At 71.5% G+C, this 55,202-nt stretch carries 54 protein-coding genes and 2 pseudogenes (1 of these 56 running past the window's edge); 30 read left to right on the forward strand and 26 right to left on the reverse strand.

Going from position 1 to position 55,202, the window contains the following annotated elements; all coding sequences use genetic code 11:
* The first annotated feature begins 287 nt into the window (after nt 1-287).
* Nucleotides 288-959 (forward strand): response regulator, encoded by a 672-nt coding sequence (locus ACZ592_RS38460; RefSeq protein WP_471586405.1) that lies wholly within the window; start codon nt 288-290, stop codon nt 957-959.
* Nucleotides 960-1,092: 133 nt separating this feature from the next.
* On the opposite strand, the gene ACZ592_RS38465 is transcribed toward ACZ592_RS38460, so the two are convergent.
* Nucleotides 1,093-1,974 (reverse strand): sigma-70 family RNA polymerase sigma factor, encoded by an 882-nt coding sequence (locus ACZ592_RS38465; protein WP_471586406.1) that lies wholly within the window; start codon nt 1,972-1,974, stop codon nt 1,093-1,095.
* A gap of 83 nt (nt 1,975-2,057) precedes the next feature.
* Here ACZ592_RS38465 and ACZ592_RS38470 point away from each other — a divergent pair, with 83 nt between their 5' ends.
* On the forward strand, nt 2,058-2,507 hold the full coding sequence (locus ACZ592_RS38470) for a carboxymuconolactone decarboxylase family protein (RefSeq protein ID WP_471586407.1): 450 nt from the start codon (nt 2,058-2,060) through the stop codon (nt 2,505-2,507).
* 130 nt (nt 2,508-2,637) lie between these two features.
* Nucleotides 2,638-2,946 (forward strand): hypothetical protein, encoded by a 309-nt coding sequence (locus ACZ592_RS38475; protein WP_471586408.1) that lies wholly within the window; start codon nt 2,638-2,640, stop codon nt 2,944-2,946.
* Nucleotides 2,947-3,043: 97 nt separating this feature from the next.
* On the opposite strand, the gene ACZ592_RS38480 is transcribed toward ACZ592_RS38475, so the two are convergent.
* Nucleotides 3,044-5,281 (reverse strand): MMPL family transporter, encoded by a 2,238-nt coding sequence (locus ACZ592_RS38480; protein ID WP_471586409.1) that lies wholly within the window; start codon nt 5,279-5,281, stop codon nt 3,044-3,046.
* A gap of 181 nt (nt 5,282-5,462) precedes the next feature.
* Here ACZ592_RS38480 and ACZ592_RS38485 point away from each other — a divergent pair, with 181 nt between their 5' ends.
* The 4 genes from ACZ592_RS38485 (at nt 5,463) to ACZ592_RS38500 (ending at nt 8,400) form a co-directional block, all read left to right on the forward strand.
* Nucleotides 5,463-6,227, forward strand: coding sequence for a TetR/AcrR family transcriptional regulator (locus ACZ592_RS38485; protein WP_471586410.1), 765 nt, complete (start codon nt 5,463-5,465; stop codon nt 6,225-6,227).
* A 103-nt stretch (nt 6,228-6,330) separates the two neighbouring features.
* Nucleotides 6,331-6,783 carry a DUF6003 family protein gene (locus tag ACZ592_RS38490; protein ID WP_471586411.1) on the forward strand — a complete coding sequence of 151 codons (453 nt, stop codon included), beginning with the start codon at nt 6,331-6,333 and terminating at the stop codon, nt 6,781-6,783.
* Nucleotides 6,784-6,812: 29 nt separating this feature from the next.
* Nucleotides 6,813-7,709 (forward strand): NAD-dependent protein deacetylase, encoded by an 897-nt coding sequence (locus ACZ592_RS38495; RefSeq protein ID WP_471586412.1) that lies wholly within the window; start codon nt 6,813-6,815, stop codon nt 7,707-7,709.
* 469 nt (nt 7,710-8,178) lie between these two features.
* Entirely contained in the window at nt 8,179-8,400 is a 222-nt protein-coding gene (locus tag ACZ592_RS38500; protein WP_471586413.1) for a hypothetical protein, read from the forward strand.
* A 729-nt stretch (nt 8,401-9,129) separates the two neighbouring features.
* Here the strand turns inward: ACZ592_RS38500 and ACZ592_RS38505 are convergent.
* Nucleotides 9,130-9,651 carry a P-loop nucleotide/nucleoside kinase family protein gene (locus ACZ592_RS38505; protein ID WP_471586414.1) on the reverse strand — a complete coding sequence of 174 codons (522 nt, stop codon included), beginning with the start codon at nt 9,649-9,651 and terminating at the stop codon, nt 9,130-9,132.
* Between the two features lie 39 nt (nt 9,652-9,690).
* On the reverse strand, nt 9,691-10,392 hold the full coding sequence (locus ACZ592_RS38510; protein ID WP_471586415.1) for a GNAT family N-acetyltransferase: 702 nt from the start codon (nt 10,390-10,392) through the stop codon (nt 9,691-9,693).
* Nucleotides 10,393-10,676: 284 nt separating this feature from the next.
* Between ACZ592_RS38510 and ACZ592_RS38515 the strand changes: the two genes are divergently transcribed.
* Entirely contained in the window at nt 10,677-10,985 is a 309-nt protein-coding gene (locus ACZ592_RS38515) for a hypothetical protein (protein WP_362340799.1), read from the forward strand.
* Between the two features lie 3 nt (nt 10,986-10,988).
* On the forward strand, nt 10,989-11,606 hold the full coding sequence (locus ACZ592_RS38520; protein WP_471586416.1) for a LuxR C-terminal-related transcriptional regulator: 618 nt from the start codon (nt 10,989-10,991) through the stop codon (nt 11,604-11,606).
* A 7-nt stretch (nt 11,607-11,613) separates the two neighbouring features.
* On the opposite strand, the gene ACZ592_RS38525 is transcribed toward ACZ592_RS38520, so the two are convergent.
* Nucleotides 11,614-12,066 carry a winged helix-turn-helix transcriptional regulator gene (locus ACZ592_RS38525; RefSeq protein ID WP_471586417.1) on the reverse strand — a complete coding sequence of 151 codons (453 nt, stop codon included), beginning with the start codon at nt 12,064-12,066 and terminating at the stop codon, nt 11,614-11,616.
* A gap of 102 nt (nt 12,067-12,168) precedes the next feature.
* On the opposite strand from ACZ592_RS38525, the gene ACZ592_RS38530 reads away from it, so the two are divergent.
* A complete protein-coding gene (locus tag ACZ592_RS38530; RefSeq protein ID WP_471586418.1) occupies nt 12,169-13,491 on the forward strand; it encodes an MFS transporter in 1,323 nt (440 codons plus the stop codon).
* Nucleotides 13,488-14,234, forward strand: coding sequence for a DUF1838 family protein (locus tag ACZ592_RS38535; protein ID WP_471586419.1), 747 nt, complete (start codon nt 13,488-13,490; stop codon nt 14,232-14,234). Before ACZ592_RS38530 ends, ACZ592_RS38535 begins: the two co-directional genes overlap by 4 nt.
* Before the next feature lie 21 nt (nt 14,235-14,255).
* On the opposite strand, the gene ACZ592_RS38540 is transcribed toward ACZ592_RS38535, so the two are convergent.
* Nucleotides 14,256-17,105: a helix-turn-helix transcriptional regulator gene (locus ACZ592_RS38540; protein ID WP_471586420.1), complete on the reverse strand. Its 2,850-nt coding sequence runs from the start codon at nt 17,103-17,105 to the stop codon at nt 14,256-14,258.
* Nucleotides 17,106-17,319: 214 nt separating this feature from the next.
* On the opposite strand from ACZ592_RS38540, the gene ACZ592_RS38545 reads away from it, so the two are divergent.
* The 4 genes from ACZ592_RS38545 (at nt 17,320) to ACZ592_RS38560 (ending at nt 22,450) form a co-directional block, all read left to right on the forward strand.
* Nucleotides 17,320-18,234, forward strand: coding sequence for an MBL fold metallo-hydrolase (locus ACZ592_RS38545; protein ID WP_471586421.1), 915 nt, complete (start codon nt 17,320-17,322; stop codon nt 18,232-18,234).
* A gap of 36 nt (nt 18,235-18,270) precedes the next feature.
* Nucleotides 18,271-19,785, forward strand: coding sequence for a carboxylesterase/lipase family protein (locus ACZ592_RS38550; protein ID WP_471586422.1), 1,515 nt, complete (start codon nt 18,271-18,273; stop codon nt 19,783-19,785).
* A 217-nt stretch (nt 19,786-20,002) separates the two neighbouring features.
* Nucleotides 20,003-21,232 (forward strand): cytochrome P450, encoded by a 1,230-nt coding sequence (locus ACZ592_RS38555; RefSeq protein ID WP_471586423.1) that lies wholly within the window; start codon nt 20,003-20,005, stop codon nt 21,230-21,232.
* 78 nt (nt 21,233-21,310) lie between these two features.
* Nucleotides 21,311-22,450, forward strand: a complete 1,140-nt coding sequence (locus ACZ592_RS38560; RefSeq protein WP_471586424.1) for an ABC transporter substrate-binding protein — start codon at nt 21,311-21,313, stop codon at nt 22,448-22,450.
* Between the two features lie 39 nt (nt 22,451-22,489).
* Here ACZ592_RS38560 and tatA read toward each other — a convergent pair whose 3' ends face one another.
* The 3 genes from tatA to ACZ592_RS38575 form a co-directional block, all read right to left on the reverse strand.
* Nucleotides 22,490-22,720, reverse strand: coding sequence for a Sec-independent protein translocase subunit TatA (tatA, locus tag ACZ592_RS38565; RefSeq protein WP_471586425.1), 231 nt, complete (start codon nt 22,718-22,720; stop codon nt 22,490-22,492).
* A gap of 138 nt (nt 22,721-22,858) precedes the next feature.
* Nucleotides 22,859-23,848 carry a sporulation protein gene (locus tag ACZ592_RS38570; RefSeq protein WP_471586426.1) on the reverse strand — a complete coding sequence of 330 codons (990 nt, stop codon included), beginning with the start codon at nt 23,846-23,848 and terminating at the stop codon, nt 22,859-22,861.
* A 517-nt stretch (nt 23,849-24,365) separates the two neighbouring features.
* Entirely contained in the window at nt 24,366-25,661 is a 1,296-nt protein-coding gene (locus ACZ592_RS38575; protein ID WP_471586427.1) for a PAS domain S-box protein, read from the reverse strand.
* 352 nt (nt 25,662-26,013) lie between these two features.
* Between ACZ592_RS38575 and ACZ592_RS38580 the strand changes: the two genes are divergently transcribed.
* Genes ACZ592_RS38580 through ACZ592_RS38590 form a run of 3 tightly spaced genes read left to right on the forward strand, consistent with a single transcriptional unit; the run spans nt 26,014 to nt 30,748 of the window.
* Entirely contained in the window at nt 26,014-27,369 is a 1,356-nt protein-coding gene (locus ACZ592_RS38580) for an ATP-grasp domain-containing protein (RefSeq protein ID WP_471586428.1), read from the forward strand.
* The gene (locus ACZ592_RS38585) at nt 27,366-29,390 is read left to right on the forward strand and encodes a PEP/pyruvate-binding domain-containing protein (RefSeq protein ID WP_471586429.1); all 2,025 of its coding nucleotides are present in this window, start codon (nt 27,366-27,368) and stop codon (nt 29,388-29,390) included. The genes ACZ592_RS38580 and ACZ592_RS38585 overlap by 4 nt, the downstream gene beginning before the upstream one ends.
* Nucleotides 29,387-30,748: an MFS transporter gene (locus ACZ592_RS38590; protein WP_471586430.1), complete on the forward strand. Its 1,362-nt coding sequence runs from the start codon at nt 29,387-29,389 to the stop codon at nt 30,746-30,748. Before ACZ592_RS38585 ends, ACZ592_RS38590 begins: the two co-directional genes overlap by 4 nt.
* 74 nt (nt 30,749-30,822) lie before the next feature.
* On the opposite strand, the gene ACZ592_RS38595 is transcribed toward ACZ592_RS38590, so the two are convergent.
* Together ACZ592_RS38595 and ACZ592_RS38600 are read right to left on the reverse strand one after the other, a co-directional pair.
* On the reverse strand, nt 30,823-31,470 hold the full coding sequence (locus ACZ592_RS38595) for an HAD family hydrolase (protein ID WP_471586431.1): 648 nt from the start codon (nt 31,468-31,470) through the stop codon (nt 30,823-30,825).
* Nucleotides 31,471-31,677: 207 nt separating this feature from the next.
* The gene (locus ACZ592_RS38600; RefSeq protein WP_471586458.1) at nt 31,678-31,836 is read right to left on the reverse strand and encodes a hypothetical protein; all 159 of its coding nucleotides are present in this window, start codon (nt 31,834-31,836) and stop codon (nt 31,678-31,680) included.
* Between ACZ592_RS38600 and ACZ592_RS38605 the strand changes: the two are divergent.
* Nucleotides 31,808-32,100: pseudogene (locus ACZ592_RS38605) on the forward strand (FAD-dependent monooxygenase); the annotation flags it as partial. The gene ACZ592_RS38600 and the pseudogene ACZ592_RS38605 overlap by 29 nt on opposite strands.
* 293 nt (nt 32,101-32,393) lie before the next feature.
* Here the strand turns inward: ACZ592_RS38605 and ACZ592_RS38610 are convergent.
* Nucleotides 32,394-32,549, reverse strand: a complete 156-nt coding sequence (locus tag ACZ592_RS38610; RefSeq protein WP_471586432.1) for a hypothetical protein — start codon at nt 32,547-32,549, stop codon at nt 32,394-32,396.
* A gap of 354 nt (nt 32,550-32,903) precedes the next feature.
* Here ACZ592_RS38610 and ACZ592_RS38615 point away from each other — a divergent pair, with 354 nt between their 5' ends.
* Nucleotides 32,904-34,271, forward strand: coding sequence for a phosphatase PAP2 family protein (locus tag ACZ592_RS38615; RefSeq protein ID WP_471586433.1), 1,368 nt, complete (start codon nt 32,904-32,906; stop codon nt 34,269-34,271).
* A 3-nt stretch (nt 34,272-34,274) separates the two neighbouring features.
* Here the strand turns inward: ACZ592_RS38615 and ACZ592_RS38620 are convergent, their stop codons facing one another.
* Both ACZ592_RS38620 and ACZ592_RS38625 read right to left on the reverse strand, forming a co-directional pair.
* Nucleotides 34,275-35,090, reverse strand: coding sequence for an endonuclease/exonuclease/phosphatase family protein (locus ACZ592_RS38620; protein WP_471586456.1), 816 nt, complete (start codon nt 35,088-35,090; stop codon nt 34,275-34,277).
* Nucleotides 35,091-35,275: 185 nt separating this feature from the next.
* Nucleotides 35,276-35,908, reverse strand: a complete 633-nt coding sequence (locus ACZ592_RS38625; protein ID WP_471586434.1) for a TetR/AcrR family transcriptional regulator — start codon at nt 35,906-35,908, stop codon at nt 35,276-35,278.
* Nucleotides 35,909-36,098: 190 nt separating this feature from the next.
* Here ACZ592_RS38625 and ACZ592_RS38630 point away from each other — a divergent pair, with 190 nt between their 5' ends.
* The 6 genes and pseudogenes from ACZ592_RS38630 (at nt 36,099) to ACZ592_RS38655 (ending at nt 41,611) form a co-directional block, all read left to right on the forward strand.
* Entirely contained in the window at nt 36,099-36,728 is a 630-nt protein-coding gene (locus tag ACZ592_RS38630; protein WP_471586435.1) for an MSMEG_1061 family FMN-dependent PPOX-type flavoprotein, read from the forward strand.
* Between the two features lie 58 nt (nt 36,729-36,786).
* A complete protein-coding gene (locus ACZ592_RS38635) occupies nt 36,787-37,701 on the forward strand; it encodes a PDR/VanB family oxidoreductase (protein WP_471586436.1) in 915 nt (304 codons plus the stop codon).
* A 260-nt stretch (nt 37,702-37,961) separates the two neighbouring features.
* Nucleotides 37,962-39,152 (forward strand): sensor histidine kinase, encoded by a 1,191-nt coding sequence (locus ACZ592_RS38640; RefSeq protein ID WP_471586437.1) that lies wholly within the window; start codon nt 37,962-37,964, stop codon nt 39,150-39,152.
* Nucleotides 39,149-39,808 (forward strand): annotated as a pseudogene (locus ACZ592_RS38645) (response regulator); the annotation flags it as partial. The gene ACZ592_RS38640 and the pseudogene ACZ592_RS38645, both read left to right, overlap by 4 nt.
* Before the next feature lie 85 nt (nt 39,809-39,893).
* Complete coding sequence (locus ACZ592_RS38650; protein ID WP_471586438.1) at nt 39,894-40,820, forward strand: ABC transporter ATP-binding protein; 927 nt, start codon at nt 39,894-39,896, stop codon at nt 40,818-40,820.
* A complete protein-coding gene (locus ACZ592_RS38655) occupies nt 40,817-41,611 on the forward strand; it encodes an ABC transporter permease subunit (protein ID WP_471586439.1) in 795 nt (264 codons plus the stop codon). Before ACZ592_RS38650 ends, ACZ592_RS38655 begins: the two co-directional genes overlap by 4 nt.
* A gap of 294 nt (nt 41,612-41,905) precedes the next feature.
* Here ACZ592_RS38655 and ACZ592_RS38660 read toward each other — a convergent pair whose 3' ends face one another.
* Nucleotides 41,906-42,223: an STAS domain-containing protein gene (locus ACZ592_RS38660; protein WP_471586440.1), complete on the reverse strand. Its 318-nt coding sequence runs from the start codon at nt 42,221-42,223 to the stop codon at nt 41,906-41,908.
* Between the two features lie 725 nt (nt 42,224-42,948).
* Here ACZ592_RS38660 and ACZ592_RS38665 point away from each other — a divergent pair.
* Entirely contained in the window at nt 42,949-43,866 is a 918-nt protein-coding gene (locus ACZ592_RS38665) for a hypothetical protein (protein ID WP_471586441.1), read from the forward strand.
* A gap of 181 nt (nt 43,867-44,047) precedes the next feature.
* On the opposite strand, the gene ACZ592_RS38670 is transcribed toward ACZ592_RS38665, so the two are convergent.
* The 4 genes from ACZ592_RS38670 to ACZ592_RS38685 form a co-directional block, all read right to left on the reverse strand.
* Nucleotides 44,048-44,239, reverse strand: coding sequence for a hypothetical protein (locus tag ACZ592_RS38670; RefSeq protein ID WP_471586442.1), 192 nt, complete (start codon nt 44,237-44,239; stop codon nt 44,048-44,050).
* A 158-nt stretch (nt 44,240-44,397) separates the two neighbouring features.
* Nucleotides 44,398-45,057: a class F sortase gene (locus tag ACZ592_RS38675; RefSeq protein ID WP_471586443.1), complete on the reverse strand. Its 660-nt coding sequence runs from the start codon at nt 45,055-45,057 to the stop codon at nt 44,398-44,400.
* A 183-nt stretch (nt 45,058-45,240) separates the two neighbouring features.
* Nucleotides 45,241-45,636 (reverse strand): hypothetical protein, encoded by a 396-nt coding sequence (locus ACZ592_RS38680; protein ID WP_471586444.1) that lies wholly within the window; start codon nt 45,634-45,636, stop codon nt 45,241-45,243.
* A 160-nt stretch (nt 45,637-45,796) separates the two neighbouring features.
* Nucleotides 45,797-46,147 (reverse strand): hypothetical protein, encoded by a 351-nt coding sequence (locus tag ACZ592_RS38685; protein WP_471586445.1) that lies wholly within the window; start codon nt 46,145-46,147, stop codon nt 45,797-45,799.
* Between the two features lie 343 nt (nt 46,148-46,490).
* Here ACZ592_RS38685 and ACZ592_RS38690 point away from each other — a divergent pair, with 343 nt between their 5' ends.
* A complete protein-coding gene (locus tag ACZ592_RS38690) occupies nt 46,491-47,498 on the forward strand; it encodes an acyl-CoA desaturase (RefSeq protein WP_471586446.1) in 1,008 nt (335 codons plus the stop codon).
* 52 nt (nt 47,499-47,550) lie between these two features.
* Nucleotides 47,551-47,949, forward strand: a complete 399-nt coding sequence (locus ACZ592_RS38695; protein WP_471586447.1) for a DUF5994 family protein — start codon at nt 47,551-47,553, stop codon at nt 47,947-47,949.
* 56 nt (nt 47,950-48,005) lie between these two features.
* On the opposite strand, the gene ACZ592_RS38700 is transcribed toward ACZ592_RS38695, so the two are convergent.
* The 3 genes from ACZ592_RS38700 to ACZ592_RS38710 all read right to left on the reverse strand — a co-directional run bounded on the left by ACZ592_RS38700 (nt 48,006) and on the right by ACZ592_RS38710 (nt 49,546).
* Nucleotides 48,006-48,188 (reverse strand): hypothetical protein, encoded by a 183-nt coding sequence (locus tag ACZ592_RS38700; RefSeq protein ID WP_471586448.1) that lies wholly within the window; start codon nt 48,186-48,188, stop codon nt 48,006-48,008.
* A gap of 318 nt (nt 48,189-48,506) precedes the next feature.
* Nucleotides 48,507-48,905 (reverse strand): STAS domain-containing protein, encoded by a 399-nt coding sequence (locus ACZ592_RS38705; protein WP_471586449.1) that lies wholly within the window; start codon nt 48,903-48,905, stop codon nt 48,507-48,509.
* 458 nt (nt 48,906-49,363) lie between these two features.
* Nucleotides 49,364-49,546 carry a hypothetical protein gene (locus tag ACZ592_RS38710; RefSeq protein WP_471586450.1) on the reverse strand — a complete coding sequence of 61 codons (183 nt, stop codon included), beginning with the start codon at nt 49,544-49,546 and terminating at the stop codon, nt 49,364-49,366.
* A 263-nt stretch (nt 49,547-49,809) separates the two neighbouring features.
* Here ACZ592_RS38710 and ACZ592_RS38715 point away from each other — a divergent pair, with 263 nt between their 5' ends.
* Complete coding sequence (locus ACZ592_RS38715; RefSeq protein WP_471586451.1) at nt 49,810-50,334, forward strand: hypothetical protein; 525 nt, start codon at nt 49,810-49,812, stop codon at nt 50,332-50,334.
* Nucleotides 50,335-50,392: 58 nt separating this feature from the next.
* Here ACZ592_RS38715 and ACZ592_RS38720 read toward each other — a convergent pair whose 3' ends face one another.
* From ACZ592_RS38720 to ACZ592_RS38735, 4 genes are all read right to left on the reverse strand, one after another.
* A complete protein-coding gene (locus ACZ592_RS38720; protein ID WP_471586452.1) occupies nt 50,393-51,232 on the reverse strand; it encodes an alpha/beta fold hydrolase in 840 nt (279 codons plus the stop codon).
* 29 nt (nt 51,233-51,261) lie between these two features.
* The gene (locus tag ACZ592_RS38725; protein WP_471586457.1) at nt 51,262-51,798 is read right to left on the reverse strand and encodes a GrpB family protein; all 537 of its coding nucleotides are present in this window, start codon (nt 51,796-51,798) and stop codon (nt 51,262-51,264) included.
* A 168-nt stretch (nt 51,799-51,966) separates the two neighbouring features.
* Nucleotides 51,967-53,718, reverse strand: a complete 1,752-nt coding sequence (locus ACZ592_RS38730) for a cation:proton antiporter (RefSeq protein WP_471586453.1) — start codon at nt 53,716-53,718, stop codon at nt 51,967-51,969.
* A gap of 7 nt (nt 53,719-53,725) precedes the next feature.
* Nucleotides 53,726-55,202, reverse strand: partial view of an oleate hydratase gene (locus ACZ592_RS38735; protein WP_471586454.1) — the 3' portion only. It continues 89 nt past the right edge of the window; 1,477 of the gene's 1,566 nt are visible here — the last part of the coding sequence; its start codon lies off the right edge, out of view; the stop codon is at nt 53,726-53,728.

Here is a 55,202-nt window from a genome sequence, read left to right on the forward strand (position 1 = left end):
CCCCCCCCCCCCCCCCCCCCCCCCCCCCCCCCCCCCCCCCCCCCCCCCCCCCCCCCCCCCCCCCCCCCCCCCCCCCCCCCCCCCCCCCCCCCCCCGTCCGTCCGGCCTGTCAGGGGGGGGCGTGTTCCCCGGGCCGCCTCACATCTTCGCCCTCTGGATCGTCAATACAGAGAGACAGCGTCCCCGCCCCCGTTCCCACGGCCCGTCAGCCGACATGCCCATGCGCTGCGCCCGACCCCCAAGGCGCGTACCCCGCGTCACCCGCCGCTCACCGAGGGATAGACGACATGAGCATCTCCGTGCTCCTCGTGGACACCGACGCCCTGCTGCGCACCTGCTGCGCGACGTTGCTGGCGGCGCAGCCGGACATAAGCGTGGTCGGAGAGGCCGGTGACGGCGCCCAGGCTGTCGAGCTCGCCGGACAGCTGCGCCCCGACGTGGTCCTGATGAACCCTCACCTGTCCCTCCTGAGCGGCGTGGAGGCGACCCGTCGCATCACGGCGCATCCCGAGCTGTCCGGCGTCCGGGTGCTGGCGATGGCCACCCCGGCGGCCGACTCCCAGGTCTTCGACATGCTCGCGGCCCACGCCTCCGGCTTCCTGTTCAAGGACGCGGAGCCGGCGGAACTGCTGCGCGCGATCCGCGTGGTCGCGCAAGGTGAGGCGCACTTGTCGCCGCGCATCGTGCAGCGCGTGATCGACGAGTGCGTGTTGCGGTCCCGGGTCCCGGAACCAGGCGGCCTGGAAGGGCTCACGCCGCGCGAGCGCGAACTGCTGGCGTTGATCGGCACGGGCCTGTCCAATCAGGAGATCGCCGAGAGACAGTTCATCTCCTGCACCACGGCCAAGACCCACGCGTGCCGCATCATGGCCAAACTGGGCGCCCGCAACCGGGTGGAGCTCGTCTCCGTCGCCTACCAGTGGGGTCTGGTCCGGCGCAGGTCGGTGCCGCTGAGCTGACACCGTGGGGACGAGGCCCGGCTGCCTCGGCCGCGCCCCCGCTCTCGCATGCCGTCGCAGGTCGTGAGGTTCAGGGGAAAACCCCCTCGGGGAACCCTGGGCCGACGCCACGGCGACCCGCCCCGCCCGCACCTCACGCCGGACCGGGCAGGTCCATCAGCGCGAGCTTCGCCGGGTCGATCACGACCGTGATCCCGGTGATCCGGTCGGCGACCACCGTGAAGGCCAGGACCGAGATCGGGGTGCCGTCCGGACGCCAGGAGACGATCCCCGGGAGGCCGTTGACGCGTACCGCGCGGCCGTGCGCCGCCGCGCCGGCGGACAGGTGCGCGCCGGCCGCGACCTTGGTGGCACCGAGGTTGACCACCACGCCGGACGGGGTGTCGACGGTCAGCTTCACCTCGGGGTCGAGTACCCGCAGCAATCCCTCGAAGTCGCCGCTGCGAGCCGCCGCCAGGAACGCGTGGACCACCTCCCGCTGGTCCCGGCCCACGCCGGACGGGCGGTCGTCCATCGCACGGACCTTCTTGCGCGCGCGGCTGGCGAGCATCTTGGCGGCCGGGGTGGATTTCCCGAGGATCTGGCCGATCTCCTCGAACGGCACCGCGAACAGGTCGTGCAGCACGAACGCAAGACGCTCGCTCGGACCGAGCGACTCCAGGACGACGAGCAGGGCGACTCCGACCGAGTCGGCGAGCACCGCGTCGTCCTCGGGAACAGGGCTGTCGTGGAGCGTCACGACGAACTCCGGCAGGTGGGCGTCGTAGGAGGCCTCCGGGCGGGTCTGCCGCGAGCGCAGGACATCGAGGCTGATCCGGCCGACCACCGTGGTCAGCCAGCCCGCGAGATTGTGGATGCCCGCCGCGTCCTGGCGCGAGAGGCGCAACCAGGCCTCCTGGACCACGTCCTCGGCGTCGGCGTGCGATCCGAGCATGCGGTGGGCGACCGCGCGCAACCGGTCGCGCTGGGCCTCGAACGCCTCGGCCACCGGGTCCGTCCGGCTGGTGTGGGACATGTTGTTACCTTCCTCGGTTCCGCTCCGTCATGGGGGATGACGGGCCCGAAGGGGCGCAGGTAACCGATGAGGGAGCGACTCTGATGGAAGCACGTGTGAACAGCCCGGCGAACCCCGACGTGATCACCGCGATCCAGCACCTCTACAAGGCACTTCACTCCGGCGGCGCCGACCCGCGTCTGCTCTCACTCGTCCATCTGCGGGTCAGCCAGATCAACGGCTGCAGCCCGTGCGTCCACGCCTCGATCGACGCGGCGCGGAAGGCGGGCGAGACGGACGAGCGGCTGCACAACGTGGTCGCGTGGCGCGAGACGCCCTTCTACAGCGAGGAGGAACGGGCGGCACTCGCCCTGGCCGAGGCCGCCACCCGGCTCCAGGACGGCGCACCGGGCGTGACCGACGAGATCTGGGACACCGCCGCCGACCTCTTCGGCGAGGCGCAGCTGAACGCGATCATCCTGGAGATCGCGATGACCAACTTCTTCAACCGGATCAACCGCACGATCCGTGAGCAGGCGGGCAAGACCTGGTGAGCCGGGCGGGTGTCGTACCCCGGACGCGGTGCGGACGGCATGCCGCCGCGGACAGTCGCTGCCGGGTTGGCCGAGGAGAAAGAGGGAAACTGAGACGACACGCAAGCACCGCCCGATGTGAGGAGCCGCCATGACCACCTTCGTCATCACCGTTCCCGGTACGTTCGTCGGAGGCGTCACCGATTCGGCACGGTCACTCCTCGAACAGAAACTGGCTTCGCAGCACACCGACGTGAGCGAGAGCGAAGGCCTCGACCTGCTCACGCTGAATGACGACAGCACCTTCTCCATCCGCCTGGAAGTGGACGCCGCGGATCGGTACGAGGCAGAGATGGACGCCACACAGTTGGTCGCGGCCGCCCTGAAGGAGGCCGGTATCGCGGAGTCCGACGCCCCGCTCGGCCCGCCGGCCGTCACCGGCATCGACAGCGACCTCTGACCGCCCCCCTCGGCACGGCCGACGGACACCCCTGTGCCCGTACCGGAAACCGGCACGGGCGCAAGGGGGTGATATCAGCGGGACGCGTTCGCGAGGGTCAGACGGTCGCGGAGTCCTTCTGGGGCTCGGGCTCGGGCGGGTTCACGGGCGCCGGCCGCGGCGCGGACCCGTTCTCGCTCAGGCCGAAGCGGTGGTGGAAGGCGCGCAGCGGGCCGGGCGCGTACCAGGCGGAGCGGCCGAGCAGCCGCATCGCGGCGGGGACGAGGACGCCGCGTACGGCGAGGGCGTCGATGAGGATGGCCAGACCGCTGCCCAGGCCGAACAGCTGCATGAAGCTGACCTCGGCCGTCCCGAAGGCGAAGAAGCTCACCGCGATCAGAGCGGCCGCCGCGCTGACGATGCGGCCGGTGTGCCCGAGGCCGTTCGCGACGGCGGACTCGTTGTCCTCGCCCTGCTCGTGGAGTTCCTTGATCCGGCTGGTCACGAACACCTCGTAGTCCATCGAGAGGCCGAACGCGACGCAGAACATGAGCAACGTCATCGACGTCTCCATCGGCTGCGGGGTGAAGCCGAGCACGTCGGAGAAGTGGCCGTCCTGGAAGATCCAGGTCATCACGCCGACGGTCGCGCCCAGGCTGACCACGTTGAGGACCAGCGCGCGCAGCGGCTGCACGATGCTGCCGGTGAACAGGAAGAGCAGCAGGAAGGTGCTGACGGCGATCAGTCCCACGGCGAGCGGGAGCTTGCCGCCGATGGAGTCGTTGGAGTCGATCAGTTCGGCGTCGCCGCCGCCCACCAGCGGGTGCGTCCCGGCGGGCGGGGCGGCGGCCCTGACCTCCTCGACGAGGGTCTTCGCCGCGTCGGACTTCGGCGTCAGGGTGCTCACCACGTTGAGCTGCTGCGCTGCCGGGCGGCCGAGCGCGGGGTTTCCCGGGCCGGCGGGCTTGGACCGGCCTCCGGCATAGACGCCCGTGCCGGCCTCGACGCGTGCAACGCCCTTGAGATCGGACAGTTCGGCCGCGTACGCCTCCAGCGGGGCCTTGCCCACGGCCTTGTCGATCACGACGTGCACGGCCGCGGCGTCGTTGCCGTTGAAGTTCTCCCGCAGTGAGACCGAGACCTGGCGGCTCTTGGCGTCCTCGGGCAGCACGCGTTCGTCCGGCGTGCCGAAGGTGATGCCCAGCAGCGGGATCGAGGCGAGGAGCAGGACCGCGAGGACGGGCAGTGCGGTGAGTGCGGGCCGCCGCATGACGGTGCGGGCCAGCCGCCCCCACACGGAAGTCCGGGAGCGGGCACGTCCCGCCTTCGCCCACGGCATCCGCCCGCTGTTGACGCGGTGCCCCAGGACGTTGAGGAGGGCCGGCATCACGAACAGGGAGGCGAGGGCCGCGATGACGACGACGCCGACACCGGAGTAGCCGAACGAGCGGAGGAAGTACTGCGGGAACACCATGAGCGCGGCGAGCGCGGCCGCCACGGTCGCGGCGGAGAACGCGACGGTCCGGCCCGCGGTGCTCATCGTCGTCCGTACCGCGTCCTCCACGCTCGCCCCGGCGGCGAGCTGCTCCCGGAACCGGCTGATCATCAGCAGGGCGTAGTCGACGCCGAGGCCGAGACCGAGGGCCGTGGTGAGGTTGATCGCGAAGATGGACACGTCGGTGACGCTGCCGACGACGTAGAGCTCCGCGAAGGCGCCCACGATGGCGATCAACGCGATGGCCAGCGGCAGCAGCGCGGAGACCACGGTGCCGAAGACCACCAGGAGCAGCAGCAGGATCAGTGGTACGGCGATGGCCTCGGCCAGCACGAGGTCCTTCTCCGTCTGCGGCCCCATCTCGTAACTCACGCCGGTGCTGCCACCGGCCTTGACCGTGAGGGTGTCCTTGTACGTGCCGGCGTACGTGTCGATGACGCCCTCGGCGTTCTCCTGACGCTCCGCGTCATGGCCCTTCACCCGGGCCAGCACCAGGGCCTCGCGGCCGTCCTCGGCGCGGAGGCCGGGGTTGTTCGTGTCCCAGTACGAGACCACGTTCGCGAGGTCCGGCTCCTTCTTGAGGTCGGCCACCAGAGCCCGGCCACTCCGCCGGGCGGCCGGCCCGTCGATGTCGCCCTCGGCGGCGCGGACCAGCAGCACCAGGTTCGTCTCGCCGCCGAACCTCTTGTCGATGACCTCTCTGGCGCGGGAGGACTGGGAGGAGGGGTCGTCGAATCCGCCTCCCAGCAGCTTCCCGAACGCCCCGGCGCCCAGTGCGCCCATGAGGGCGACGGCGACCACGGCGACCACCAGGACCAGTCGGGACCGGCGGATTGTCAGCTCGGCTATGCGTTCGAACACGGGCTCTCCTGAGGGCTTGGCACGGGGGGACGGGGCGGGAGTCGCTCCTCGTCGCCGCTGCCGACGCTAGCGGGGTACAACTTGATTGAGCAGTGTGAGATTTTTCGAACGGACAGCTCATCTCCATTGCACTGCCAGGGAATTGGTGCGCTGTCAGGGGCGGCCGTCGTACGGTCACTGCATGTCCCGACAAGAAGCCCCGACGTCGACGGCCATGCCGTCCCTGCGTGAGCGCCGCCGTGCCGTCGCCGCGCAGGAGATCGTGAGCGCCGCCGAGTCCCACATCGTCGAGAACGGCCCGCACGCACTGTCCCTGCGCGCGGTGGCCCGGAGCCTCGGCATGACCGTGCAGGCGCTCTACCACTACTTCCCGAGCCGCGACGACCTCGTCACGGCGCTCGTCACCAAGGCCTACGACGACCTGGCGGACGCCGTGCGGGCGGCCACGGAGACCGGGGCGGCCGACCCGGAGTTGCCGGGGCTGGTCGTCGCGGCCGAGGGCTATCGCCGGTGGGCCATCGAGAACCCCGAGCGATTCCAGCTCCTCTACGGGGCGCCGTTGCGGCACTACCACGCACCCGTCGACGGCCCCACCACGGAGGCGAACCGGCGGATGGGCGCCGTGTTCGAGCGGGAACTCTTCCGCGGGTTCACACCGGCGCAACTGGCCGCCGCCGACACCCGATCGCTCTCGCCGGAGTTCCTGGGCCTGCTGCGGCAGATGCCGTCACTCGGTGGCGACGAGGACGTGCCGGCGCCCGCGAGCGCCCTCATGCTGAGCGTCTGGGGCTATGTGCACGGCATGGTCGTCCTCGAGGTCTTCGGGCACACCGGATTCCTCGGCGTCCACCAGGCCGAGCTCTACCGCATGGCGATGCGCAACCTGTACGAGGACGTGCGCAGGCGGATTCCGGGCGTACCGGGGGCGCGTACCGAGGAAGGGTGACGCTCGGCAGCCGGACGCATCGGCCCTGCTCGAACAGGGTCGCGAGCCGGGCGGCGGAAGGGACCGGCGCGGGTGCCGCAGGCGTTAGCATGCAGACCTGCTCATGCCTACTGAGAGTGGTCGCATCACGATGGCCGACGACGCCCTGCTGTTCGTACTCCCCGATGATCATCCCCGCCTGGGTGCGGCTCTTGCGGCAGTGGGGGAGCTCGAATGCGCGGGCACCCCGGCCGTCCTGGGCTGGCTCCAGGCGCACGGCGTGCCCATCGCCTCCGAGCGCGTACGGATCGTGCCCGCCGGAGCGGAGGTCCTCATCCCCGACGAGGCGGAGCGCCTGCCGGTGCCCCTCAGCGAGGAGGAAACGCTGCGCGTGGACCAGGTGTGCGCACCCCGCTCCGTGACGGAGATGGAATCCGAGCTGCTCACGTTCCGTGACACCACCCAGGACTGGCAGGCCCTGGTCCACCGGGCCCTCTCCGCAGGGGTCCCGGCCCCGAGGATCGCCCAGCTCACCGGCTTGGAGCCGCAGGACGTGGCGCGGCTGCTGGAGACGTGATCGTCCGGTGAGTACATAAACTGGCGTTCATGAGGACGCGACCCACGTTGACCTGGGAGCCTCAGGGCGACCCGCCTCCCGCCTCGACCGATCTGTCGGCGGTGGTGACCGCCGTGCGGGCGGGGGGCGTCGTCGTGCTCAGCGGGGCGGGTCTGTCGACGGAGTCGGGCATCCCGGACTACCGCGGGGAACACGGCTCCTTCCGGCGGAATCACGTGCCCATGACCTTTCAGGAGTTCACCGGCAGCACGCACGCGCGCCGGCGGTACTGGGCCCGCAGTCAGCTCGGCCGGCGGGCGCTGACCCAGGCGGGTCCGAACGACGGTCACCGGGCGGTCGCGGCGCTGGCCGATGCGGGTCTCGTCACGGGTGTGATCACGCAGAACGTCGACGGGCTGCAGCAGGCCGCGGGGGCGCGGGACGTCGTGGAACTCCACGGCAGCCTGAGCCGCGTCGTCTGCCTCGACTGCGGTGCGGCCAGCGCCCGATCGGAGCTCGACGGCCGGCTGCGGGAGGCCAACCCGGGGTTCGAGGCCGTCGCCGTGCGGCACCGGGCGGCACGGGTGAATCCGGACGGTGACGTCGACCTGCCCGACGCGGCGGTCCATGAGTTCCGGCTGGTGGCGTGCACGGTCTGCGGCACCGGGGTGCTCAAGCCGGACGTCGTGTTCTTCGGCGAGAACGTCCCGCCCGAGCGGGTGGCGACGTGCCGGGCCATGGTCGACGAGGCGGCCACCCTGCTCGTGCTGGGCTCTTCCCTGACGGTCATGTCCGGGCTGCGCTTCGTGCGGCAGGCGGCGCAGTCCGGCGCCACCGTCCTGATCGTGAACCAGGGGCTCACCCGCGGTGATCGCTGGGCCGCGGGCCGTATCGACCTCCCGCTGGGGCCCGCGCTGACCGACGTCGTGGCGCGGGTCGGTCTCTGATCCGGACCCGTGCGCGTGGTGGGGATGGTTAAAGCCGGTCCGGTGGGGGAGGCGCGTCAATAGATCACGGTGGACCACCGATTGCACCAGGCCGTCGGGTCCTCGCCGGGCGCCGTCGCGTCGCCCGGGGCGGGCCCTGTGCGCCCCGCGCCGTCATCCGCGGTCGGCCGTTCGGCGCCGCGCGCTGCCGTCCGGGTGTCGCCCTCTCCGGGGCGCGGGTCTGCCGGGTGCTGTGGCCCGTTCGCTGCCGGGCTGTTGATCGTATGAGTGGTTGTCATGTTCGTCCAACGAGGCGGCGGGGCTGAGGAAACGAGGCTGCCCGGCTCGGGAAACGTCGGAGTCGGCTCGCGCGCGGCAATCGGCCGACACGGCGATCGGCGAACGCGGGAGCGACGGGTTGGACATCCCCGGGAGACCTCTGGCAGGGTCGCCGGACCGTCCGCCCACAAGTTCCGAAGGGAGAGGCGTGATGATCGAAGTGAGCACACGCAGCGTCAAGGAAGCGGCTGCTGCCGAGCAGATGCGCGCGAACACCACGACGCTGGAAATTCCGAAGGGTTTCGACCTCTGGACGGCCGAGGAGATCTCCGAGTGGCTCGACCAGGTCGAGGACGATCCGGGAGTGTCCGACGCCGACTTCTACGCCGCCCAGCAGGCGGTGCAGCGAGTGCTGGGCGTCGACGACGCCTGATCAGGCCGGTGGACCGCGGCGTACGGGCGGCCGGGTCGTAGAGGCGGCCGGGGCGCAGAAGGCGCCACGCGTGCCCGGATACGCGCACCGAGCCCTCGCCCGGGCTCCGGGATCCGGGCTCGGGATCGCGCGGGTTTTCGTCCCGCCAGCGACCGCATGCCCCGCAGGGGTGACAGGATGGTGCGGTGGGCGGTGGACGCCGAGGTGCCCGAGGGCCAGATCTTCGGCAACGGCGCGTTGTGGGTCCCGCCCAGCGAAAGGGAGGCGAGTCCGAACGCGGCCACGCACACGCTCCAGTCCGTGTCGGCCCAGCCCGTGCCTGCCGACGGCATCAGGACGCCGAGCAGACCGGACATCGCCAGTCCGGCCGAGCTCACCAGGAGCGTCGCGGGGGCTCCGAGCCGGCCGACCAGAGGCCCAGCCATCCTGGGGCCGCCGATACTGGTCACCGAGCGGATCGCCGACAGCTTCACGTTGCCCTCAGCTTGGGACGGCAGGCGGTCCCCGATCGCCCACTCGCCCGCGAGGATCCGCGCGCCGAGCGCGTCGGCCACTGCGAGGTAGGGCGCCTTTCGGGGCACGCGTGGTCCTCCGGTTGCTTCACGGTGCGGCAGCCGGCGAATTCAGGTGGCATCGGCAAGCTACTGCGCCGGGCGAAAGCTAAGTGGAGTGGAACGCGCTCTGTGCGCATGCGCCCGGGGCGTCGGGCGTACACCTTGGTACGGGGCCTCAGTCCTTGACGGACTCGACGATCCGCCGAGCGGCCTGGGCGGGCGTGAGACGCGTCGTGTCGACGACCTCGGCCTCGTCGTGCAGCCAGGTGCGGGCTGCCTCGGCGTAGGGCTCGAGGTACTCGAAGCGGAAGGCGGAGGGGCCCATCACCGTGTCCCCCTGGATGCGCCCGCGCAGGGTCTCCTGGTCGGCGTGGAGGACGAAGTGCCGTACGGGAATGGCGTGCTGGGCGAGTCCCGTGCTGATCTCGCGCCAATACTCCTCGACCAGGACGGTCATGGGCATCACCAGAGTGCCGCCGGTGTAGTCGAGTACCCGGCGGGCGGTCTCGACGACCAACGGCCGCCACGGCGGCCAGTGCTGGAAGTTGCCCGTCCAGGGCAGTGCAGGCGTGATGTCCATGAGTGTCTCGCCGACCTTCTCGGCGTCGAACACCCGGGAATCAGGGAGCAGTTGCTGTACGAGCGCACTGGTCGTCGTCTTGCCCGCGCCGTGCGTGCCGTTGAGCCATACGATCATGCGTCCCGACTGTAGCGCCGTGCGGGGCGGGTCCGGCGGTCACGGGGTGCGGAAGCCCTGGAAGGTCACGGGCTTGCGGGTCTTGAAGCCGAGTCGTTCGTAGAGGGCGATGGCACCGGAGTTGGCCTCGGCCACGTGCAGGAAGGGCCGCTCGCCCCGGGACAGGATGCGCTCGACCAGAGCGTTCAGGAGACGGGCGGCGTGGCCCCGCCCGCGAGCCTCGGGCGACGTGCACACGGCACTGATCTCGGTCCATCCCGGGGGCCGCAGCCGCTCGCCCGCCATGGCGACCAGGGCGCCCTGGTCGCGGATCCCGAGATAGGTGCCGAGTTCGCGGGTGCGGGGCCCGAACGGCCCGGGCGCGGCCCGCGCGACGAGGTCGAGCATTTCCGGCACGTCGTCGGGACCGAGCTCCACGACACAGGCGTCGGCGGCCGGACGCGGCACTGAGGGCAAGGGCTCGCCGGGCCAGAGCATCTGCCGGCCCGCGAGTTCGAAGACCGGCTCCCAGCCCGCGGGCGGCGGCGCCGTGTTGCTGAACATGTCGGCGAAGCCGCCGCTGCCGAGCAGCCGCGCGAGATCGGACCAGTCCGCCGCGTCCGGCTCGGTCGGCAGCGCACAGAAGGTCGAGACATCCGGCAGGTAGGTCGCCGCGTTCCCGATCCTGCGGGCCAGCTCCGCATGCTGCCCGAGCAGGGACTCGGCCACGGGGTTGTCGAGCACGGTGGCGTCACTGTTCACGCGCCGATCTTCGCATCCCGGCGCCGCCGCACCGCAGTGGGGTCGGCGGTGCAACGGGGCCGGCAGCAGCGTGGGACCAGGGGGGTCAACCGCAACGGCTCGCCCGCCGGGTGATCCGCGCCGGCCCCACGAGCCCACGGCGACGCCATCTCAACGCCACACCAGCACCACGTCAGCGCCGCAGAAGGTTCGAAGACGCGTCCTGGGGCAGGTCCCGCGGCCCCGGACACGCCGCTACGGTGGGATCAGCTCGTGTCGAGGGGTAACTCCAGGGAGGCAGCAACATGTTGATGGCAGCCGAGAAGGGCGACATCACCACAATCATCGGCGGCATCGCTCCCGACTGGGGGCCCTTCGGTGCGCTGGGCACCGAGGCGAAGACGATGATCCAGGTCGTGATGGCCGTGGCCATTCTGCTCTGCCTGGCGCTCGCCATCTGGGGAGCGGCCAAGCAGCGCATCGGCGCCACGGCCCTGCGCGACACGTTCAGCGCCGAACAGGGCAAGGGACTCATCGTCGCGGGCCTGACCGGCGTCTTCATCATCGGCTCGCTCGGCACCGTCTTCACGATCGTCTACGGCATGGCCGTCTGACGCGTGTCCGACCTGCCGTCCGCGGCGTCCGGGGCCGCCGTGGCGGCCCCGGACGCTCGTCGCGCCGTGCGCGCGGGAACGGCCTGCCCATGGTCCGGCCGCACCTCGTGGGTGAGGGCGCGGTGGGCACCGCTGTTGCGGAACACGGCGACCTGTTCGCCGCGGCCCGCAGCCGCCGGGCTGATGTGGACGACGTACGACGTTAGTGAGGCCGTCTACCAGGCGCTGCGCGCGGATGCCTCCGGCCTCCCGCTCCAGGACGCGGCGCCCGGCGAACTGGGCGGCGAGGTGCGGGCGTTGGCCGCAGGCGACGGCCGGCTGGATCCCACGGTGACGGCCGGTCTGTCGGCGGAGTTCGCCGCCAGGCCGGAGAGGCTCCGACCGGCCCCGGAGGAGCTCGCGGCGTTCACCGGGCGGGAGCGCGAAGTCCCCGTCCTGGTCGCCCACGGGCTTGCGAATGCCGAGATCGCCTTGCATCTCTTCATCGGCGAGGCGACGGCCAAGACCCACCGCGGGCCGATCCTTCTGAAGCTCGGCGTGCGGGGCAGGCCCCAGGCGGTCGCCGCGGCCTACCAGAGCGGCCCGGTCGCGCCGGGCTCGTCCCCGCCGCGGTCCTCCTGAGGCTCCGTCAGCGGGCGGACACCTTGCGGACGGCCGTGTCGTCGGGGTTCAGCTGCCGTCCGTCGTCGGAGAGCACTTCCAGCGGGCGCAGGCGACGGCCCTGGCGGCGGTCGACCAGCTCCGAGTGCGCCTCGCCGGGGGAGAAGAAGTTCTGTTCGCCCCACTGACGCAGCGCCACGACGACGGGGAAGAGCGCCCGGCCCTTCGGGGTCAGTACGTACTCGCGGTAGGCGCTGCCGTCCGATGCGGGCACGGATTCGAGGACGCCGCCGGCGACCAGGCTGCGCAGGCGTGCGGTGAGGATGTTCTTCGCCACGCCGAGGCCGCGCTGGAACTCCCCGAAGCGCCGGCTCCCGTCGAAGGCGTCGCGCACGATCAGCAGCGACCACCAGTCGCCGATCGCGTCCACCGAGCGGGCCACGGGGCATTCGCTGTCGTCGAAGCGCGTTCTGGTCACCACGGCGTTCCTCACTCTCATCTGGTTGCAACATGCTACCAAACGGGCTAGCGTCCACCTCGCCCAGTGGTGGCAAATTGAAACCAGATGTGCGGAGGAGTGCTGATGCCCGGCAACTGTGCGGCCGAGACCCGAAGGGCCGAGACCCGGTGGGCCGAGACCCGAACCGGGGAGAGTTCCGCGTCCGTCCTCTCCCGAGGCGTCGTCGCCCTGTTCGCCGTCGCCTGCGGAGCCGCGGTGGCCAACGTCTACTTCGCCCAGCCGCTCCTGGTGACCATGGGGCACGACCTCGGCATGAGCCCGGCGCTCGTCGGCAGCGTGGTCACCCTCACGCACGTCGGGTACGGCCTCGGACTCTTCTTCCTCGTGCCCTTGGGCGACATGGCCGACCGCAGGCGGATCATCGTCGTCCAACTGCTGTTCCTCGTGGCGGCGCTGGCCGCCGTCGCCACCGCGCGAACCCCGGCGATGCTGCTCGCCGCCGTGACCGCCACCGGCCTTCTCGCGGTCGTCACACAGACGCTGGTCGCCTTCGCGGCGTCGCTTGCCCCCTCGGCCGGGCGCGGCCGCGTCGTCGGCCTGGTCACCAGCGGCGTGGTCGTCGGAATCCTGCTCGCCCGCACCGTGTCCGGCCTCCTGGCCGATCTCGCGGGCTGGCGCTCCGTCTACCTCGCCTCGGCCTCGCTCACCGCGCTGCTCGCGCTGGTCCTGCACCGCGTGCTGCCCCGCAACAGCGGGACTCCGGCGACAACCTCGCATTACGGCCAACTCCTGCGCTCCACGGTCACGCTGTTCGCGCGAGAGCGACTGCTGCGACTGAGGGCGCTGTTCGGGCTGCTGGTCTTCGCCGCCTTCAGCACCCTGTGGAGCAGCGTCGCGCTGCCGCTCAGCGAAGCCCCGTACTTCCTGTCCCACAGTGAGATCGGAGCGCTGGGCCTGGTCGGTGCCGCCGGCGCCCTGGCCGCGACCGTGGCGGGCCGCCTGACCGACCGCGGACTCGCCGGGCGGACCACCGGCACGGCACTGGCGCTGCTCGCCGTCTCGTGGCTGCCGTTGGCCTTCACCCGCAGCTCGCTCTGGGCCCTCATCGTCGGGGTGATCCTGCTCGACCTCGCCGTGCAGGCGGTCCACGTCACCAACCAGACCCTGATCTACGCGCTGCACCCGGACGCGGGCAGCCGGCTGATCGGCGGATACATGGTCTTCTACTCGATCGGCAGCGCCACCGGAGCCATCGCCGCGACCTCCCTGTACGCGGCGGCAGGCTGGGGCGCCGTCTGCGTACTCGGTGCCGCGTTCAGCTGCCTCGGACTGCTGCTGTGGGCATGCACGCGACGCTCCACCCCGGCCCTTCCGGCCGATCCGGAGTCCGGCCGAAGGGGGCGCCCGTGCGGCCGGGGCGAAGGTCGCGCAGAGTACTCCCTATGACGACACCCGCAGAGCTGCTCCGTTCCTTTGCCCGGACCCGGGCCTCGCTCGACGGCGAGGAGGTCACGTACTGGTGGTCGGGAGACGTGTACTCCTGGGCCCCCGACGAGCCGTACCAGCGGCTCTTCGGCTTCGAGGGACTCAACGTCGCGCGCCTGGTCGAGGACCCCGAGGGCGGCAAGGACGCCTACCAACTCCTCACCCGTGAGGCCGCCTTCTACCTGGACCCCGTCACCCGCGAGATCCTGGAGACCTGGCAGGACCTGCCGGTGGTGCACATATGGAATGACCCCGCGAACCAGAAGTGGCGCCCCTTCCCCATTCCGACGACCGAGCTCGGCGGGCAGGTCTGCTTCAGCCTGGAGATCCCGCTCGCCTACCCCTCGCCGCTGCCGGTGGCCCAGTACCCCCTGAACTCGGCCGACGACACGTACAAGGCCCTGGAGCTCTTCCAGTTCTTCGCCGACCGCGCCGATCTGGCCGGTCAGGCGCCGAGCGTCCCGGCCACCATGTCGTGGACGCGCATGTCGCCGTGGCTCCCGTGGATGGAGCGGGGGCAGCGGCCCGGCGGTCTCACCTATCACTGTCGGGGCCGCAAGCTCGGCTCGTACGACGAGGTCCCCGGGCGCACCCGCGACTACATCGCCGACCGGCACCCCGAGTTCGCCCGGGCCCCCGAGAAGTGGAGCGAGCCGAACGAGACCAGCTGGACGTACTTCCGCAAGCTCCACCCGCCGAAGTAGCGGCGGAGGACCGGTACGGCCTCAGGACCAGGGCAGACGGTCCGCGGCCGCGACGGTGCCGTCGACGACGTCGCGCAGCTGGGAACGGGCGGTGACGCCCAGCTTGGGGAAGCTGCGGTAGAGGTGCGAGCCGACCGTGCGCGGCGAGAGGAAGAGCCGCTCGCCGATCTCGCGGTTGGTGAGCCCGTGGGCGGCGAGCCGGATGATGTGCCGCTGCTGCGGGGAGAGTGCGGCGAGCGCGTCCGGTGCGGTGTCCGTGACGTCGAGGCCGGCGGCGCGTGCCTCGCCCCGGGCGCGCTCGGCCCACGGCTGGGCGCCGAGCCGCCGGAAGGTCGCCAGGGCCTCGGTGAGCGGCGACCGGGCCTCGGTGACGCGACGCCGACGGCGCAGCCATTCGGCGAGATCCAGCAGGGCCTGGGCGTGCTCGAAGGGCCACATCTCCAGTACGGGATCGGCAAGGGCCGCCCGGAGGCGCGGCTCGGCCTCCTCAGGATCGGCCAGCAGCCCACGGGCCCGCTCGATCAGCGCGCGCAGCCGGGGCGACGCGTTGCCGGCGAGCTCGCGGGCGCAGCGCTCCACGATGGTCGCGGCCTCCGCGCGGCGGCCGCCGCGTACCGCCGTGGCGGCCAGGTCGGCGAGAGCCGGATATGAGGCGTGATAGTGCACGGGCGCGCCATCGGCGGTGAAAACCCTGCGCAGTTGGTCGTACGCCTCCTCGTGAGCGCCTTCCGCGAGAGCCGCGGCGCCGAGCGCCCGCCGGGCATAGACGGCTACCGAGCGGCTCTCCAGCGGGTCGATCAGGTCTAGTGCCCGCTCGGCCCCGGCGCGCGCCGCGCCCACGTCGCCCTGGTGGGCGAGGACGGTGGCGTCCACCGTCGCCGCGCAGGCCGCTGCGTGGCCGAGGCCGACCGCTCCGGCGACCGCCAGGGTGCGGGCGCAGGCCTCGCGGGCCTCCTGCCACCTGCCCCGGTCCACGTAGGCCCAGGCGATCGCGCCCCCGAGTCCCTCCGGCAGCGATCCCTGCGACTGCATGCGCTCGAAGGCCTCGTCGAAGGCGCGGACGGCGTGCGGGGTCTCGTCGAGCAGCCAGGCCGCGATCCCGACGGCCACGAGTCGCTCGGGGCGGGCTGCGGCCTCAGCGGCCGACCGGGGGAGCAGGGGCGCCAGTTCGTTCCGGACGGCGTAGGGGTCCGTGGCGGCCTTCACCCAGCCGCGCAGGCCCGCGGACGCGGCATCCGCCGGAAGGTTCCGGAGGATGTCGTGGATGCGGCGGCGCTGTCCGTCGTCGCCGGAGTAGAAGCGGACGACCGCGGCGACGGCGAGGAGGTCCAGCGCGTCTTGAGGCCTGTGGGGCGCCAACTGCTCGGCGGAGTCGGCCAGTCGGGGGAAGGCGGCGGTGTGGCGCACGGTCAGGGCCGCGAGCCGCCCGGCCTGCACGGAGGCGGATGCCAGCAGCGCCACGTCGTCCGTGCGGTCCCGCGCCGCGGCGGTCAGCTCCTCGACCCAGGTGATGTCGCCGGTGAACACGGCTGCTGCGGCGGCGTCGACGAGCAGCCGCGCGCTGTCCTCGCGCCGGGGTGCCAGTTCCGAGGCGCGCTGGAGGGCTCTGGCCGCCGCCGCGTGGCCGCCACGGGCGCGGGCCCGCTCGGCGGTGCGCTCCAGCTCCGCCGACACGGCCGGATCCGGGCCCTGGCAGGCGGCGGCCAGGTGCCAGGCACGCCGGTCGGGTTCGTCCCGCAGGAGCGCCGCGAGCGCGAGGTGCGCTTCCCGCCGGTCCCTCACGGGTGCCGCGTGGTAAACGGCCGACCGGGCCAGGGGGTGGCGGAAGCGCACGCCCCGGCCACCGTGCCGGACCAGACCGGCGCGCTCGGCGGGGACCCAGGCCTCGTCGCCGGACTGCGGCAGCCCGGGCGGGGCGAGAAGTGAGGGGTCCAGGAGCGGGGAGTCGGCGCCGTCCATCGCGGCCAGGAGCAGCAGGGCCCGGGTGGTGGAGCGGGGGAGGCCGGCCAGGCGGTCGGCGAAGATCCGCTCGAGGCGCTCGGTGAGGGGGAGCGGCCCGGAAGAGGTCGGCCGGTCGGCCGTGCCGCCGTGAGCCGAGGCCGCCGAGAGGGGCGCGGTGACGGCTCTAGTCAGCTCCACCAGCGCCAAGGGGTTGCCCTCCGCCTGGTCCAGGACGGCCGCCCTGGCGCGGCCGGTGGGGCTCTTCGGCTGGAGGTCCAGCACCTGGTGGGCCTCGGCCCTGGTGAGCGGGCCCAGGGTCAGCGTCGGCGGGGGAGAGGTGAATCCGCCGAGGCGGGCGTCGGTACGGGCGGCCACCAGCACCGTGACCGGCTCACCCGCAAGGCGTCGGGCGGCGAAGGACAGGGCGTCCAGGGAGGCCCGGTCGCACCACTGGGCGTCGTCCAGGGCCACGAGGACGGGACGGCGCTCGCCCAGGGCCGACAGGAGGTTCAGGACGGCGACGCCCAGCAGCATGGGGTCGGGTGGGCTCGTCCGCCGGGGCGCGGCCGGACCGGTGCCGAACGCGGCCCGTACCGCCGTGCGTTGCCGCTCGGGCAGCCCTTCCACCGCGTCCGGCACCGGCCGCAGCAGCTGGTGCAGCGTGGAGTACGCGAGCCGTGCCTCCGACTCGCTCCCCTCGGCGCGCAGGACGAGTGCGCCGCCCGCCTCTGCCCGCCGCACCGCACGGTCCACCAGCGCGCTCTTCCCGGTGCCCGGGTCACCGACCAGCACCACCACCGGGTCGGTCGGCGCCGAGTCGACCGCGCGAAACAGGCGCTCCAGTTCCGCGCCCCGGCCGACGAGCGGGTCCGAGGCCGGAGAAGGCTCCCGCCTCGGGGCCGTACGGGGGCCGCCCGTCAGTTCGCGCACAAAGTCTCCAGGAACACGGTGGGGCTCGGGACCACTGCTCTTGCCGTCGCTCGGCCCGGCCAGGCTACAAGCGGCCGTGGCGCCCGCTTCCGGGCGGTGCGCGCAGGTGCAGTCACCTGACGGATACCGCGGGGGCCGAGATCGCTCGTACGGTTCTGGAAATTCGACGAACTCTTCGAACTCTGCCCACTCTGCGCACTCTTCAGGACAGCTCATGGATCAGATCACGCTCGGAAACGTCACCATCACCCGCGTGGAGGAGTATTTCGGCCCCGTCGACATGACGCCCGAAACCTTCTTCCCCGACCTTTCGAAGGAGGTGTGGGACGACACCACTCCTTCGCTTTCCCCTCATTTCCTGAACGCCGAAACCCGGGTGGTGAATTCGGCGATCCAGACCTGGCTGCTGCGCAGCGAGGGGAAGACGATACTCGTCGACACCGGTGTGGGAAACCACAAGGAACGCCCGTACGCCCCGGTCTGGAGCCACTTCGACACAGACTTCCTGTCCCGCCTCGCCCGGGCCGGGGTGGCACCGGAGGACGTGGACATCGTCATCAACACGCATCTCCACATCGACCATGTCGGCTGGAACACGTACCTCGACGGGCGGAACTGGGTGCCCACGTTCCCCAACGCCACGTATCTGATGCCAAAGGACGACTTCGAATTCTGGAATCCCGAAAACGGTCACGAGCCGCTGCTCGGCCGAGGCAATCAGAACGTCTTCGAGGACAGCGTGGCCCCGGTGCACCGGGCGGGCCGGACACACCTGTGGGAGGGAAGCCACCGCATCGACACCGACCTCCGCCTCGACGCGGCCCCCGGACACACTCCCGGCTCGTCCGTACTGACCCTCACCTCCGGGACGGACCGTGCCGTGTTCGTCGGCGACATGCTGCACAGCCCCACGCAGATCCTCGAGCCGGATGCCAACAGCTGCTTCTGCGAGGACCCGGCGGGCGCCCGCGCCACCCGTCGCAGGGTGCTGGGCTGGGCGGCCGACCACAACGCTCTGGTGATCCCCGCGCACTTCGGCGGCCACGGCGCGGCCGAAGTGGTGCGCGACGGCGCGAAGTTCGCTGTCAAGGGCTGGGCGCCCTTCACGCCGTACACGGAGCAGGGCTGACTTCCACGCAACGTCCACGGAGAGGCACCACCAACTGTGAAGCACCGTCCCGACCCCGTCGTCACCACCGCGCAGGGCGCTGTACGCGGCCGTCCGCGCCCGGACGACGGCGTCGCCGCCTTCCTGAACATTCCCTACGCCGCTCCGCCCCGAGGAGCGGGCCGGTTCGCCCCGCCGCGGCCGCACGAGCCGTGGGACGGCGTACGCGACGCGACCGTTCCCGGTCCCAACGCGCCCCAGTCCGAGCGGAAACTCGGCAGCGTGGACATGTCCCCCTACTTCGGCACGGGCTGGAGCCGCGGTGAGGACTACCTCACGGTCAACGTCTTCGCGCCCGTGCCCGTGCCCGTGCCCGCACCCGAGGCGGGCGGCCGGCCGGTGATGGTGTTCGTCCACGGCGGGGGATTCGTCGCCGGATCGACGCGGTCCGCGCTGTACGACGGCGGCGCCTTCGCCCGCGACGGGGTCGTCCTGGTCACTCTCAACTACCGCCTCGGCATCGCCGGGTTCCTCGACCTTCCCGGAGTTCCCGCCCACCGCGGCCTGCTCGACGTCATCGCCGCGCTCCGCTGGGTCCGGGAGAACATCGCCGCCTTCGGCGGTGATCCGCACAGCGTCACCCTCTTCGGCCAGTCGGCCGGGGCGACCATCGTCGGCGGCGTGCTCGCCGCCCCGGAAGCCCAGGGGCTCATCCGCAGGGCGATCGTCCAGAGCGGCAGCGGCCTGGGGGCGTTCACGACCGAGCAGGCCGCGCGCGTCACGAGGGCGGCAGCCGCGGAGCTGGGAGTCGAGCCCACTGCCGAGGCCTTCACGGAGATCCCCGACGAACGTTTGGTCGAGGCCGCCACCCGGCTCGCGGGAATCGACCTGCGGACCGCCACGCACCGCGACCCGTTGGCCGGCCTCAGCCCCTTCAGTCTGGTCCTCGACACCCAGCCCGCCGCATCCGTCGCCGCCGGACTCGGCGCCGGCGTGGACCTGCTCCTCGGGACCAACACCGAGGAGGGCAACCTCTACCTGGTGCCCGTGGGCACCTACGCCACCTCTACCGCCGAGGACGTCGACGCGGCGGCGACCCGCACCCACCCGAACCCGCCGCACCTCGTCGGCGCGTACCGGGCGGCCCGTCCCGAGGCGTCCGCCGGGGAACTGCGGTCCGCCATCCTGGGCGACGCGCTGTTCGGCGCGGGCACCCGCGCCCTGGCCGACGCGCACGCCGCCCACGCCGGATCCGCCACCTACGCGTACGAGTTCGCCTGGCGCTCGACGGCCCTGAACGGCACTCTCGGCGCCACGCATGCCGTGGAACTCCCGTACGTCTTCGACCTCACGCGTCTGCCCGCGTTGCAGGGGACGAACGGCCTGCTCGGCCCGGTAAAGCCCCCCGCCGGGCTCGCCGCCCGCATGCACGAGACCTGGATCCGCTTCGCCACCACCGGCGACCCCGGCTGGACGCCCTACGACACCGAGCGCCGCGCCACGATGCGCATCGACACCGGATGGGCCGAGGTCGACGACCCCCGGGAAGAGGAGCTACGGGCCTGGAGGTGACATGCACGCAGGGGGCGACGGCCGGCAGGGGCAGCAGGGAGGGGCAGCAGGGAGGGGTAGCAGGGACGGTTCTCGCGCGGTGTCAGCGTCGTGACAGAGGTATGTCAGGTGCGGTAGTCACTGTGGTCGCAAGATCCGGCACGAAAGCCGTCCTGAAACCGGCACGAACGCCGCCCCCCCCGACACCGGCACGAAAGCCGCCACGAAAGGACATCCGATGAGCCAGACGGTTCCGGTCCCGCACGGCCTCCCCATGGAGCGCAACGCGGGTCCCTTCGACCCGCCCAGGGAGATCACCCGGCTGCGCGGGGCCCGACCCGTCAGCCCCCTGGTCTTCCCCGACGGCCACGAGGGCTGGCTCGTCACCGGCTACGAGGCGCTCCGCGGGCTCCTTGCCGACACGCGGTTCAGCTCCCGCCAGGACATCGGGCCTCTCCATGTCCCGTACGACGTCCCGGGCATGCCCGCCGTGACCGAGCCGTCCCCACAGATACCCGGTGTCTTCATCGCCATGGACCCGCCGGACCAGACCCGGTTGCGGCGCAAGCTCACCGGCGCGTTCACCGTGCGACGCATGAAGCAGCTCGAGGAGAGCATCGTCGACATCGCCGAGCGCCGGCTGGACGAGATGGCGCGGCTGACCCCACCGGTCGACCTGGTCGCGGAGTTCGCGCTGCCGGTGCCGTCCCTGGTGATCTGCGAGCTCCTCGGCGTCCCCTACGACGACCGGACGACCTTCCAGGTCAACTCCGCCAAGTTCATGGAGAAGGACGTGGTGCTCGACGAGAAGATGGCGGCCTACACCGCCCTCACCGCGTACCTCGCCGAACTGGTCACGCGCAAGCGTGCCGAGCCCGGCGACGACATCCTGTCCGACCTGGCCCGCCACGACGACCTCACCGTCGAAGAGCTGACCGGCATGGCGTTCCTGCTGCTGCTCGCGGGCCACGAGACCACTGCCAACATGCTGGGTCTCGGCACCTTCGCGCTCCTGGAGCACCCCGAACAGCTCGCCGCGCTGCGCGCGGAACCGGACCTGATGCCCGGTGCGGTCGAGGAACTCATGCGCTATCTGTCCGTCGCCGACATCTTCTACCGCTACGCCACGGAGGACATCGAACTCGGCGGCGAGACGATCACCAAGGGATCGACCGTCGTCATCTCCCTGCTGGCCGCCAACCGTGACCCGCAGCGCTTCGACGATCCCGACGCCCTGGACGTCCGACGCAACGCCCGCGGCCAACTGGCCTTCGGTCACGGTGTCCACCAGTGCCTGGGCCAGCAGCTGGCCCGCATCGAGATGCGCGCCGGCTTCGCGGGTCTGCTGCGTCGCTTCCCGACCCTCGAACTCGCCGTTCCCGCCGACGAGGTGAGGGTGCGGGACGACATGAACATCTACGGCGTCCACGAACTGCCGGTCACCTGGACCGAACCGGCGCACGAATAATTACTTGCCCGGCGGCGACGGAGACGGATGCAATGTCGGCCGAACCACGGCCGAGCAGCACAACGGAGACGCCCACCCATGAGTACGTCACTCTCGCGCCCCGGAACCGAACGGGCCCAGCGCTCCGAGGGGGCCGGGCGACCGGACGGTTCGCCGGTCCGGATCGGCGCTCTCGTCCCGCTCACCCGGCCCGGCTGGACCGAGGCGGGCCTGCACCTGCTCGCTGGGCTCAAGCTGGCCGCCGACGAAGTCAACGCCGGTGGCGGAATCGGCGGACGGTCTCTTGAGCTGGTGGTCCGGGACACCGCGGCCGACCCGCGGCGGGCCGAGGCGGCTGTGGACGAACTGGCGGGCCTGGGCGTGGCCGCCTTGGCGGGGGAGTACCACAGCGTCGTCGCCCGCGCCGCCGCCACCAGGGCCGACGCCCTCGGCCTGCCGTTCCTGTGCTCGTCGGGGGTTCTCGACGCCCTCACCGAACAGCCGACGGATTGGGTCGCGCGCCTCGCGCCGCCGCAGTCCCGCGGCTGGCAGATGTACGCGGACGTGCTGCTCGGCGCAGGTCACCGCCGTATCGCCGTGGCGGCCCAGCCGAGCCTCTACTGGGCAGCCGGCGCCCGCATTCTGCGGGACCATCTCGCCCCGCGCGGCGGCAGCCTCATCGAGCTCGACATGCGCGAGCTCACTCCCGCGGCCGTGTGCGACGAACTCGTCGGCCACGAGGCGACAGCTCTGCTGCTCCTGGTCGGCCATCCGGATCCTGCCGTGCCGATCGTCCGGGCCGTGCGCCGTGACCGGCGCCTCGCCGACATCAGGATCGGCGCTCCGGCCGGGCAGCCGGAGTTCGCCGCTTGGGAGGCGTTGTCGGGTGACGACGGCGCGGGGGTTCCGTTCCTGCGCTACCTGCCCGAGTCCTTCGGCCCGCTCGGCGCACGAGTCGGGGCGGCCCTGCGCGAACGGCTGGCCGCAGCCCCCTCCTTCGTCGCCTTCGAGGGCTACGACACCGTCACTGTCCTCGCCGAGCTGCTGCGTGCGCACGGCACAGAACGGGAGCGCATCGCCGCGGCCTGGCCGAGCGTCGCGGTGGAGGGCACCCGCGGCCGGATCACGTTCTCCCGCACGCCGGGCATCAGCGTGTGGCAGTGGACGTGGGCGCCCGTCCAGGTCGTCGAGCGCGATCCGGCGCATCTCGCCCGCTTCCGGGTCCTGCGCAGCGGCTGACTCGGCGCGGGCGTGGGCGTGCGCGGACGGGGGAGGGCCTCAGGGCTTCTCGGGGCTGGTCGGCGTGATGACTTCCCCATGGACCACCTGGGGCGTCTGCGCTTCCCGGCCGCCGGCCTTCTCGTCCTTCTCGTGCTTCATCGCCCTGGACTCGGCCTTGAGGATGCGGGCCGACTTGCCCGCGGACCGGGCCAGTTCCGGGAGCTTCTTGGCGCCGAAGACGAGTATGACGACGATGAGGATGACGGCGATCTCGCTCAGTCCGAACACTTGGGTCCTGTCCTGTCTGCGGCTTGGCGCGCGCCGGGGGTCTGGTACGCGCCTGGCGGTAGGTGGGGGCGGTGCGGGTGAGGGACGGGCAGATTCCGTCACTCTGCGGGGAGTTGAGAGTCCTGGACTTGGACGGCCTCAGCCCTCGTCGTCCTCTTCCTCCTCCTCGTCCTCGAAGAAGTCGCCCACCTCGTCGACGACCTCGGCCGCGACGATGCCGCCGACGACCCCGACCGCGAGCCCGGCGGCACCCGCCGCGACGGCGGTGCCCATCCCGGGCCCGGAACGGTGGCGCCCCTCGTGACCCTGACCGTACGCGTCGTGCGAGCCGTATGCGTCGTGCGAGCCGTACGCCGCGCGGTGCTCCACCAGTTGACGGATCCATCCGTCGACGAGCGTGTTCCAGTCGTGGTGCTCGACCCCGTCGTGGCCGACGGTGAAGCGGGTGACCGCGTCGTGGCCGTCGGAGAGGAGCCCGCCGCGCTTGTCCGCCTCCAGGACGACCTCCATGCCGCCCGGGTAGGCGAGGAACGTCAGCTCGATCTCGTTGACCGCCTGGGCGTACCGTGCGGACGGGGTGAGCTCGATCTCCTGGTAGAAGGGGAGTTGCTGGCCGGTACCGCCAATACGGCCGTACTCCAGATCGGCGGACTTGAAGCCGAAGCCCTGCTGCCCCAGCGCCTCCAGAATGGCCTCCTGCGCCGGAAGCGGGCACACGGCGAGCGGGTCCAGGTCGCCCTTGTCCTTCGCGCCCGCGACCGAGAGCTCGGTGCGCACGCCGAGCACGATGCCAAGACCTTGGCCGTAGAGCTCGGTGACCGGGGTCTCCCACGGCAGATTCACGCTGAACGGGACCGTGCGCCGTTGGTCCTTGCCCAGACGGAAGCCGCCTCCGACGGTGAACCGGTCGAAGGCGACGGCGCCTTCGCTCTCTCCGTCCGCGTGCTCCGCCTCGACCCTGGCGACCAGCTCCAGGGAGATGTGTTCGATGTCGAAGTCGGCGCTGCCGCCGCCGAGATGGACCTGCCCGGAGAGCGGGCCGCCGGGCAGCACGGCCCCGGGATCCAGGACCGTGTCGAGCGTGGGTCCTCCCACGCCGAGCGAGCCGAGCAGTCGTTTGAACACCATCGAGGCGTTCTCTCCTTTTTGTGCGCGTGTGAACCGGCCGGCGCCGGTGAACGCCCTCGCGTTCTCTACAAGCATGTAGAAGCATAAGGTCGGCAGGGTGGCTCCGCGCCGCATCCCGGGCCCTGTGGCGTGAACGTCCGAAAATGATCACTACGCAAGGGGAGTTCAGTGCGCTTCTCTCGCCGTCCGCCGCAGGAGAGCGGGACGCTCGCCACGCCGTACCCGTACCGACTGCCCTTTAGGGACACACCGCGCCCGCCCGGCATCGTCACGAGGCCGCCGGACGCCGCGCCCCGGTCTGTCCTGTGTGCCGTCCGGGTGCGGAGAACAGGCGCCCGGACGGGCACGCGCGGCACGCGGGTGCCTGGCGCTCGCCCTGGCCGCAGGGGAGACCGGACGGGCACGCGCGGCACGCGGGTGCCTGGCGCTCGCCCTGGCCGCAGGGGAGAGCGGCACCCGTCCGCTCGCCGGTGCGAACTCCCGTGCCGCCGAGGCGGTCGGGCGCCCGGTCCAGAGGTCAGGCCGTGCTGAGCGGATGCGCCGCCGTCGCCGAACGCGGGGGCCACGCGCGGGGCGCGAGGATGCCGAGGACGTAGGCGCGGGCGACGAGGGCTGGGCGGGTCGCGGCGCCCAGGAGCTGGCGCAGGCGGCTGAGGTGGTAGTCGACCGTCTGCCGGGACAGCTTCAGCGAGGTGGCGATGTCGCTGTTGCTGTTGCCCTCCGCCAGGAGGGACAGGATGCGGATCTGCGCGGCGGTGAGCGACGGATGGGCATCGTGGGCGAGGCTCTGGTGCGTGACGAGCGCCCACACGTGACGGGCGCGCGCGGCGGAGTGGCCGACCGTCGTCAGATGGAGCTGCGCGCGGCGCTGGCGCCCCAGGCTGTCGACGAGCACCGCGGAGGTCTCCACCCGTCTGGTGCGGCGCGCTATCAGCCCGTTCCATCTGCGGTGCAGCCGGTCGAGGCCGGAGTCGGGGGCGAGCAGGGTGTGCGCGCGACGGCCGACCAGGTCGGACGCTCTGAGCCGGAAGAGTTCGGCGGCCGCGGCGCTCGCCTCGACCACCCGTCCGTTGGCCGAGAGGAGCGCGCAGGGCAGACCGCTGTGGTCGCGCAGCGCCCGCAGGTTCTCCTCGGCCTCCTGCCGCTGGACCATGGCGCGCAGGTGATCGGTGATGTCGACGTAGATACCGGCGACGCAGGTCTGCGTGTTCTCCCGCACGGCGAAGCGGTGGCCGACCGCCTGGCCGGTGCTGCCGTCCGGGCGCCGGTAGCCGAGGGTGTGGCGCACCGGCGTGCCCCGGGTGAGGATCTCCTGGTCCAGGGCGCGGAACCGGACGGCTTCGGCGGGGGCGTCGAAGTCCTCGATGCACTTGCCGACGAGCTCCCGCGGGACGGTGCCGTAGAGGTGCGCGTAGGCGTGGTTGGCCCAGAGGTAGCGTCCGTCGCGGTCCCGGATGAAGGCGGCGGCCGGGGCGAGGTCGACGAGGTCCGCGAAGGCGGCGTACCGGCGCGGGGCCTCGGGACGCGAGTCGACCTCGACGGCGAGTCCGCGCGTACGGCCGTGGGCGCGGTTCCCGTCCAGGGGCCAGCTCACGTCGAAGGTGCGGCCGTCGAACGTGGCCTGCCAGCGGCCCTTCTGCGGCGAGTGCCCCGGCTGCGAGAGTTCCTGGTGCATCCGCTCAAGGAAGCGCTGCGCCGTGCCGGTGTCGGTGAAGGCGCCGCCGCCCCTCTCCAGCACCTGCCACGGCTCGTCGACCTCCCACCAGAACACCGGAAGGTCCTCGAGAAGTGCCTTGAGGCTGGAATCGTCCACAGCGTGATCTCCGTCCGTATGCGACTGGCTGACGCACAGTCACCTCGCGATGGGTATCCCGTCCGGATGCCGCACATGCTCGGTTCTCGGCCGAAGTGGTGGCCGGCCCGCGCCCCTTTCGGGATCTTCCGGACGGACCAACGCACCATGCGACTCAGGCATTTGCCTGAACGGCAGGCGTCCCCGGTGGCGCTGGGGGCACCTGCCGACTGGTCCCCTTGAGTGTGCGGGTGAACACGCCCCGCTACGTACACCCGGTGATCCCCTCATGCTCTACGCGCGTCACGCCCCCTGCGGTGACGCGCGCCAACCGGACGAATGGAGACGAACTTCAGTGAGCAAGGTGCTGTTAGTGCATGCCAAGGGTGGTCCGCCGCTCGGTCACGTCCTGTCCAGGACGGCCGCGAAGGCGGAAGTGCACCTGCTGGCGCTCAGCGCTCTTCCTCCCACCGCGACCGGCGCCGCCCGTCGGCTGTGCGCCACGGTCCTGACACCCACCGACGCGCAGCGCGCCGACCTGGTCGCCCTGATCGTCGAGCAGGCGCGGGCCGTGGGCGCGGACGCGGTGCTCACCTTCTCCGAGTACGCGGTCGTCGCCGTCGCCGAGGCGTGCGAGGTGCTCGGCCTCGCGGGGGCGGGCCGTGCCGCCGAGCTCGCCCGCGACAAGCGGCTGATGCGACGCACCTGGCAGGAACACGGCCTGCCGCAGCCCGAGTTCCGACCCGTCGCCACGGAGGCGGACCTGCGCGAGGCGGCCGAGCAGCTGCCCTTCCCGCTGCTGCTCAAGGCGGCCTGGAGCGCGGGGTCCACCGCGCACCAGATCATCCGCCACCCGCACGAGGTGTCCGCCGCCTGGCGCCGCTCGCGCGAAGTGATGGACGAGTCCGCCGAGTTGGGATACGCGGAGCTGCATGTCGCGGAGGCCAACGCCGACTTCGTGGTCGAGCAGATCGTGACCGGCACCGCGTCGGAATGGTTCGACGAGCCCGGCTGGGGCGACTACGTCAGCGTCGAGGGCGTCGTGGCGGACGGCGTCTTCCACCCCGTGTGCCTCAGCGGCCGGATGCCCACCGTCGAGCCGTTCACCGAGCGGGCCGGCATCACCCCGGCCCTGCTGGCCCAGGACGCCCAGGACCGCGTCGTGGCTCTCGCCCGGCAGTCCGTCGACGCCCTCGGCCTGCGCGACTGCGGGACCCACACCGAGATCAAGCTCGGCGCCGGCGGCGCCATGTGGCTGATCGAGACGGCCGCCCGGTTCGGCGGCGCGATGACGGTACCGCAGAGCGAGGAGGTCTTCGGGCTCGACCTCGTCGGGATGCTCGTCGACCACCTCCTGGGCCGCCCGGTCGACTGGCCCGAACAGGCCCTCACCCCCGCGCAGGGGCGCGGCGCGGCCGGCTCCCTGGTGGTCCTCGCGGTCGACGGCAAGGGCGTGGCCTGGCCGGACCGCAGGGTCTGGGACTTCCCCGCGGTGCTGGCGGACGTCTCCCTCAGCCGGGGCAGCGACCTTTCGGTGGTCGCGGAGAGCTCACTCGCCGACGGCAGCGTCGTGCCCGTCTACGACCCGGCGGCGGGCGCCAACACCATGGCGGCCCTGTGCCTGCTCTCCGCCGGCGACCCGCGGACCGTGCTCCGCGACTTCGAGACCCTGGTCGACGCCCTGCCCCAGATCCTGCCCGCCGCGCTGCCCGAGGAGGCGTCCCGATGACCGCCCAACTGTTCACCGGTGCCGCCGAACCGGCCACCGACCGCACGGTCGTCGGCGAGAACCTCTCGCTGCCGCTCTTCCGCACCCTCTCCGGGGTCCTGGCCGGGCACCCCTACCTCAAGGTCGTCGTCGACCGCGCCGCGAACACCTGGCACCTGCTCGACACCGCCGCGCACCCCTTCCACGTCAACTACATCGCCACGCGCGTCCTGGGCATGGAGATAGCCGAGCTGGACGCGGATCTGGACGCCTTCAACGCCTCCGTGTACATGGACCCCGGACGCCGCTTCCTGCTCGGTGTGCTCTCCCTGCACACCGACGAGGACGCGGAGGGGCGCGAGCGCACCTTCCTCGTCCTGGAGACGACCGAGGCCGACACCATGCACGGCGGACTCCTCGAGCTCTTCTACGAGTTCGTACGGGTGCGCGTCGACGGCAGGCTGCCGGTCCTGCTCAAGCCCGCCAACCACGGGCAGGAGGAGGAGCTGGCGGCGGTCAGCGAACTGCGCGTGCCGCGCATCCTGAGCCACGAGCTGTTCGGTTCCAGGACCCGCACCCCGCTGAACCCCGGCGAGGCGACCGGCCGGCTGCGGTACTTCCGTACGCACGAGGAGTACGAGGCGGCGGAGGCCGAGCTCGGCTGGGCGGACATCGTCGCCATGCCCTGCCTGCCGGACGACGTGCCCCGGGTGGCCGGATTCCTCAACACGGCGCCGATCACCCCGCTTTCGCACACCAACGTGCTCGCCTCGGGGTGGGGGATACCCAACGCGATCGTGCGCGACCTCGACCAGCTCGTCGAGAGCGGCGGCCTTGACGGCGCGTGGGTCCGCTACCGGGTGCGGGAGGACGAGATCTCCCTGGAGCGGCTGGACCGGGCACCGGCCCTGCGGGCTCCGGCCTGGCACCAGCAGCGCATCCGCCTGGAGCCGCCCCTGCTGGCGGACACCCCCGTCCTGGCCCTGCACCGGCTGCGCAGCACCGACCGCGACCGGTACGGCACCAAGGCGGCGAACCTCGGCGAGCTGCACCACGTGCTCGACAGCCGTACGGCCGACCTCACCGCGTTCTACGGGCGGCCCCGCCCACCGCGCGCGGACCTCTACGGGCACCTCGCGGCACGGCTCGGGCTGAGCGCGCCCTCCGCGGCCGAACTGCGCCCGGCCGCCGCCGATTTCGTGGCGACGACCGTCGGGGCCCCGGAAGGCGTCGCGCTGCCCTTCGCCCTCCAGCAGCACTTCCTCGCCTCCTCGCCCGCCCTCCAACAGGGCATCGGCAAGCTCAAGATGGCCCTCGAGCTCGACGCCACCGACGTCCTGGACTCGCTCTGCCTGCAACTCCAGCACCTGATCCGGCAGACCCCCGTCCCCGAGTCCGTGACCCGGCAGATCACCCAGGCCTTCCCGAGCGCCGCGGCCTCGCGCGGACGGCTGGTGGTGCGCTCCTCGTCCAACGCCGAGGACCTGCCGGGCTTCTCCGCCGCGGGCGTCTACGACTCCGTCACCACCGTCCACGGCGCCGGTGAACTCCTGGACGCCGTACGCCAGGTGTGGGCCTCCCTGGTGTCACCCCGCAGCGTGCGGCTGCGCCACCAGGTCGGCATCTCCCTGGACGACACCTACATGGGCGTGATCATCCAGGAGTACGTGTCCGCCTCCCTCGGCGGCGTCCTGGTGACCTGCAATCCCACGCGCCGCGAGGACTTCCGCAACGTCTACCTCAACTGCTCGCCCGGCTCCCCGGAGCAGGTCGTCGACGGCACGGTCCTGCCGCAGCAGTACCTGTACAACACGGTGGAGGGCGGTGGCAGGACCGTCGCCCTCGGCTCCTGGGGCGAGGCGCTGTCCCCGACGACGCGTGCCCGTCTCGCCGACCTGTCCCTGACCGGACGGCTCCTGCAGTCCCACTTCAGCGGATCGGACCTCGGCGGGGCCGAGGTGGACAAGCCGCTGGACATCGAGTGGCTGATGACCGAGCGGGGCGACTTCCGGCTGGTCCAGATCCGCCCGTACGCGCTGTGAGCCCCCGACTCGGGCGGCCGGGGCCGGGCGCCGGGGCGAGCCTTGGCGTGACCGACACCGCCCGCCGGATCATCCGGCTCAACTACGGCTTCCAGCTGCTGTTCAACCTGCTGTGGTGGATGCCGGTCTTCTACGCCTACCAGAAGACCGCGGGCCTGACGGACGCGCAGATCTTCGGCATCCAGAGCATCTACTACGTGGCCTTCTGCCTGTTCGAGATCCCGACCGGACTGATCGCCGACCGCATCGGCACCCGCAACTGCCTGCGGGCCGGGGCGGTGGTCATGACGGCGGCCAACCTGGCGCCGGTCCTGAGCGCCTCGTACACGGGCTTCCTCGTCCACTTCCTCGCCATCGCAGCGGGCCGTTCGCTCACCTCGGGGGCGGCCAGTGCCTATCTGTACGACGGGCTGCGGGCCGAGAAGTGTGACGAGCACTATCTGAAGGCGGAGGGCACGGCGCGGGCCCTGGGGCTCGCGGCGAAGGTCGTGTGCTGGCCGCTGGTCGGGCCCTTGATGTCCGTCGCGCACTCGGCTCCGTACGTGCTCAGCGCGGCCAGCGCGGCGGGCTCCCTGGCCTGCGCCGTCGCGCTGCCCCGGCTCGCCGGGGGCACGGGCGCTGCCGCGGACAGGGCGCCCGACCGAGGGAACGGGGGGCGCAGGGGCGGCGCCTTCCTGCGGGACGCGGGGGCCGCGCTGCGCTGCGTCGCCTCCTCGCGGTGGCTCGCCCTGGTGATGGTGCAGGGCGTGGCCGTCTTCACGCTGTCCCGCATCTGTCAGGTCAATCTCTTCCAGCCGATCCTGCTGGACCACGGCATCGGGGAGGCCTCGCACGGCGGGGTGCTGGCCGCGATGACGGTGGCGGAGGCGGTGGCCTCGGCCCGCCCCCAGTGGCTCAGCCGCCGCCTGCCGCCGGTCGCCTGGGTCTCGCTGCTCAGCCTCGCGCTGGCGGGCACCCTGGCGGCCATGACGTTCGGCGGACCGTGGGCGGTGGTCGCGCTGCTCTGCCTGTTCGCCGCCGCGACCGGCTTCGCGTACCCGGTGCAGCGCAAGCTGGTGAACGACGCGGTGCCCGCGCACGCCCCGCGCGCCACGCTGCTGTCGGTCGAGAGCATCGTCGACCGCGCGGTCTGCGCCCTGGTGGCGGTCGCCGCGGGCGCCTACCTCTCGGCCGGGCACCTGGACGCCCTGCTGTGGCACAGCGCGCTCGCGACGGTGGTCCTGCTCGGGGCGTTCCAACTGCTGCTGCGCAGTGGGGTGGTGCAACGGGGGCAGGCGCCGGCGACACCGGGAGCGCCTCCGGACGCCGGGCCCGGGGCGCGGGAGACGGAGGACGCCGAGACGCGGGCCGACCGGTGAGCGCCTGACGGGCTGGTTCCCGCTGACGTGGCCCTCGGGGGAGGGGTACGTCAGCGGGAGGGCGCCGACCTCGCTCAGCGGGACCGGCGGCCGAGGAGCTCGATCAGCCGGACCGGGAGGTACGCGGGCCGGTGCGGCCGTGCGACCTGGTACGGCACATAGCCGAGCGAGGCGGCGACATCGACCTCCTCGGCCGTCTCCGCCTGGTAGACGAGGCGGCACGCCCCCGAGGCGGCCTTCGCGCGCTGCCAGAGCACGGGAGCCGGTTTGCGCTCCGCCTCGGTGCGGGGCGTGAGGATCCGGTCGCCGAAGTCCTTCCAGGCGAAGGGCGCGGAGCCCTGCCACGTGGTGTCGACCTCCTTCTTCAGCCTGGCCGCGCGCTCGGCATCGGTCGCTCCCCAGGCCGACGGCACGTTGGTGATCAGACCGATCCTGATGTGGCGTTCGCGCAGGGCACGGAGATAGGAGGCAGCGCCGGGCCGGTAGGCGGTGCTGCCGTCGTCGGCGGTGTGCACCAGGGTCTCGCCGAGGTCGAAGTACACGACGGGGCAGCCGCGTTCGGTGCCGGCACGCGTGGGGGAGGTCGTTGCCGCGCCGCCACTCACGTCCCGGGGCGCTGCCGCGGCCGCACTCGTCGTCGCGCCGCACAGCACGGCCGACGCCAGGGCCAGGCCGAGCGCGAGGCTCGTGCGGGCCGAGCCCCTGGAAACGGATCTGTTCATGGCGTCGTCGCCTCTCGTCGGGCGCATCGCCGAGGATGCGCGCATGTCCCGTTCATGACAGACATTCGCCGCAAGACGTCGCGTGCGGTGACTGCGTGTCAGGAAGGTTTCTCATCGGTGAGCCGGTCTACGGCGCTCTACCCCTGAACACCACGCGTCACTCGGGTCTCGCCCCATCACCCTTCCGCAGTGCGGAAGGCGCGGCTCTCACCCGCGGGTCAGCGGGGTTTCCCGCTCCATGCGCGACAGCTTCGCGGGACTGCGCACGACGTGGAACCCGGTGATGAGGCCGTCCTCGATCCGGCCGGGCGCGGCGTGGCCTGTCGAGCCGGGCCTGGGCCGCCAGGTGATGCGGTTCCTCGACACGGGCGGAAACGTCCTGTTCGCGACGGGCGACGACGGCACCGGCGGCCGTCCCGAGGCGCGGCGCGGCGAGTTGCGACAGGCCCTGTTGGACGCGCTCCCCGCCGGAACGGTCCGGTGGGGGGTGGGGTGGGGGGGCGCAGGGGCAGTGGCGTGCGTTCCCTGGTCGAGGGTCGCCACGAGGTGACGTTCACCGACGACAGGACCATCGCCGCCGGCCTGCTCATCGGCGGGGCCGACGCCTGGTCACGGGTCAGGCCCCTGCTCCCGGTGAGCGATGATCGCGCTCACGCCGGGCCGGGAGATCTGCGCCCACCGGGAGAAGGACGCCACCCCGGCGCGCCTAGGCAGGGCTCGCGGAGTCCCAGGAGCGCAGTGCGGCGATCGCCGAGGCCGCAGCCCCGGAAAACCCTTCACTCGAGGACATGATGACGTTCTTCACCCAGGACGGGCGGACGCCGCGAGAGCCGCGAAGGGGCCCGGCGGAAGGATCTCCGCAGGGCCCCGAACCGCACGAGGGACGTACGTGTACCACTGAGGCTTCGCATGGACTTCGGCCGTCAGAAGTAGTGCTTGCGACCGCCGACCTTGCGCCCGGCCGCACCGAGAATCCACAGGGCCGCGCCGACCACGACGAGCACACCGCCGACGATCGTGAGCAGCGAAATACCGACCAGCAGGCCGATGATGAGCAAGATGGCACCAAGGACAATCATGGGTTGGTTCCGATCTCGAGGCTCTTCGGTGTGTGCGGGCCCCGAACGGGTCCGCATCACCCTGATCCCGCCCCTGGATACCCGGGCCGGGTGGGATCCCAGCCGACCGTGACCGGTCCGCTGCTGCATCCGATGGCCGAGTGCCCCGCCATCCGTCACCCATGCACCCGCGGGCCGGCAATCTCCGACGGCAAGCGTCGGACGACCGGCGCAGCCCCCCGCACCGCCGCGATGGCATGATCTGGTCTTGACGAGCGCCCTCATCGCCCAGCCGCCACCGGAGAACCGCGCCAAACAGGGTGAGGACGACTTATGTAGCTAGCATCTAACAAATCGGTCAAACAATTGATATCCATGACAAAGCGGGTGTTTTCCCGAATAAGCCGCACCATTGACTTCGCCGCGCTCCGTCGCCCGCGGGCGATCCTGTGGGCCGCGGCGGGTGTGGTGGCGATCGGGTTCCTCGTCGCGCTGGAAGTCGCCGCGCGTCATTACGGCGGCGTGCCGGGCCCGATCACCAACCAGGCGCGAGAGGTGATCTTCGCCCCCAAGCCGGGGCCGCTGTACGGCGGCCTGGCGCTGACGATGATGGTGCTCACCTGGCGACAGCGGTTTATCGCCGCCGGCGCCGCGATCGGCATCGACATCGTCTTCGTACTGGTGCGGTGGGCGGTGGACGCCGAGGTGCCCGAGGGCCAGTTCTTCGGCAACGGCGCGTTGTGGGTGATCCTCGGCTGCGCGGTGATCGCCCTCACGCGCCGCACCGGCGCGGACCGCGTCCTGCTGCTGAAGGGCGTCGGTCTCGGCCTGCTGTTGGTGGCAGGACGCAAGACCGGCGACACCTGGCTGCTCATCACCGCGAAGACGCACCCGACGGTGCTCGACCCCTACGTGGCGACCGCCGACCACGCGCTCGGCAATCCGTCGTGGCTGGCCGGCCGGATCCTCAGGGCCACCGAACCGATCGGCACCCATGTGCTCGACCTGGTCTACGCCCAGCTGGCGGTGGCCGCGATCGTCGTCGCGCTCTACCAACTGCGCAACGTGGCCACCGAGCGCCGCTTCCCGACCCACCACCTGGTGCGCACGTTCCTGGTCATCGGCCTGGTCGGGCCCGGCATCTACATGATCTTCCCCGTGGTCGGACCGATCTTCGCCTACGGCCCCGGCACCTCAGGAACCGGCGGCCTGCAGTGGGCGATCGCCGACCTGTGGCCGAACACCCCGCCGCCGCTCAGCGCCCCGCACCCGGTTCTCTACGACGGGATCACCCCGCGCAACTGCGTGCCGAGCCTGCACACGGCCTGGGCCACCGCCATCTTCATCCACTCCCGCAAGGGCCCGTGGTTCCTGCGGTACGCCGGTGCCTTCTGGCTGCTCGCCACGCTCGGCGCGACGTTGGGATTCGGCTATCACTACGGCGTGGATCTCCTTGCCGGAGTGGTGTTCGCCCTCACGATCGAGGCGGCCATTCGCGTGTACGACCGCGGCTGGGAGCGATCGGGCATTCAGCTGGTCGCCTACGGCACGGCGGTGTTCACCGCGCTCCTGGTGTCGTACCGCTATTTGCCGATGGACATGGCCAGGCACCCGTGGCTGTTCGGGCCGCTTCTCCTCGCGGCCATGATCTCCGTGATCTACGGCTACGTACGCACCACCAGACGGTGGGAGTCGACCGCGCTGGCGACCCCGAAGCCGGAGCCGCGACCCGCGTTGGCCTGAGGGCTATCGCCCGGTGCGCTCCTTCAGGTCCAAGTCGCTCTGCAGCAGGTCGTGGTCCGAGTACGGGGTGAGGTGCACGCGGTGCCCGCGTGCGGAGATGCCCCGCAGGAAGACGTAGTCGAACTTGCTGCGCCAGTCGGTGGTCGGCTCGCAGGCCCCGGTGTCCGAGGGGCGGCACCGGGGGTCCGTGTCCGAGGCCAGCTTCCACATGGGGGCGAGTTCCGGGGCCTGCGGCACGGCGTTGAAGTCGCCGAGAACGATCGCGCGGTCGTGCCGGGCGACCTCCGCGGCGAGTACGCGGGCCTGGCCCGCCCGGACCGATTCCTGGCGCCGTTGGGCGAAGTGCGTGTTGAAGACCCGGACGGACCGGCCGTCCACCGTGGTCGTGACCGCCATGTACCCGCGGTCCTCCGAGCCGCCGTCGGGATACTCCACGACCGTGTGGTCCGTCATCGGCGCCGCCGAGAGGATCGCCTGGCCGAAGGCTCCCGGGCTCCACGGCCACCCGCCGCAGCGGCTGCGATTGCGCAGGACCGTCCCGTACTCGACGTGGTACTCCAGCCCGTAGAGGATCTCCAGGTAGTCCCGGATCCTCTCCACGTCCCGCACGCACGCCTCTTGCAGGCCGATGACTTGAGGCCCGTACGTGGCGATCTCCGTCGCGCGGCCGATGTCACTGGCATCACAGGGGTTGCAGATGTTCCACGTCATGACCCGGTTCGGTACGACCTCCTCGACGCCGTCGACGGGCAGGGGCCTGGCGATGAGGGCATCGCCCGCCGCGCTGGGACCGACGAGCACCAGGGTGGCCACGGTCATGACACCCGCCAGCCACCGCGTACCTCTGCTGAGCACCAGAGCCTCCTCAAGGGGTGTGCCGGACCGCGTCGGTGATCCGTCGCCGCCCAGTCTTGCCGATGAGGAGGAAGGATCCGCGCTCAGGGCGGTTCGGGCCGTGGGGACTTGAGGCCATCCGATCCCCCGGGGAAGAGGGCAGCGGAGCGTCAGCCGGGCGTGGGGGCGGCCGTCAGGTACCGGGTGAGCATGGCGACGAGCTCGTCCTCGAGGCGACGGGCGTCGAGGGAACGCGGCGCGGCGACGAGCTGGTGGACGTTGAGCTCGACCGTGGACACGACGAGGTGGGCGGCGACTTCGGTGTCGGTGACGTGGACCTCGGGATGGCGTGCGAGCAACTCCTGCATGGTGGAGACGCGTTCGTGCTCTTCGCGGGCCATCCGCTCGAGGAGTTCGGGGGCACGTGGCGCCTGCTCCATCATGACCTGCAGCAGCTTCGGGTCGTCGAGGTGGTTGTCGATGACCGCGCGTACGAATCCGCGCATGATCGCTTCGAGGGAGTCGGACCGCTCGTCGCCCTGGTGCTTCTCGATCGCGACCACCCCGGCATCGAGATGCCGGGTGATCAGCTCGAGCAGGATCGCGTCCTTGTTCGGGTAGTACTGGTACAGCGATCCGATCGAGATCCGCGCCTGTTCCGCGATCCGGTTCGTGGTCCCCGCCGCGTACCCCTGTTCGGCGAAAACGTGAGCAGCCGCGGTGAGGATGCGCTGCCGGGTGAGCTCGGCGCGTGCCTGAAGTGGCTGTTTACGTGCTCGAAGCGAGTGACGGTCCGACCCCATGCCGCTCTCCTGGATGCGCCACGAATGCGAGTAGCGCTTGATGCGAGTAATTGCTCACAATGGTGCCATGACCTGCGGGGGAGCGGTCCTCGTCCGACGGGGGCAGTGAGCGCCTGCCGTTTTCGCCCCGAGCCGCGGTCTCACGGCCCGGCCCGGGTCCGACCCCCACGCCCCATCCCAAGGAGCCCTCGTGACGAACATCAGCGTCCGCCCCCGGCGACTTTCGCCGGAGGAAGTCCGGGAGCGGCTCGGACCTGTCGACGCCTCGGTCGAGGCCAAGATCCTCGACCGGATCGACGACCACTCCCGGCGGTTCATCGCGCACTCTCCCTTCCTCTCGCTGGCGACGGCGGACGCGGCGGGCCGCGCCGACTGTTCGCCGCGCGGCGACTACCCGGGCTTCGTGAAGGTGCTCGACGAGCACACGCTCGCGATGCCGGACCGCCCCGGCAACAAGATCGCCGACTCCTTCCGCAACCTGGCGGAGAACGACGGAGTCGGCCTGTGCTTCCTGATCCCGGGCATGCGCGAGACGCTGCGGGTCAACGGACACGCGTACGCCACCGACGAACCCGATGTCCTCGCCCGCATGCACACCGAGGGCAGGGAGCCCGTCCTGGCGCTGGTCATCGAGGTGGCACAGGTCTACTTCCACTGCGGCCGCGCCCTGGTCCGCTCCCGTCTGTGGGATCCCGCGAGCCAGGCACTGGCCGACGAGATGCCCTCCGCGGGCGAGATCGTCACCGCCCAGATGGGCCTGGCCATCGACCCCAAGATCGTCGACGACGACCTCGAAGACGCCTACCACATGCTCTATTGATCCCCGACATCCCACCGGCCCCCGCATGTTCCGTGCCCCACCCCGAGGTGAATCAGCGATGCAGACGCAGCACACCGTCATCGACCGCGTCGACCGGGTCGCCGAGGACGTCGTCGCGCTCGTCCTGCGCGGCGCCACCGACCCGCTGGCGCCCTGGGAACCGGGCGCGCACATCGACCTGACGCTGCCGAACTGGCTCGTCCGCTCGTACTCGCTGTGCGGCGACCCCGCCGACCAGGAGTACTACCGCGTCGCCGTGCGCCACGATCCGCTCAGCCGGGGCGGTTCGGAGTACATCCACCACTACCTCCGTCCTGGCCGCGCCCTCGAGGTGTCGGAGCCCCGCAACCACTTCCCGCTCCTGCCCGCGTCGCGGTACCTGTTCCTGGCCGGCGGGATCGGCGTCACCCCGCTGCTGCCCATGCTGTCCGCGGCCGTCCGCGCGGACATCCCCGCCACCCTCGTCCACGTGGGCCGCACTCTGCAGACCATGGCCTTCGCCGAGGAACTGCGTTCGCGCCACGGCGAGAGAGTGCGGTTCGTCGAGACCGAGCAGGACGGCCGCCCGGACTTCACCGCCCTGGCCGCCGAACTGGCACCCGACACCCTGGTCTACTGCTGCGGTCCCGCGCCGATGCTCGCCGCGGCTCAAGAGGCCTTCCCCGCCGAGCGCCTGCACACGGAACGCTTCCGCCCGGCCGTCCGGACCTTCGCCCCGAACACTCCGTTCGAGGCCGTGTGCGCGCGCTCGGGACGGACCGTCCCGGTCGCCGCCGCGCAGTCGCTCCTGGACGCCCTGGCGCGCGCCGGACACGTGGTGCCCTCGGGCTGCCGCGAGGGCGTCTGCGGCAGTTGCGAGGTCACCGTGCTCGCCGGCAGTCCGGAACACCGCGACGACATCGGCGCCCCGGAGGGACGCATGTACGCCTGCGTGTCACGTGCCCTCACGCCGGAACTCCACCTCGATCTCTGACCGGTCGGGCCTGGCGCTCACTGCGGGTGACGCCGTCGCGGTGGTGTGCGGATTGGTGTTCAGGCGGTGCGGGCGGAACAGACGAGGTCCGGGCCGCGGCCGTCTTCGGCAGGCTCCGAAAGGCTGGGGTCCGGCGGCCGGGAACGAGCGACCGCCGGTCTGCTGACGGGCATACCGCCGCCCAAAAGGCTGCTGCTCGGCTCGGACTACTCCCGGCGGCGTATGCGGGGCTGACGCGCGGCACCTACCGTGATCCCGTGATGACCTTCGACCGCTTGCAGGCCCGTGTCCGGGCGCTGCCGCCGCCGTGGGCGGACCTTCTGGTCATGGTTGTCGTCGGGGTGCTCACCGGGGCGGACCTGGCGGTGAACGAGCCCGGGTACCGGCAGGCCGACTGGTTCTCCTGGGCGCTGCTCGCTCTGTCCCTGCCCGCGCTGATGTGGCGCAGGACGTGGCCGACCGCCGTGGCCTCGGTGACGGGAGCCGCGTGCGCGGGCTGGGCGCTGTACGGGCACATCGGGGAGCTGCTGAACCTGCCGGTGATCGTCGCGCTGTACACCGTCGCGGTCCGGGGCAGTCGGCGTCGTACCGCTTGGGTGGCGTTGTTCGCGGCGGGTGCCTCCGGTGCGACCGCCTTGGCCGTGGGCAAGGATGTGGTCAATCCGCAGGGACTGCCGGTTCTGGAGATGGTGTGGCCGCTCGTGCCTCTGCTGCTGGGTGAAGTGGTGCGTATGCGGCGGCAGTTGCTGGCCGAGTACGCGGAGCGCGCTGTCCGCGCCGAGGCCGACCGGGAGCGCGAGGCGGCGCGCCGCGTGCACGAAGAGCGGACCCGCATCGCCCGGGACCTGCACGACGTGGTGGCGCACACCGTGGCGGCCATGACGGTGCAGGCCGGGGTCGCCCTGGACGCCTTCGACCGGAAACCCGAAGTGGCACGATCAGCCATGCGCACAGTGCGTGACGCGGGCAAGGAGGCCGTACGGGAACTGCGCGCGACGGTCACCGTGCTGCGCGAGCCGGGCGGCGAGAGCACCGCCCCGGCGCCGGGGCTCGACCGGATCCCGGACCTGGTGAGGACCTTCACGGGCAGCGGAACCGAGATCACGCTGCAGCAGGACGTCCAGGATCCGGCCGCCGTCCCGCGCATGGTCGATCTCGCCGCCTACCGCATCGTGCAGGAAGCCCTCACCAACGTGGTGAAGCACGCCGACGCTCGGCACACGGCCGTCTCGGTCGGCCGATGGGAGCGATGGCTGTACGTCGAGATCGTGGACGACGGCACGGGGAACGGCGGCCAGGAGTCCGCGGCCGGGTTCGGACTGATCGGCATGGCGGAGCGGGCGTCCGCGGTCGGTGGGAGCATCGAGTACGGGCCGCTGGCCGAAGGCGGTTTCCGCGTGCGGGCCGAGCTGCCGGTGGACACGACACCCGGTGAGGGGAGCGGATCATGACCGTGCGGGTGGTGCTCGCCGACGACCAGACCGTCGTACGGGCGGGTTTCCGCGCACTGCTCGACCTCACCGACGATCTGGTCGTGGTCGCCGAGGCAGCGGACGGCATGCAAGCCGTCGAAGCGGTCCGCACCACCCGCCCGGACGTGGTCCTCATGGACATCCGCATGCCCGGAATCGACGGCATCGAGGCCACCCGCCGCATCGCCGCCGACCATACGCTCGACCAGGTCAGAGTTGTCATGCTGACCACGTACCAGGTGGACGAGTACGTCTTCGAGGCGCTGCGGCACGGAGCGGCGGGGTTCCTCATCAAGGACGTGGAACCGGACGAGCTGCGCGATGCGCTCCGCACGGTCGCGGCCGGGCAGAGCCTGCTGGCGCCGGCGGTCACCCGCTCGGTGGTGGAGGAGTTCGCCCGCCTCAAGGCCCCCGAGGCGGCCGGCGCCGAGCGGCTGGCGCCGCTGACGGAACGGGAGCGCGAGGTCATGGCTCTGGTCGCGGCGGGCCTGACCAACGAGGAGATCGGCAAGGAGCTGATCATGAGCCCGCTGACCGCGAAGACCCATGTCAGCCGCGCCATGATCAAGCTGGGTGCCCGGGACCGGGCACAGCTCGTCGTCCTCGCGTACGAGACGGGACTCGTGCGGCCCGGCGGACGTCAGGGCTACTCCCGGGGGAGTAGCGGCCGACTCCACACGGCGGATGTCCGAGGCACACGCCGTCCGTAGCGTCGCAGACATGATCGAGGCAACGGAACTGACCAAGCGATACGGCGACAGAGCCGCCGTGGACACCCTGTCCTTCACCGTGCGGCCCGGGCGCGTGACAGGCTTCCTGGGCCCGAACGGAGCGGGCAAGTCCACCACCATGCGGCTCATCCTGGGCCTGGACGCCCCGACCCGGGGCCGCGTGACGGTGGCCGGCCGCCCCTACGGTCAGCTGCGCGCGCCGCTGCGCACCGTCGGCTCCCTGCTGGACGCGAAGGGCGTGCACGGCGGGCGCACCGCCTACCAGCACCTGACCGGGCTCGCTGCGAGCAACGGCCTGCCGCGCCGCCGTGTCGAGGAGGTCCTGGAGCTGGTCGGGCTGCCACCCGCCACAGCCCGCAAGCGCACCAAGGGTTTCTCTCTCGGCATGGGCCAACGTCTGGGCATCGCAGCCGCCTTGATCGGCGACCCGGAGATCCTCATCCTCGACGAGCCGGTCAACGGTCTCGACACCGAGGGCATCCGCTGGATCCGCGACCTGATGAAGTCCCTTGCCGCGCAAGGCCGTACGGTCTTCCTCTCCAGTCACCTGATGAGCGAGATGGAGCTGACCGCCGACCACCTCATCGTGATCGGCAGGGGCCGGCTCCTCGCCGACACCACGGTCCGCGACTTCATCGCTTCCCACTCCCGTGCGCACACCTACGTCCGCGCCCCGGAAACCGAGAAGCTACGGGCCCTGCTGCAGGCCAAGGGGGCCCGGGTGAGCCTCGACCCGCGCGGCGGATGGCGGGTGGCAGGTCCGGACGCCGCCGCGATCGGTGACCTGGCCCGCGACCACGGCCTCGCCGTCCATGAACTCACCCCCGCTCACTCCTCGCTGGAGGAGGTCTACACGGCCCTCGCCAAGGACACCGCCGAATACACCACCGCCACGGCCACGGAGGTCCCACGATGAGCACGACGGACCGTTTGTTCAAGGAGCCGGCGCCACGCACTCCACGCGCGGCCCTGCCGGAGCAACTCGCCTACGAATGGATCAAGTTCCGCAGTGTCCGCTCCACTGTCTGGACAATGGTCGCCACAGCCGTGGTGCCCGTCCTGGGCGCTGTGTTCGTGGCGGCGAGCGGCAGCCTCCAGGATGACGACACGGTGCTCGGCGGCAGTCTCACCCTCACCGTCGTCGCACAGATGCTCGCCGCCGTGACCGGCGCGCTCCTCGTCACCGGCGAGTACAGCAGCGGCACCATCCGCACCACGCTGGCCGCCAACCCGCGGCGCGTCACGGTCCTGGCCGCCAAGGCGACGGTCCTCGCGGCTCTCACGTACGGCCTCGCTCTGCTGTCCTGCACCCTCGCCTACGTCGTCGGCGACGCGCTGCTGCCCTCCGGCAAGTACCCCGCCGGGGAGCCGTGGCCCGCGCTGTTCGGCATCGCCGCATCGTTCTCGGTGGCGGCGCTGCTCGGGCTGGCGCTCGGCACCCTGGTGAGGCACTCGGCGGGCGCCGTCACCACGGTGATCGGAGTGCTGTTGCTGCCCTCCCTGTTCGGCCCGCTGTTCGAGGACGCTCAGCGATGGATCGCCGGCCTGTCGCCGACGGCCGCGCTGGAGAAACTGACCCAGACTTCGGACGCGAGCGCGGAGACGGTCGGCAGCCTCGGTCCCTGGCCATCACTCGCCCTCGTCACCGGATACACCGTGCTCCTGCTCCTGCTCGCCGGCACGGTGTTCCGCCGACGGGACGCATGACACCCCGGGTCAGGAACCGCGCCAGCAGGCCAGTGCTCAGTCAGACCGGTGCCCCGATCACCGAGACCGGTACCGACTCCTACCGGCCGGCATCCGGGCACGGGCCGAGGAGCCGGCCAAGGCCGTCTGAACTCTGCAGCTTGTCGAGTCACGAACGTGGGACCGCCGGCCGTGCCCGTGGGGCCGGGCTCGCGGTCGCCGTTCACCACGGTGCCCGCCGCCCGCTGCCCCCTGCGCGACCGGCCCGGGATGGTGGCTGGTACGTGCGGGCACGGCCGCCGAGGCGGTGGTCCTTCATCGCTCCGGGGGCGCTTCGCGCCCTGCACACGCATCGTCGATGCTGGTGTATCGCGGGAAATGTGCTGTCGCGCGGTGGAGGGCCAGGAGCCGGATGATGAAGGGCTGGTCGTAGACCAGGCGCAGTCCGGTGCCCGCCCGTTCGCAGTGCTGCTGCGCGGTGCGCAGTTCGCGGATGGTGCTGGTGTCCATGAAGGTGACCGGTCGCAGGTCGACGATGAGCCAGGCGTCCTGCGTCTGCTGCCAGGGGCCGCGCAGCAGTGTGGGGAGCTGGAAACTGTTGGCGATGTCGAGGTCTCCGCGCAGACGCACCACGCGGCAGGCGGCTCTGGGGACGGGCCATGAGTTGTTGATCGGGTTCCACTCCTTGCGTGTTGCACCACAGGCACGAACAACGCGAAGAGATGAGGGACCGCACGTCGGGTGTCGTGGCGGAGGCCACCGCTTCGGGTGCGGTGACCTCGTGCCATGTGTCGCGGCCCCGCTTGATGCCGCGGAGCACTCCTCCCGAGCTGCCGGGTATGGGGTCCGGCGTTGATCTGCTCCGGGGGACGGGCCGGGCCACGGCGGCATCCGCGTGAATGGATGCTGGGGCTCGGCGCTCATGCTCCGCAGGCTCGCTCTGCTGCGGGAGAGAACCTCTGTACGACAGCACCAGACTGGTGCGGAGAGGCTGTCATCTGAACATAGGGCAATCGCGGAAAGACCATATCCATTTTGCAGAAACTGGTACGAAGAAGCCTTTCCCAGCACAACCGTGCCTGAGGCTCGTCTTTCACTGCCCTGACGCGGGAGCGCACCCGCCTCCCCAGCTCCGAGCCCTGACGTACTGGGTCACCTCATTCCCACGGCCTTGGCCGGCGCCACGGAACGACTCGCGCAGGGAATGACACGGCCGGGACGGTGAGGTGCGGGGTCGGTCACCACTGGTGACGACCGGTAGCCGCGTGGCTGGTTTCTTCCCTGCCTTCTTCCCGTACCGCCCTGGGGCACCGACTCTGACCCGGGAAAGCGGACCTGAGCTGGGTGAGGAGACCGGCATGAGCGGGATGCGGAGCAGGAGACCTGGGAACGTCGCTGCCGACGGCTCGCAGGCATCGGAGATCCCCGCCCCGGAGGGGATGACGGCGTTCGACGACATCTACGATCAGCCGGATCCTCGGGCCTATTTCCGGGCATTGGGCCCTCTGGAATACCAGGCACCCCATCACGGGCAGAGCGTCTTCCGGCGGGCGGTCGCGGCCCTCACGCGGACAGCCCGCGCGGCGGAACGACCGGTGACCGTGCTCGACATCTGCTGCTCGTACGGCATCAACGCCGCTCTCCTCAACCATGAGGTGACACTGGAGGACCTCTACGCCCACTACACCTCGCCGCAGGCCACCACGCTCACCACAGCGGAACTTGTCGAACGGGATCGCAGCTACTACGCCGCTCGCCGCCGCCACGATGCGGCCCGGGTGATCGGACTGGACCCGGCCACGAACGCCATCTCCTATGCATGCGAGGTCGGCCTGCTGGAACGAGGGTTCGCTGAGAACCTCGAAACCGCGCCTCCCTCTCCGTCCCTGCTCCGCGCCGCGCGGCACACCCGTCTGATCACGATCACCGGAGGGGCCATCTTCCTGTCCCCCCGCACCTTCCAGACGATCCTGGCCTGTGCCCAAGACCCGGTGTGGGTCGCGGCGTTCGTGCTGCGCACCACCTCGTACAAGTCCATCGCCGCATGCCTGGCTTCGAACGGCCTGGTCACCGAGAAGGCCACCACGCACACGTTCCGGCAACGACGCTTCACGGACGCGGCCGAACAGCGATACGCCGTTCAAGCAGTGACGGCGGCCGGCGATGACCCGTACGGGATAGAGACCGACGGCTACTTCCACACGATGCTGCACTTGTCGCGCCCCTTCGAAGACACGACGGTATGTCCGCTGACCGACCTGATGCCGCGCCTGTGAGCCCCGCCCTGCCCACACACTCCCCGGACTCAGACGAAGATCACCAACAGCCCGGGAAGCCGGTCGCCTTGCAGGTGAGTGAGCATGTGGGCAAAGGAGCGCGTTTCCGCACTCCGGGCAGGCCGCCCGTTCAGCGGTCGTACGAGCCTCGGCGACGAGTATGGCGAGCGCCCCCGAGGGCTCAGGGAGCCCCGGTTCCCGCGTTGTTTCCCCTGGACGCCGCCTCGCTCATGCCGTGGGCGAGGCCGTGCTGTGCCGCCGCGCGCTCCACCGCGCCCCGCTCACCCGAACCGCCCCTGCGGCGCAGGATGAACAGGCATCCCCCGATGAGAACCGCGAACATGACTGCCGTGAAAACGATGAAGAAACTCATGTGCCCCCCGTCTCCGGCGGAACCGCCCCCGCGGCCCGCGTCTGAACCATGTGCATGACGACCGTATCGCTGCTCTGCTCTGCCCTGGACTCGCCGCGCCGAAGCGCGTGTTCGCGTCATTGATCGCCGAAACCCGGCCGTCCGCGCCCCCGGGGGGGCTACGTCGCGCCGGTGAGATGGGCGTAGACGACGACGTTGCCGGAGTAGCCCTCGGTCTTGGTGTAGTTGCCGCCGCAGGTGATCAGGCGCAGTTCGGGGCGGGCCCGCTGCCCGTAGACCTTCGCGTCAGGGAAGTCGCTCCGCTCGTATTCCTCGATGCCGTCGACGGTGAAGTGCGCGGTGAGGCCGTCCGCTCGGGCCACCTCGATCAGGGCGCCCTTCTCCAGGGACCCCAGACCGTAGAACACGGCCGGCCCCTGCCGCGTGTCGACATGTCCCGCGATCACCGCGGTCCCGGTGCTCCCGGGCATGATCCCGGCGGCGTCCCAGCCGGCCAGGTTGGGGTCGTCGGGCGGTGGCGGGTCGAGGCCGCCGCCGGCGTTCCTGGTCAGGTCGGTGAGCGGGGCGTCGACGTCGATGCTCGGGATGGCGATGCGGACGGGGGAGGCCTCGGGGAGCGACGTGATCAGCGGGGGTGTCTCCAGCACCGGGTCGGAGTGGGCCGCCTGGCCCTGGGCCGCGGTGGGCCGGGGCGGCGGCTTCATCTCCTCCTGCCCGGTCATCCAGTTAGCCAGCCCCACGACCACGATGAGGAAGAGCACCCACGACCACGTCCGGCTGCGCGCGGAACGGTGCGTCGATGAGGAGGAGTACGCCATGGTGTCGCCGTCCTTGCCCGGATGTCTCCGCAGACCCCGTAGACCCCGCGGACCCTGCGGACCCGCAGGCCCGAAGCCCCGAGGAACCGTAGTCCCGAAAAACCGTAGGGGTGGAACCGCCCCGGCCCCGTCGGGCGAGCCTGAGCTCCGCCCGGCGGGGCCGGTCGGACAACAGCGTGCAGGTCAGCGCTGTCCCGCGGTCTTGCGGCGGGCGAGGAACACCGCACCCGCGGCCCCGGCGGCGAGCACGGCCGCCCCGGCGGCCGGCTCGGTCGGATCGGTGCTGCTGCTCTGGGTACCACCCGAACCCGTCTTCATCCCGCCCCGCACGGCCGGATCGGTCGAGTCGCAGAAGCGCTGCGCGGTCGACGCGGCCATGTTGGCCTCGTCCTCAGCTGCCTTCTTGTCCGCCTCGGACGTGTTCGGGTCGTTCCTGACCTCGTCGGCGTTCTTCTGGGTGATCTCCGCGTCGTCCAGTGCCTTCTGGCAGCTGGGCGACACGGCCTGTGCGGTCGGGGCGGTGATCGCCAGCGCGGCCCCCGCGACGGCCAGCCCCGTCAGCACTCGTATGGAACGCATGTGTACCTCCAGCACCGACGCGGCCCCCCGAAGCCCTGATGCTCCGAAACATGTGTCCTGGCGTTGACCGCGCCTCTACCGAAAGCCCTCCCGCCTCACGGCGTGTCGCTATCGCGAACACGCCGGGTGTCCCTCGGGTGGCCCACACGGATACGCCCGTCTAGAGCCTCAGCAGCCGCTGGGTGAGCTCGCGGTACTGACGCAGGGCGAGGCGGAGTTCGGTGGACTGTGTCTCGGGGTCCTGCTCCTGCCAGCTCGTGTGCAGGGCCCGACGTCGTTCCGTGAGGGCCGTCGCCAGCTGGGCGGAGGCCTCGTCCAGGGCCGCCTCGGCCTCTTCCAGTGACTCGCGTGGCGTGTCGGCGAAGGCGTTGACCGCCTGGCCCAGGCGCCGGGAGATCCGGTCCCGTTCGTCGGCGGGGAGCAGCGGCTCCGGGCCGGTCGCGGCCCGTTCGGTGCGGCCGTCCCGGGGCTGGTCGGGGGGCTGCTGGGCGCGTGTCTGGTCGTACATCATCGGGTGCCGTGTCCGTTCCGAGTGGAGGCGCTGGGCGCCGGTGCCGGGTGACCGCGCCGAGGTCGTCGGGGCCGCCTCTGGACGTTCCCAACTGGCATGCCACCGCGCCGTGTTGCCAGTCAACGTCCGGGGGTGGCCCGTGTCAACGTGGCGGCCGGGTGAATCACCCCGGTGGCCGGGCCAACCGGACAGCTCCGGTCCGGGGCTTGCCTGCGGGAGTACGGTGAAGGAAGCGAGGACGCCCGGCGGCGAGTCCCGAGCCGGCGCACTCCTCGCTGTTCCCATCACAGGGGCAGCCCGTGACCCCGGCCGCGCCATTCGCACCGAGGCCGAGGAGCCCCGCATGTCGCTCGTTTCCGGCACACCACCCACGGCTGCCGTCCCGCCAGGTACCGCCGCCCCGCCCGATGGCTACGACGGGGCGTCCCCCTTCCCCGTGGACGGCCCGCCGGGCGCGCGAAGCGGCGGCGAGCGGACGTACGTCACGGTGACGGCGATCATCGTCGTCCTGCCCTTCCTGGCGCTCGGCCTGGCCGGCTGGCTGCTCTGGGGCCGTTTCATCCACCCCGTCGACATCCTGCTCTTCGTCGTCTTCTACACGCTCACGTGCCTCGGGGTCACCGTCGGCTTCCACCGTGGACTGACCCACGGTTCCTACCGGGCCGTGCGCCCCCTGCGCGTCGCGCTCGCGGTGGCCGGGTCGATGAGCTTCCAGGGGGACGTCGTCGGCTGGGTCGCCACGCACCGCCGCCATCACGCGTTCACCGACCGGCCGGGCGACCCGCACTCCCCGTACCGCTACGGCACGCACCTGCGCGGTCAGTTGCGCGGGCTGGTGCACGCCCACGTCGGCTGGCTGTTCCGCAACGAGCCCACGTCGGCCGAGCGTTTCGCCCCCGACCTCCTCGACGACCGCGACATCAGGGCCGTCTCCCGGGCCTTTCCCTGGCTGTGTGTCCTCACGCTCGCGCTCCCGTTCGGGCTGGGCTGGGCGATCGGCGGGTCCTGGCTCCACGGCACGACAGCGCTGCTGTGGGCGGGCCTCGTCCGCATCGCCCTGCTCCACCACGTGACCTGGAGCGTCAACTCGCTGTGCCACATGATCGGCGACCGGCCGTTCCGGACCCGGCGGCACGACCGCGCCACCAACCTGTGGCCGTTGGCGCTGCTCTCCTTCGGCGAGAGCTGGCACAACCTCCACCACGCCGACCCCACCAGCGCCCGTCATGGCGTCGACCGAGGGCAGATCGACCCGTCGGCCGCCGTCATCCGTCTCTTCGAACGGCTGGGCTGGGTGTACGACGTGCGCTGGCCGACCGCGGGGCGTGTGGCCGCCCGCCGTCGGCCCTGAGGCCGATCGCACACCCGTGACGCAGCCGTAGAAGCCAGTTGACAGGAGTCTCATGGTCATCGCTCTGGAACCCCCGCCTCCCTCGCATCCCCTCCTCCGGTTGCGCCTGGCTCCGCTCGGCGCGGTGCCCCAGGCCATCGACGGCGCGTGGTGGCCCCGCTCGTACGACGTGCTCACCGAGATCCCGGGCCTGCTCGCCGGGTTGCCCCGTGCGTGGGGCACCATCGGCAGTGTCACGGTCAACGGGGCGATGTGGTCCGCGCCGCCCGGCCGGATGCTCGTCGCCAACCAGGTCGTACGACTGCACAGGAGCCTCACCGGGCCCCTCCCGCACACCGTGGTCCTGCTCACTCCCGGCCGGGGGCGCTGGGACCTGCTGGTCGTGCCTGCGGACGCGACCGCGGAAGCGGCGGAGACGCTGCTGGCGAGCGTCGCGGAGGGCCGCGCCTGAACGCCCCGCCCCGTGCGGGTCGTCGGCCCGCGCGGCGCCGAACGGCCGGTCCGCGCTCAACGGCTCTCGCTGGTGGGCGGCGTGAGGAGCGCGGCCACGGCTGTCGGGGCGGGCGGTGCCTCCGTGCGCGGTTCGGCGGGCTCGGCCGGAGGCAGGACGTGGTCCTCCCACCAGGAGAGACCCATGACGGTGGCGAGCAGGACGAAGGGGGCCGAGACCGGAACGATCAGCGCGTACATGGGTACCGCCTGGAGTCGGATGCGTGCGACGCGGCGGGCAGGCGAGCGTTGCCCGCATGGAGCGCATCGGAGGCCGCGCCGGGGTGCCGGGCGAGGGCCGGCTGCGGATCGGCCACGCTCGTGGCACGGCGGGTTCCGGCAGCGATGCGCACAGTGCGCCCCCTGAGGGGTGCGGTGGTGGTTCGGCGCTGCCGGGGACCGGGGCGGCAAGGCGCACGCTAGCCCTCGCCACATTTCCTGACCAGATGTCGAGTCGCCATATATGTCAGGGAATACATGGCGAGGCCGGTTCTGCCCGTTCGCGAGGTGCTGGGGACGTCACGGGCCGGCGTCCGAGGCGCACGGGGCGGCCGCCACGAGTCGGTGCAACGTCTGGAAGCACGCCACGGGAGGCGGCGACGGAGACGTGGCAGGGTGTCCGTCCGCCGGGCGAGCCTGACCGGGAGCGGCCGGCAGGCCGGTGAGCAGGAACCCGGCACCGGTGAGTTCGATCATCCACGTCAGCATGGGGGAGGGGTGGTGCAGCCGCAGCGTCGCGCCGGCGGTGGTGGTGTGCAGGAACGTCTCGATGAACGCGTTGAGACCGCAGCAGTCGCAGAACGTGACAGTGGTGAGGTCGACGTCGATGGCGTGCGCGCCGTCGCGCAGACACCGTTCGAGAGCCGTACGGACCAGCGGAGCCGTCTCCAGGTCGATCTCGCCGACGAGCGTGATCAAGGACCGTGTGCTTCTGTCGTGCCGGTAGACGCTCAACTGAGGTAGGGGCATGACGCCTCGTTTCGGAGACCTGCCGGGCGGAGCGCGGGCGTGGCCGGCAGGGCCGTACTCCCGGCTCATCGAGGGCATGCCCATCGAGGGCACATCCGGCAGGGTCGAACGTTCGGCGGAGGTCGTGAGCGGGCGGTCCGGCGAGCCGTCCGCGGGCCAGTGCGCAGGGACGGAGGGGCCGCCTTGTTCCCTCCAGGGGCGCGTGGGGTGACCGGACGAATGGTGTCCGCTCCCCGCGGCCATCGTGCTGGGCAACAAGCCGTCGTGCTGGGCGACAACGGGTCCGTCGGGGTCGAGGGCGCCCGCACTTCAGGGTAGGCCCCAACCGGCCACCGGAAGGCGGCCGGAAGCGGACCAATCTCTCGCAGTGCTCCTCCTGCCTGTCGTCCGGTCCCGCCCGGCCGCGCTCAGCGCCTGCGTCCGCGGCCTCGCGGCGACCATCCGGCCCCCGCGCCGCCGGAGTGCAGGGCCAGCAGGGCCAGTCCGACGAGCATGAGACTGGTCGGGCTGAAGACGGCGTCGGTCGACGTCTCGGTGGCGTGGATGAGGAAGGCGATGACGAAGAGCACGGCTGCCACGAATGCGAGCATCTGTCTTCTCCTGTCGGTGGACGGCGAACCGCAGGTGACCCCTCCGGCCGCACCGCTGTCTGCCGTGTGCCCCGGTCCGTGGTGATCAGGCAGAAGAGCACCGGCTGACCGTACCGCCGCAGCCGCGACGGCGTGGCGCGGTAGGAAAGTCAACTATGCTCCTGGAGTTGGTAGTTGAAGTGGACGGGCGGATTCGGGACCGGACGGCGATTGGCCGACGGAGCGGTCTTCCCCGCGCCCCGCCGGTGCTGGATGATCCCCGCATGACTGAGCAGAGAACCGACGGAGCGCCGCCGGCCGACGCGGCCCACACCTACCTCGAGGCCCTCCGTGGGCGGTTGGCGGCCGACGGCTGCGTGGTGACCGCGACGACCTGGCGCGAGCACCGGGTGACGATCGGCAGCCGATCGGACCGCAAGGCACGGTGGTTCGGCACCAAGACCGAGCTGTTCGTGCTCGCCGCCGCGGTCCCCGGAGTCGACAACGCCTCGTTGGCCGAGTTCACCGGATGGGCCCTGTCCTACGCGAGGAGCCTCCGCAGTGGTCTTCCCGGTGCCCGCAACGCGGTGATGGTCCTGCCCGCCCTGGTCAGCGCCGGCGTCGAGCCGTCCGCGAGGGACTGGGCGGCCAAGGACGCCCGCATCCTCGGCGCCACCGTGATCGGCCGCCCGCTCACGGTGGAGACGGCACGGGGGGTCACCCGGGTCACGATGTACCGGGGCGGGGTCGCGTACGGCGGGATGTTCACGCGCCACGTCCTGGAGAAGGCGGCCCTGTACTTCCCCTGAGACGGTCGTCCAGCCGTGGGCGGGGAAGAATCCGTGTCGGGGCGGGGGAGGAACCGCGTCAGGCCGCCGTGCCGCACGCATTGACGAACCTCCGAAGGTGCGCGCGCGTGACACCCGGCTGCTCGAGCCAGGGTTCGTGTCCCGCGTCGTCGACCCGTGTCAGCGGCACATCGAGCCGGAGGGCGAGCGAGGAGAGCGCCGAGAAAGGGCGCGGGTCATCGGCGCCCCCCAGCATCTCCACCCGTGCGGGCAGGGATTCGCGCAGCTCGTCGAGGTGCCGGGCGAGCGGGTCCGCGCGTCCTTCCTCGCCGAGTTCGCGGTTCATGGCCCAGTTGACCGGGCGGCGTCGCCGGGCGTCCCGCGCGGCCCGGAGCAGGCCGCGTCCGGCATCGGTGTGGTCGGTGAACCAGGACAAGGTGAGTAACTCGACTTCCTCGTCCTCCGTGCGATGCGGCACCTGCTGCAGCGCGTGGAGCCGGTCTCTCTGCGCCGGCGACATGCGCCGGTCGCGTTCCGCCCGGTACTCCGCACGCCAGTCGCCGAGGAACGGCCCGCACATCAGCAGCATCGCCGCCACCCGGTCCGGACGGGCCATGCAGAACCGGGCCGCCAGATCGGTGCCGTAGGAGTGCCCGACCAGCACGGCCTCGGGCACGTCCCACGCGTCGAGGAGCTCGGCGAGGTCGTCCGCATGCCGGGCGAGCGTGTGGCGCCCGTGCCACGGGGACCGGCCCGTGCCGCGCTGGTCGTACCGGTACACCGGGGCGAGGCCGGTGACCATGGCGGCGGTCTCGCCCAGGTAGTCCGGCAGCCCGGGCCCGCCGTGGAGCATGACCACGGGCGGCCGCCGAGTCGTGTCCCCCAGCGCCGTCCAGTGCAGCTGCGCCCCGTCGCTCATCGACGCACGGCCCTGCGTCCGTCGCACCTTCACCGCGGGGAACCCGGCGACGCGCGGTGGCCGGCGAGGTAGGCCTTCCGGAGCATCTCCTCGACCAGAGGACTTTTGGCCTGCGCGTAGCCCGCCCGTCCCGTGCGGTCGCCCGTGAATCGGCGGGCCAACGTTCTCTTCAACTCGCTGTAGCGCAGCACCTCGTCGGGGTGCGCTCGCAGGTGGTCACGGAGCAGCACGTGATCCAGGTACGGCTTCGATCCCTCGACCACGCCGTACGGATGACGGGGGACGGGTGCGTCGGGAGCGCGGAACGCTTTGCGGCCGGTGATGCCCAGGTCCCCTTCGTGGCGATAGCCCTGACCGGTCAGCCGCGCGACCAGGGTCGTCATGGCGGAGGCGTCCGCCACCACGATGTCCAGGTCGATGATGGGCTTGGCCGCGCACCCCGGCACGGCGGTGCTGCCGACGTGCTCGATGGCCACCGCGATGTCCGTGACGTGCGGCCCGAGGCGCGCACGCAGCTCTTGGAACTGCGCTTCCCAGCACGGGGTGTGGTCGCCCACCACGATCATGTCGGTCACGCCGTCAGTCTCACACGCGGAGGGGGAAGGCCCGAAGCGTGTGGCGTCGACGCGGATTCCGCGGCCGGTGAGGGCGAGGGCCGCGCGCGCGAGATCTGGAGGAGGGAGCCCTTGTCGTGGCTTGTCGTGGCTTGTCGTGGAAGGGAGGCCGCGCCGTGCTCAGCTCTCGGCCGCCGCGTCGGCGAGCTGCTGGAAGCGGGCCGCGTCGACGTCCAGCGCGGTCTGGGCGTGGTTCAGGGCGACCGAGCTGTACGTGCCCTTCGCCCGGGCCCGCAGCAGCCGGTCGGCCTGCTCGGACAGGACGCGCAACCTGAGCCGCAAGTACTGGTCGCGGCTCTCGGCCTGATCCGAGGAACGTGTGCCGGCCGTGTCGCGGTTGTCGGGGCGCGTCCGCGCGTCGGTGCGCACCTTGTCCACGACCTGCTCGGCGAACGGGGCGCCGTCGCGGTCGGTGAGGCCGGGATCGTCCAGGACGGTGTTCGCCGCGTCGGAGAGCTCGGACCTGAGCTGTGCGTACTCCTCGCGCAGCCGGTCCGGATCGTCCTTCGGCACTCGTACGGCGCGAATGACCGCGGGCAGCGTCAGGCCCTGCAGAAGCAACGTCGTCGTCGCCACCACATAGGCGATCAGCACGAGTTGGGCACGGTCCGGGGTGTCCGCAGGCAAGGTCTGCGCGGCGGCGACCGTGATGGCGCCGCGCATGCCCGCCCACGCGAGAACCACTCCGCCGCGCCAGCCCAGCGTCTGGTTGAGGCGGAACTCGACGTCCGCGGAGGCCCGTTCGAGCCGCCGCGTGAAGTTCTTCGCGCGCTTCTCCGAGACGCGGCGCATCCGTTCCTCGACGGCCGGATCCGACGTGTCGCCCTGCAGGGCGGCCTGCACGGACTCCAGGCGCGGCTTGAACTCCTCGGCGCGTTGCTGCTCGCGGCGCAGGCCGGCGACGAGCGGCGCCACGAAGACCATGCGGACGACGATCACCAGCGCCGAGGCCGCCAGGCCGATGAGCAGCGCTCGTGGGACACCCGTGCCGTCGTCGTGCACCTGGTCGACGAGCGTCTTCACGCCGAGGCCCATGAGCAGGAACATCCCGCTCTCCAGGAGGAAGGCCAGGGTGCGCCAGTTGGTGGCCTCGGCGAGCCGGTCCGCCGCGCGCAGCCGGCGCGGGCCGAGGTGGCCCGTCACCAGCCCGGCGACGACCACGGAGAGAACACCGGAGGCATCGAGCGCTTCCGCGGGCAGGAAGGCGACGAACGGCACCACGAAGGAGATCGCCGTGTTCAGCACGGCGTCATTGAGCAGGGCGCGCAGCCGGACATTGACGATGCCGACCAGGACCCCGGTCCCGACGGCCACGGCGACCGCGTAGCAGAACTCCCCTGCGACGCCCCAGAGAGACACCGATCCGGCGATCGCGGCCACGGCGGACCGCAGCAGGACCAGGGCGGAGGCGTCGTTGACGAGCCCTTCGCCCTCCAGCACGGTCAGGAGCCGGCTGGGGAGGCCGAGCCGCCGTCCCACAGAGGTGGCCGCGACGGCGTCGGTGGGGCTGATGACCGCGCCGAGCGCGAACGCCGCGGGCCAGCCGATCTCCGGCAGCAGCCAGTGGAAGAGCCAGCCCGCGCTCAGCGTCGACACCACGACGAGCACCACCGCGAGTCCCGCGATCGGCCGGATGTTGCGGCGGAAGTCGACGATGGGCATGTTCACGGCCGCCGAGTACAGCAGCGGTGGCAGCACCCCGGCGAGAATCAGGTCGGGCTCGACCTCGGGGTGCGGGACCCCGGGCAGGAAGCTCAGGCCGATGCCGACCACCACGAGACTCAACGGCGCGGCGAGTCCCAGGCGTTCGGAGAACGCGGCGACGGCGACGATGCTCATGACGCCGAGGACCGCGACGAGGGTCAGTTCCACGCGGGCGTCAGCGGCGGTGCATCGTCGCGAGCGCCTCGACCAGGACCTTGGGGTCGTGCCCGCCCTTGTAGACGGGCGGGGGCTGCCGGTCCAGGTGCAGGAGTTTCGCGACGGCCGTCCAGGCGGTGCGCACCGAGTACTCGACGGTGAAGACGACGTCGTCGGGGACCTCCGCGTACTGACCGATGAAGGCCAGGTTGGTGGAGTGCTCGGGCACCACCGGGGGCCGGTCGCCGTGGCTGCGTACCAGGAACTGGCTGGTGATGTACGGCATGAGGGCGGGGATGACGATCGAGTTGTCGAGGAGGCGGGGGCCTTCCTCGAAGCGCAGGTGCCGCAGGACCTCGTCGAGGATCTCCCGGCCGGTGCACTCGCGCATCGTCTTGGGTACGAAGTCGCCCTTCTTGTCGGGGAACAGGGCGTAGCCCCACCAGACGTAGGTGTCCTCGGGCTGGTCGTGGAAGTGCGGCTGGTGGTTGAGGACGATGGTCAGCAGCCAGCCGGAGTCCTTGAAGGTGATCAGGCCGCCCTTGCCGGCCTCGCTGCCGGAGAACTTCTCCATGAGCCGGAAGAACGTGGGGTCCTTCGTCGTCACGGTGAACGACTCCCAGGTGGAGTCGTCGGTCGAGGTGTTGAAGACCGACGGGTCGCCGAGGCCGGGACGCTTGGCCGCGAGGGTCTCCCACAGGTGCCAGGCGCCGCCGGAGCCGGACGTGTCCAGGACGGGGGCCGTGTCGGTGGACCCGAGCGTGGAGTTGGCCGTCATCGATCCGTTGGTCACCAGGACGAGGTCGCCGGGATCGAGGCTCACCTGCTCGCTCCGTCCGCCGCGCGTCCACGTGAGGGCCTCGACGGTGAGCGCGTCACCGTCGGCGAGCGTCAGATCGGTGACCTCCGTGCCCAGCTGTACGGTCACGCCCTGCTCGGTGAGCCATGCCAGCAGCGGTCGCACGATCGAGTCGTACTGGTTGAAGCGCGTCCGGTAGATCCCGGACATGGAGTCGAACGTCTTGAACAGGTGGATGAAGCGATTGAGGTAGCGGCGGAACTCGATCGCGCTGTGCCACGGCTCGAACGCGAACGTGGTGCACCACATCCACCAGAAGTTGGTGCGGAAGAACTCCTGGCTGAAGCAGTCCACGATGCGCTTGCCGTCGAGCAGCCGCTCCGGAGTGCCCACGCACTTGACCAGCTCCAGCCGGTCCCGCTCGGAGAAGCCCATCGAGTGTGCGTCGACGACCTTGCCCGCCGCGTCGACGAGACGGGCGTGGTCGTCCCAGGCGAAGTCCTCGTGGAAGGCGAAGGTGTCCTCGGTGACCGACTTCGACGGATCGTCCAGGGAGGGGATCGAACCGAGCAAGTCGTAGGTGCACTCGAAGTGGATCTCGAACATGCGTCCGCCGCGCATGGTGTACCCGGTCTCCGGCGACCCCGCGGCGTCCAGGCTGCCGCCCTCGCGGTCCTGCTCCTCCAGGATCACGATG

It is taken from the genome of Streptomyces sp. NPDC040622, from assembly GCF_055593965.1.

Excerpts from the sequence above, each read along its gene's own strand:
- ACZ592_RS38685 (WP_471586445.1), bottom strand. The coding sequence starts at position 46,147 with ATGATGTACGACCAGACACGCGCCCAGCAGCCCCCCGACCAGCCCCGG.
- ACZ592_RS38635 (WP_471586436.1), top strand. The coding sequence starts at position 36,787 with ATGCAGACGCAGCACACCGTCATCGACCGCGTCGACCGGGTCGCCGAG.
- ACZ592_RS38615 (WP_471586433.1), top strand. The coding sequence starts at position 32,904 with ATGACAAAGCGGGTGTTTTCCCGAATAAGCCGCACCATTGACTTCGCC.
- ACZ592_RS38490 (WP_471586411.1), top strand. The coding sequence starts at position 6,331 with ATGCCTACTGAGAGTGGTCGCATCACGATGGCCGACGACGCCCTGCTG.
- ACZ592_RS38675 (WP_471586443.1), bottom strand. The coding sequence starts at position 45,057 with ATGGCGTACTCCTCCTCATCGACGCACCGTTCCGCGCGCAGCCGGACG.
- ACZ592_RS38560 (WP_471586424.1), top strand. The coding sequence starts at position 21,311 with ATGAGTACGTCACTCTCGCGCCCCGGAACCGAACGGGCCCAGCGCTCC.
- ACZ592_RS38500 (WP_471586413.1), top strand. The coding sequence starts at position 8,179 with ATGATCGAAGTGAGCACACGCAGCGTCAAGGAAGCGGCTGCTGCCGAG.
- ACZ592_RS38700 (WP_471586448.1), bottom strand. The coding sequence starts at position 48,188 with ATGTACGCGCTGATCGTTCCGGTCTCGGCCCCCTTCGTCCTGCTCGCC.
- ACZ592_RS38670 (WP_471586442.1), bottom strand. The coding sequence starts at position 44,239 with ATGAGTTTCTTCATCGTTTTCACGGCAGTCATGTTCGCGGTTCTCATC.
- ACZ592_RS38655 (WP_471586439.1), top strand. The coding sequence starts at position 40,817 with ATGAGCACGACGGACCGTTTGTTCAAGGAGCCGGCGCCACGCACTCCA.
- ACZ592_RS38710 (WP_471586450.1), bottom strand. The coding sequence starts at position 49,546 with ATGCTCGCATTCGTGGCAGCCGTGCTCTTCGTCATCGCCTTCCTCATC.
- ACZ592_RS38485 (WP_471586410.1), top strand. The coding sequence starts at position 5,463 with ATGTCCCGACAAGAAGCCCCGACGTCGACGGCCATGCCGTCCCTGCGT.
- ACZ592_RS38650 (WP_471586438.1), top strand. The coding sequence starts at position 39,894 with ATGATCGAGGCAACGGAACTGACCAAGCGATACGGCGACAGAGCCGCC.
- ACZ592_RS38715 (WP_471586451.1), top strand. The coding sequence starts at position 49,810 with ATGACTGAGCAGAGAACCGACGGAGCGCCGCCGGCCGACGCGGCCCAC.
- ACZ592_RS38665 (WP_471586441.1), top strand. The coding sequence starts at position 42,949 with ATGAGCGGGATGCGGAGCAGGAGACCTGGGAACGTCGCTGCCGACGGC.
- ACZ592_RS38505 (WP_471586414.1), bottom strand. The coding sequence starts at position 9,651 with ATGATCGTATGGCTCAACGGCACGCACGGCGCGGGCAAGACGACGACC.
- ACZ592_RS38585 (WP_471586429.1), top strand. The coding sequence starts at position 27,366 with ATGACCGCCCAACTGTTCACCGGTGCCGCCGAACCGGCCACCGACCGC.
- ACZ592_RS38470 (WP_471586407.1), top strand. The coding sequence starts at position 2,058 with ATGGAAGCACGTGTGAACAGCCCGGCGAACCCCGACGTGATCACCGCG.
- ACZ592_RS38610 (WP_471586432.1), bottom strand. The coding sequence starts at position 32,549 with ATGATTGTCCTTGGTGCCATCTTGCTCATCATCGGCCTGCTGGTCGGT.
- ACZ592_RS38720 (WP_471586452.1), bottom strand. The coding sequence starts at position 51,232 with ATGAGCGACGGGGCGCAGCTGCACTGGACGGCGCTGGGGGACACGACT.
- ACZ592_RS38530 (WP_471586418.1), top strand. The coding sequence starts at position 12,169 with ATGCCCGGCAACTGTGCGGCCGAGACCCGAAGGGCCGAGACCCGGTGG.
- ACZ592_RS38690 (WP_471586446.1), top strand. The coding sequence starts at position 46,491 with ATGTCGCTCGTTTCCGGCACACCACCCACGGCTGCCGTCCCGCCAGGT.
- ACZ592_RS38570 (WP_471586426.1), bottom strand. The coding sequence starts at position 23,848 with ATGGTGTTCAAACGACTGCTCGGCTCGCTCGGCGTGGGAGGACCCACG.
- ACZ592_RS38475 (WP_471586408.1), top strand. The coding sequence starts at position 2,638 with ATGACCACCTTCGTCATCACCGTTCCCGGTACGTTCGTCGGAGGCGTC.
- ACZ592_RS38465 (WP_471586406.1), bottom strand. The coding sequence starts at position 1,974 with ATGTCCCACACCAGCCGGACGGACCCGGTGGCCGAGGCGTTCGAGGCC.
- ACZ592_RS38495 (WP_471586412.1), top strand. The coding sequence starts at position 6,813 with ATGAGGACGCGACCCACGTTGACCTGGGAGCCTCAGGGCGACCCGCCT.
- ACZ592_RS38695 (WP_471586447.1), top strand. The coding sequence starts at position 47,551 with ATGGTCATCGCTCTGGAACCCCCGCCTCCCTCGCATCCCCTCCTCCGG.
- ACZ592_RS38515 (WP_362340799.1), top strand. The coding sequence starts at position 10,677 with ATGTTGATGGCAGCCGAGAAGGGCGACATCACCACAATCATCGGCGGC.
- ACZ592_RS38460 (WP_471586405.1), top strand. The coding sequence starts at position 288 with ATGAGCATCTCCGTGCTCCTCGTGGACACCGACGCCCTGCTGCGCACC.
- ACZ592_RS38620 (WP_471586456.1), bottom strand. The coding sequence starts at position 35,090 with ATGACCGTGGCCACCCTGGTGCTCGTCGGTCCCAGCGCGGCGGGCGAT.
- ACZ592_RS38545 (WP_471586421.1), top strand. The coding sequence starts at position 17,320 with ATGGATCAGATCACGCTCGGAAACGTCACCATCACCCGCGTGGAGGAG.
- ACZ592_RS38595 (WP_471586431.1), bottom strand. The coding sequence starts at position 31,470 with ATGAACAGATCCGTTTCCAGGGGCTCGGCCCGCACGAGCCTCGCGCTC.
- ACZ592_RS38725 (WP_471586457.1), bottom strand. The coding sequence starts at position 51,798 with ATGATCGTGGTGGGCGACCACACCCCGTGCTGGGAAGCGCAGTTCCAA.
- ACZ592_RS38625 (WP_471586434.1), bottom strand. The coding sequence starts at position 35,908 with ATGGGGTCGGACCGTCACTCGCTTCGAGCACGTAAACAGCCACTTCAG.
- ACZ592_RS38535 (WP_471586419.1), top strand. The coding sequence starts at position 13,488 with ATGACGACACCCGCAGAGCTGCTCCGTTCCTTTGCCCGGACCCGGGCC.
- ACZ592_RS38555 (WP_471586423.1), top strand. The coding sequence starts at position 20,003 with ATGAGCCAGACGGTTCCGGTCCCGCACGGCCTCCCCATGGAGCGCAAC.
- ACZ592_RS38640 (WP_471586437.1), top strand. The coding sequence starts at position 37,962 with ATGACCTTCGACCGCTTGCAGGCCCGTGTCCGGGCGCTGCCGCCGCCG.
- ACZ592_RS38680 (WP_471586444.1), bottom strand. The coding sequence starts at position 45,636 with ATGCGTTCCATACGAGTGCTGACGGGGCTGGCCGTCGCGGGGGCCGCG.